The organism is Rhodococcus sp. NPDC076796, from assembly GCF_040702765.1.
Taxonomy (GTDB): Bacteria; Actinomycetota; Actinomycetes; order Mycobacteriales; family Mycobacteriaceae; genus Rhodococcoides.
This window is the reverse complement of the sequence record NZ_JBFBMS010000002.1, coordinates 1-56,211: the sequence shown is the minus strand read 5'-3', so window position 1 is coordinate 56,211 and position 56,211 is coordinate 1. Positions and strand designations below refer to the sequence as shown.

The following is a 56,211-nucleotide window of genomic DNA, read 5'->3' as shown; positions in this document are numbered from 1 at the left end:
GTACCCGGCATAGATCTACTGCCGGTCCGGCAGTAGAGAACATGGGAGTCCGCCAATGAGCACCACCGTATGGATCATCGTTGCAGTAGTAGTCGTTCTGTTGGTCCTCGCCATCGCCGTGGTCGTTGCACGCAAGGGCAAGGAACGCAAGAGGCTGGAAGCGAACGAGATTCGCGAAAAGGCGGCCGACGAGGCCGCAATCGTCGAAGAGCGCGAACTGCTGGCCAGGGAGAGCGAGGCCAAGGCGCGCCGGGCCCAGGCCGAAGCAGATGTCAAAGCGGCCGAGGCCGACAAGCTTGCGCAGCAGGCTCACTCTCATCAGGGTGTTGCGGCGCAGTCGCGCGATGAGCTGGACGCCGAGTTCGCTCGCGCGAACGAACTCGATCCGGACGTCGATCATCGGTCGGGTACCAACGCCGCACACACGGACAACAACGGCCGGCTCGACGATCACGAGCAGGCGCACCACAGCGGGGCAGACATCGACGAGACCTACCCGGCCCAGCACAACTCCGGGACACGAAACGCCGCTGCTCATGATGCCGCCGCGCACACGAGCACCGACCCGCGTAGCACCGGGGAAAAGGTTCGCGACACTGTCGACCCACGCAGGGACAACGGACACCACCGCACGAACTGACAACGCGAAGCTGCTGCCGGCGGCCCGGCTCCAGCAGAACTAGTCGGTCGAATTGTGCGGTAGCTCCAGTTCGACGACCTCGTGCTCGCCGAGGTCCGGTCGCTCGTTGGTGATCTTCGCTTTGGCGTAGGCCAACAGGTTCGACACCTTCGACCCGGGGGTGGACCAGTACTCGGCTCCCTCGGCGGCCACGTGGATCAAGGCGACCTCGCGCGAATCGGGGTTCTTCTCGAACCACGCGGCCGCCCGGGTGTTCCACAGTTCCTCGGCCTTGGTGGTGTTCTCGACCACGGCGGCCGTACCGGACAGCGACACCCAGCCCTCACCGGACTGGAACGAGACATTGACCGTCGGGTTCGCGGCGATGTCGCGCACCTTGCGGGAGTCCTGGGCGGCGAAAAACCACAGGTCGCCGTCGAACTCGGCTTCCTGCAGCGCCATCGGGCGCGAGATGAGGTGGCCGTCTCGGCCGACGGTGGTGAACATGCAGAGCCCGGCTTCGGACATCAGTTCGGCCACCTTGGTGACGCCGTCCCCGGCACTGTCGGTGTTCGTTCTATCGGTGTTCGTCATCGAAACCAACTACCCGGTGTGTAGCTCGCTCAACCGTTAAGGTGACAAAACGGACACGGGTACCGGGAGGCTGCGCATGGGAAAGAACCTCGACAAGAACAATCAGCCCGACCTGCGCGTGAGCAACGACGAACGTGAGGCCGTCGTGACCACACTCGGCCTGGCGATGAGCGAGGGCCGCTTGACGTTGGTCGAGTACGAACAAAGGCTCGACGCGGTGTGGGCGTCGACGACTCGCGGTGACTTGGCCGAGGTCGTGCGCGACTTGCCGGCCCCCGATAAATCGACGGCGACGGATGTCGATCGTACGACGAGCGAGTGGCGTGAGTATCTGGACGAGTGGCGCTGGTGGTTCGGTGGTGCCATCGTCATGAACGGAATTTGGGCCGTTCAATGGATCTCCGACGGCGAGCCGACCTCCTACTGGCCTCTGTGGCCCCTCGGCATCTGGGGCATCATCCTGGTCGCGATGGTGTTCATGCCCGAGGACAAGAAAACCGACGACGACTGAGGCCGGCGTCGACCGCATTATTACGCCCTGTAGTTGGTGATTTCGCCGAACCTGGGACACTGGAAGACGTGACTGTTTCCCCCGGCAACGACGCCCCCGTATCGGCCCAACTCTTCGCCCGCGCGAGCGCGGTCATTCCCGGCGGCGTCAATTCGCCGGTACGTGCATTCGCGTCGGTCGGCGGAACGCCCCGCTTCATCACGCAGGCCAGCGGATACACGATGACCGACGCCGACGGAAAGTCGTACGTCGACCTCATCTCGTCCTGGGGCCCGATGATCCACGGACACGCCCACCCGGCCATCGTCGAGGCCGTCCAGAAGGCAGCCTCGACCGGGCTGTCGTTCGGTGCACCCACGCTCCGCGAAATCGAACTCGCCGAGGAAATCGTGCGTCGCGTCGGCCCCGTCGACCAGGTTCGTCTTGTGAATTCGGGCACAGAGGCCACCATGAGCGCGGTGCGCCTGGCCCGCGGCTTCACCGGCCGCACCAAGATCGTCAAGTTCTCCGGTTGCTACCACGGCCACGTCGACGCCCTACTGGCCGACGCGGGCTCCGGGCTCGCCACTCTCGGACTGCCGACCTCCCCCGGCGTCACCGGCGCACAGGCGTCGGACACCATCGTCGTTCCCTACAACGACCTCGCCGCCGTCACCGCGGCCTTCGAGGCCAACCCGGGCCGGATCGCGTGCATCATCACCGAGGCAGCCGCAGGCAACATGGGAGCGATTCCGCCGGTCACCGGCTTCAACGAGGGACTGCGCCGCCTCGCGACCGAGCACGGCGCACTGCTGATCATGGACGAGGTGATGACCGGATTCCGGGTCAGTGCCTCCGGTTGGTACGGCATCGACGGAATCGCAGGGGACCTCTACACCTTCGGCAAGGTCATGTCCGGCGGATTGCCGGCCGCCGCATTCGGCGGTCGAGCGGACGTGATGGCCTACCTCGCGCCCGCCGGACCGGTGTACCAGGCGGGGACGCTCAGCGGTAACCCCGTCGCCGTCGCTGCCGGACTGACGAGCCTGCAACTGGCCGACGCAGCCGTCTACGAGAAGCTGCAGACCAACTCGCAGCGACTCGGAACACTGCTCGGCGACGCCCTCACCGCCGAAGGCGTCACCCATCACGTGCAGTTCGCGGGCACTATGGTGAGTGTGTTCTTCGCCGATGGACCCGTCACCGACTACGCGCAGGCCAAGGCCGCGCAGACGTGGCGATACCCGGCGTTCTTCCACTCCTTCCTCTCTCGCGGCGTGTACCCGCCGCCGAGCGCATTCGAGGCCTGGTTCGTCTCCGCGGCCCTCGACGACCGAGCCTTCGAGATCATCGCCGACGCGGCTCCGGCTGCCGCCAAGGCCGCCGCCGCAGCAGCAGCCCCGAACTGATTTCCTCCCCACTAGCGAGAAACAGGACCCCGACGTGACCGAGGCCCCCGCAACACATCCGCACTCGACGACGCGCACCATCGTGCACGTCCTCCGGCACGGCGAGGTGCACAACCCCAAGGGCATCCTCTACGGGCGGTTGCCGGGCTTCAAGCTGTCGGTGACCGGCCAGTCGCAGGCCAGGTCCGTCGCGGACGCGCTCGCCGGCCACGACATCACCCACGTCGTGGCATCGCCGTTGTTGCGTGCGCAGGAGACCGCCGCGCCGATCGCAGCGGCCCACGGCCTGACGATCGCCGAGGACGAGAACCTCATCGAAGCAGGCAACGAGTTCGAGGGCCTGCGCGTGGCCGTCGGCGACGGTGCCCTGCGCCGACCCCGGCACTGGTGGAAGCTGCGCGACCCGTTCACCCCCTCCTGGGGCGAGCCGTACCTGCAGATCGCACACCGCATGCTCGCCGCCGTCAACGCGGCCCGCGTCGAAGCCGTCGGGCACGAGGCCGTCTGCGTCAGCCACCAGCTCCCGGTGTGGACACTGCGCCGATTCCTGCAGGGCGACCGGCTCTGGCACGACCCGCGCAATCGTCAATGCGGACTCGCGTCGCTGACCTCGCTCGTCTACGAGGGGGATCAGCTCGTGGACCTCGTCTACTCCGAGCCCGCAGGAGCATCCGATCCGAGGATCTCCGGTGCGTAGATTCTTCTTCGCCGTCTGTGCAGCGTCTGCGATCGCTCTTGTCGCAGGCTGCTCGACCGGCACCGACGCAGTGGCGCAGGGTGGCACCTTTCAGTTCGTCTCACCCGGCGGCAAAACCGACATCTTCTACGAGCCCAGCGAGCGCGGCACCATCGGCGAACTGTCCGGGCCGGATCTGATGACCGAAGGCAAGACGACCTCGTTGTCCGACTACGACGGTGACGTCGTCGTTCTCAACGTCTGGGGTCAGTGGTGCGGTCCGTGCCGCGGTGAGGCCGACGACCTGGAAGACGTCTACGAGGCCACCAAGTCCCTCGGCGTCGAGTTCCTCGGCATCAACGTGCGCGACGAGTCGCAGACCGCCGCACAGGACTTCGTCGTCAGCAACAACGTGAGCTACGCCTCGATCTACGACCCACCGATGCGCACCCTGAACGCGCTCGGCGGCGTCCCCACCTCCGTCATTCCGACGACCGTCGTGCTCGACAGGCAGCATCGCGTCGCGGCAGTGTTCTTGCGTGAGCTGCTCGCCGAGGACCTGCAGCCCGTCGTCGAACGCGTGGCAGCCGAGGAGCCAGTGCAGCAGTGACAGCGACAGTGGGAGACACGACCTACTTGGCCGGGATCGGCGCGAGTTTCCAGGAGGCCGCGGCCTCCGGGCCATTGATCCTGGCCCTTGGAGCCTGCGTGCTGGCCGGGCTCGTCTCCTTCGCGTCGCCGTGCGTGGTGCCCCTGGTGCCCGGATACCTCTCGTACCTCGCCGGAGTCGTCGGGGCCGACGCCCCGGCCGTCAGCGCCGACGAAGCGGCTGTGAAGACGAAGGTGCGCAGCGGCCGGTTGCGCGTGGCCGGAGCGGCGGGTCTGTTCGTCCTCGGATTCACCGTCGTATTCGTTCTCGCCACCGCATCGGTGTTCGGAGCGATCTCCGTGCTGGCGATCAACCGCGAACTGCTCATGCGGATCGGCGGCGTCGTCACCATCGCCATGGGCCTGGTGTTCGTCGGACTGATTCCGGCCCTGCAGCGCGATGTGCGCTTCGAGCCGAGGCAGATCGGTTCACTGGCCGGAGCTCCGCTGCTCGGCGGTGTCTTCGCACTCGGATGGACTCCGTGCCTGGGGCCGACGCTCGCAGGCGTCATCTCTTTGGCCGCAGGTACCGACGGTACGACGGCAGCGCGCGGCGTCGTCCTCATCGTGGCGTACTGCCTCGGTCTCGGCTTACCGTTCGTGATCCTCGCGTTCGGTTCGGTCAGCGCGCTGCGAGGCGTCGGCTGGCTACGTACACATGCACGACAGATACAGGTGTTCGGCGGAATCATGTTGATAGCAGTAGGAATCGCACTGGTCACCGGTGCCTGGGATCAGTTCGTCGGTTGGGTGCGCGACGCCTTCGTCTCCGATGTGGTGTTGCCGATATGACCGCCGACCTCGAAGAGCGCACCGGGGCTCCTCGCAAGCAGTCTCCGCTCGGCCGGGCAGCGGCCCTGGTCCGCAACACCTGGCGCGGCCTGACCAGCATGCGAACCGCGCTCGTGCTGCTGTTCCTGCTGGCCTTCGCCGCTGTGCCCGGTGCCCTGGTGCCGCAGCGCAGCCTCAACGCGGGCAAAGTCGACGAGTACATCGCCAACCGCCCGACCCTCGGCCCGATCATGGACAGGCTCGAACTGTTCGACGTGTTCGGCAGCTTCTGGTTCACCGCGATCTACGCGCTGCTGTTCGTCTCGCTGATCGGCTGCATCCTGCCGCGCTGCATCGAGCACGCGAAGCAGTTGCGCACCAAGCCCGTTCGCGCGCCCCGCAACCTCTCCCGCCTGCCGCACCACAGCCGCTACGAGGTCGACGGAACGCCGGAGGAGATGGCGGCGCAGGTGCGCACCCAGTTGCGCGGCTGGCGCGTCGCCCAGCGAAGCGAGGACGGCGGAGCAGTGACGCTGTCGGCGGAGAAGGGCTACGTCCGTGAACTCGGCAACCTCGTCTTCCACCTCTCGCTCGTCGGGCTGCTCGCCGCCATCGCCATGGGCAAGCTGCTCGGCTACGAAGGCAACCGCATCGTGATCGCCGACGACGGCCCAGGGTTCTGCACCTCGACCCCGGCCAACTACGACTCGTTCCGCGCAGGCAACCTCGTCGACGGCACCGACCTCGAACCACTGTGCGTGCGCGTCAAGGACTTCACAGCCGACTACCTCGACACCGGCCAGGCCGAGATGTTCACCTCCAACATCGAGTATCAGGCAGGCCAGGATCTCGCGAACAACGTCTGGCGCGACGACCAACTGCAGGTCAACCACCCGTTGCGCGTCGCAGGAGACCGCGTCTACCTGCAGGGCCACGGCTACGCACCCACCTTCACCGTGACGTTCCCGAACGGGGAAACCCGCACCGACACCATCCAATGGCAGCCGACGGACGCCACGACCTTCCTCTCCAGCGGAGTGCTGCGCGTCGACCCGCCCGGCGGCCTGTATCCCGACCCCCTGGATCGGCGGCAGAACCAGATCGCCATCGAGGGACTGTTCGCGCCGACGGCGTCGTTCCACGGCAGCCTGCTGTCGTCGAGCTTCCCGGCCATGAACGACCCCGCCGTCGCCATCGACATCTACAAGGGCGACACCGGACTCGACACCGGACTGCCGCAGTCGATCTTCTCGCTCGATCAGGAAATGATCGCCCAGGGCAGGTTGGTCAAACAGGACCGCGTCAACCTGATGCCGGGAGAGTCCGCGACGCTCAGCGACGGAACGGTCGTCACGTTCGACGGAGCGGAAGAATTCGTCAACCTTCAGGTCTCGCACGACCCGGCTCAGACCTGGGTGCTCGTCTTCGCACTGACGATGATGGGCGGACTGCTCGTCTCACTGGTGATCAAGCGTCGCAGAATCTGGGTCCGGCTCACCGCCGACGCGCAGTCACGACGTACTGTAGTAGACCTCGGCGGACTTGCACGCACCGATCAGGCGGGGTGGGGCGAAGAGTTCGACCGCCTGTGCACCCGCCTGCTCGGCGATACCTCGAAACAGGAGAACTGACCGATGCCGATCAACGAGACCCTCTCGCAGTACAGCGACTGGTCCTTCGAATCAGCGTTCACCATCTACGTGCTCGCATTCGTCCTGCTCATCGCCCAGTACGCCTCCGCCAAGGCGACGGCCGTCCAGGCCAAGGAACTCGTCGGTGCCGGTGCCCCCGTTGCCGACAGCCGACCGGGTCGCGTCGCCGAAACGCCGAAGCGACCGCTCTCCGATCGACTCGCAGGCATGGGCTTCGCGTTGCTCGCCCCTGCCCTCGCACTGCACGTCGCCTCGGTGGTGCTCCGCGGCTTCGCCACCCACCGATTCCCGCTCGGCAACATGTACGAGTTCGTCACCATGGCGACCGCAGCCGCTGCCCTCACCTCGGTGATCGTGCTGCGCAAGAAGACGATGCGCCCGATGCTCGTGTTCGTCCTCGCGCCGATCATCGTGCTGATGTTCTTCGCCGCCACCAAGCTCTACGCCGACGCCGCACCGGTCGTCCCCGCGCTGCGCTCGTACTGGCTGCCCATCCACGTCACCATCGTCAGCGTCGGCAGTGGCATCCTGCTGGTCTCCGGTGTCGCGTCCCTGCTGTTCCTGCTGCGCATCAAGCAGCCCCTGGGAGAGGAAAGCGTCGGTTTCTGGGGCAAATTCGCCTCCAAGCTGCCGGACGCCCAGGCCCTCGACCGACTCGCCTACAAGACGACCATCGTCGCCTTCCCGCTCTTCGGAGCCGGCGTCATCCTCGGCGCAATCTGGGCCGAAGCCGCCTGGGGACGTTTCTGGGGCTGGGACCCCAAAGAGACGATGTCGTTCATCACCTGGATCATCTACGCCGCCTACCTGCACGCCCGCGCCACCTCCGGATGGCGCAACACCCGCGCCGCCTGGATCAACATCGCCGGATTCACCGCCATGCTCTTCAACCTCTTCATCATCAACATGGTGGTCTCGGGACTGCACAGCTACGCGGGACTGAACTGACCTTCGGTCGTTCCACAAGCTCCACGCTGGATCTTCGGGTCGTTCCGCAGGCTCCACTCCTGCCGTCCAGCTGGTAGCGTCCGATCCGGCTCGATGGGGGACACATCCGAGCTCGGATCTTCGATGTGGGACGCAAACTGGGGGGAATCGGTCATGGCCGATCGGCACGAGAACAACTGGCAACCCGTCCGGCCACTGGACGACGACGTGCCAGAAGAACATGTAGCGCCGCCCACTGAATCCGAGCCGGTCGTTGTCGCAGCGGCGACCGAGGCCACACCCGCACCGCCGCGGGAGCCCTTTCGATCGACCCCCATCACCATGCCGCCCGAGAGCATCGACAACCCGCCCGCGCCGCAGCCCGAGGCGGTGCCCACACCGCCACCGGTTTCTGCGCCGCGCCCTACCCAACCGAAGGACGGGTCTGGACCGGTAGAAGGCGAAGATGCCGTGGTCGCCGCGAACTCGACCGCGCTGGACAAGACCGCAACGGCGAAACCCGTCGAACCGCCGAAGCCTCCTGTGGCGTCGACCGTGAAGCCAACTCCTTCACACACGCCGCCCGTCGCATCGGGACCGACCCCGCCTCGGAACCAAGTGCCTCAGAATCCGGTGCCTCAGAATCCGGTGCCTCAGAACTGGGCTCCTCAGAACCACTGGGCTCCGCAGAATTTCGGTGGGCCGCAGAATCAGGCTGGGCAGCAGAACTATTGGGCTCCGCAGAATCAAGGCGGCCCGCATGGGCAGTTGGCGCCGGAGGGCCAATGGAATCCCCAGAATCAGTGGAACCCCCAGAATCAATGGGGACCTCAGCCCGGCCAATGGCCCCAGCCGCAGCATCAGACTCAGCCGCATCAGAATCTGCCGCATCCGAGTCAGCCTCAGCAGCTCAGGCAAGGCCCGGGCGACGCGGTGGTGGTCGCGCCGGGAGCGGTACCGGCCATTGACCCGAGTCGGTCGGGGGAGCAGCCGGTGTCGTCGCTCGATCTCGGCAGTTCGTTGCTCGTCCGATCAGGGACTGTGCCGCCGGTGGCAGGGTGGCGTCGGGCGCTGTATCTGATGTCGGGCGGTCGTGTGGATGTCGGTAACAGTGCCGCCCAGCAGCGACGCCTGGTGTTGACCGCGCAGGTGGACCGTCCTCTGGTCGGGTGCCATCGCGTCGCGGTGCTGTCGCTGAAGGGGGGCGTCGGCAAGACCACGACGACGGCCACCCTCGGCTCGACGTTCGCCGAGATTCGAGGTGATCGGGTGATCGCGATCGATGCCAACCCCGATCGCGGAACGCTGGGGCAGAAGGTGCCGCCCGAGACGACTGCCACCGTTCGTAATTTGTTGCGCGACATAGAGTCTCTGGACCGCTACAGCGACGTCAGGGCCTACACGTCGCAGAACGTGCATCGACTGGAGGTGTTGGCATCCGATTCGGATCCGGCGGCGTCGGAGGCATTCAGCGGTGAGGATTACGATCGCGCGGTATCGCTGTTGGAGAAGTTCTACAGCATCGTCATCACGGACTGCGGCACCGGTCTGATGCACTCGGCCATGGAGAGCATTCTCGAGGGAGCCGACACGCTGGTGGTAGTCAGTTCGGGGTCGGTGGACGGCGTGCGGAGCGCGTCGGCAACCTTGGATTGGCTCGATGCGCACGGCTACCGCGAGCTGGTCGCCACGTCGGTTGCGGTGGTCAACGGGGTTCGGCCCCGAGCCGGAAAGGTCGACCTGCAGAAAGTTGTCGAACACTTCGAGCAACGGTGCGCCCGTGTGCGGACCATCCCGTTCGACCCGCATCTCGAGGAGGGGGCGGAAATCGAACTCGATCGTCTTCGTGGGCGCACGCGAAAGGCACTGTTGGAAGTCGCGGCGGCGGTAGCGGCAGGATTCCCTGACGCACCCACCGCTGCCCACCGCAACTGAGAACTACCGGACCCTATTCGCTGGGTTCGGTGCCGGCCTCGGTCCCGTCTTTCCCTCCGCGGCGAGCTTCACGGTTGATTCGCCACAGAAAATCGGGATCGTCATCGGGTCCGACAGTGCGGGAGGGTGGAGCCTGCGTGCTGGGTCCGAATGCCTTCCAGAACAGCACGATGACTGCCACCAAGCCGATCAACGCCAATAGATAGATCACGACGCACCTCCTACTACGAGGGTAGCCGTGATGCAACCGCCTCCGCACCCGTCGAGCGACGAAGATTCCTGAGAATGTTCGATGAGTTCGTACGGGTGCGGATACTGCGGATGGATCGCTCTCGGGGACTCGCGAATCAGCGGTGTGCGCCGGCTTCCGTCGTCAGAGAGGTCAGAAGTTGCATGACCTCGGTCTCGCGGAATCGACGGTGCCCGCCCGGAGTGCGGAGCGATCCGAGGCGGCCGGCGTGTGCCCAGCGTGTCACTGTCTTGGGGTCGACGTGAAAAAGCGCGGCTACCTGACCCGGTGTGAGAAGTGAGTCCTGAGCCTTGTGGAATGTGGGTGCGCTCATCTGTCGTGTCCTCCTACGATGCGGTTGGGCGCATGTGCGTCGAACCGGAGATATCGGTCTACTGCGTTCGATCCCCATGGTTGCACTCGAACCCCTAGGTACTCGACTGATACAAGGTTGGTAAAGGGGAGGTAATGGACAAATCGGTCATGCTGGGGGTGGGTCGGAGTGCCCGCCGAGCCCGGTAGATTGGGACCCGTGAGCGACGCGACGAATGCAGAGAGCAACGATCCCACCAGCGAAAACGCCGCGCCAGGTAAGTCGGCGAAGAAATCCCTCGCCGTCAACCTCGGTGTCTACACCTTCGCGCGACTGGCGCTCGTCGTCGTGATCGCGGCCGTCATCGTCGGCGTCGGTTTACTCTTCGGCGTCGAGGTCCCGGTACTCGTGGCCGCGATTTTCTCGGTGCTGATCTCGCTACCGCTGTCGCTGCTCCTGTTCAAGAACATGCGTATTCGCGTCAACGAGTCCATCGCAGCTGTCGACGAGGACAGGCGCGCCGCGCGCGCGGACCTGCAGTCGAAGCTGCGCGGTGAAGACGGCAAGAAATGACCAGGTCGGTCGATCACTCGGGATCCCGGGCATGGGTCGACAATGCGGTCCGGTTGATCGAGGCCGATTCCCAACGCAGCGCCGACACGCACTTGTTGCGATACCCGCTCCCCGCTGCCTGGGGAATCTCGCTGTACCTCAAAGACGAGTCGACACACATCACCGGCAGCCTGAAGCACCGGCTGGCTCGGTCGCTCTTCTTGTACGCAATCTGCAACGGCTGGGTCACCGAACGCACCACGGTGATCGAGGCCTCGTCGGGCTCCACTGCCGTCAGTGAAGCGTATTTCGCCGGATTGCTCGGATTGAAATTCGTCGCCGTGATGCCACGGAGCACCAGCCCCGCCAAGGTCGCACTCATCGAGTCCCACGGCGGGAGATGTCACTTCGTCGATCAGCCCGGCGAGATGTACACCGAAGCCCATCGACTCGCGGCCGAGCCCGACAGCCACTACATGGACCAGTTCACGCACGCCGAACGAGCCACCGACTGGCGCGGAAACAACAACATCGCCGAGTCCATCTTCGACCAGCTGCGGCTCGAGGAATGCCCCATTCCCGACTGGGTGGTCGTCGGTGCAGGGACCGGTGGAACCAGCGCCACCATCGGCCGCTACATCCGATATCGCAGGCACGCAACGCAATTGGCAGTGGTGGACCCCGAGAATTCGGCGTTCATCGGCGGTTACGAGTCCGGAGACGCGGGCTACGAGACAGGGCTGTCCTCTCGCATCGAGGGCATCGGCCGACCGCGCGTCGAACCCTCGTTCGTCGGCCAGGTGATCGATCGAATGATTGCAGTGCCCGACGCCGCCTCCGTGGCCGCCGCACGATTCACCTCGGACGCACTCGGCAAACGAGTGGGCGGATCGACGGGCACCAACATCTGGGGTGCCTTCGGATTGATCGCGGAAATGATTGCCGCAGGCCGCAGCGGGAGCGTAGTGACACTGCTGTGCGACGGCGGAGATCGGTATTCGCAGACCTATTTCGACGACGCCTGGGTTTCGAACCAGGGAATGGATCTCGATGAACCGACCGCAGTGCTCGAACAGTTCATTCGTACCGGAGTGCTCTGAGGCGACCTACTTGCCCACCGCCATCGATGCCGCTGCAGTTGCAGCGGACACCGCGGCGACCGCCGGCCAGGCACCGATCTTCTTGGCCAGCGGGTGCGAGGCACCGAACGCGACGAGACAGGTCCCGAGCAAGGCACCGGCACGGACCGAGCCCGAGGATTTCTGCCAGCGGGTCGTGCATGCCACGCCGACGGCTGCGAGCACCGCTCCGCCGAGCTGACGATTGTGTGATTGCCGGGCAACGGCGAAGCCGCCGAGCAGTCCGCCGGCAGCGAGCGCGGACGTGGCGAGCGAGCGACGAGTGGCATTGGTGGGCACGATCATCAGCCTAGCCGCGCCTGCACCCGCAGGCTCCTCGCCAGGTGGTCTCGTTGCTCGATCACCAAGCGCCGCAGGGCAGCCGGTGCCCACTCGTGCTCGGCGAGCCAGCTGTCCGCGGCCTCCGTCGACGACTGCTGCGGGAACAGGCGGACGACGATTCGCCTCGCGATCTCGATGCTGCGCGAGGTCCACAACGACGAGATGGCCTCGAAGTACCGGTCGTGGTACGCCTGCGTCAGGTCCGGTCGGTGCCCGGCCCCGAAGCCGGTGATGAAGGCGTCGAGAACATCGTTGGACGCATCGTCGCGCTCGGTGATGGCAGTCCACGCCCTCGCCTTGACCTCGGCATCGGGTATCGCCGTCGACGCCGCGGTGTGTGAGGTGCGCCCCGACGAGGTGTCGTCGGAGGCCAGCTCGGCGTCGAGCTCGGCCGAGGTCGCGTTCCCGGTTGCGGCCAGGGCCAGCCAGAACGACCAGCGCTGATCGGGATCGAGACGCAGTCCTGGCACCGTCGCCGCGCCGTCGAGAAGTGCGCGCAGGTCGGGCGCGCGGGAACCGTCGAGTTGGGCTGCGGCCGCGGTGGCTCGCGCCCACACCAACTGGCTATCGCTCCCCGGCTCGCTCGCATGCAGTTGCGTCCACGACGCCTCGAGCCACTGCCGGGTGGGTTCGCCCCGCCGGTCCTCCGGGAGGTAGTGCGCGAGGGCGTACGCCACGTTGGCCGTGACCGCCGACAACAGGCCGATCTTGGGCTCGTTGGGCGCGAATCTGGTTGCGATGTCGATGTATTCGAGCGCAGACATCTCAGCATCGCGGGTGGAGTTCCACAGCGCTGACCACACCAGGCCTCGGGCGAGGGGATCGACGATGCGATCGAGGTGGTTCCGCACGGTGGTAGTCGAGCGCTCGTCGAATCGGATCTTGGCATACGTCAGGTCGTCGTCGTTGAGCAGCACCAGTGCGGCATCGGGAAAGTCGACCGCCGTTCGTGCATCGGTGATGTCGAGTTCTCGGCGGTGGGTTCTCGTCAGATTCCCCGCGTCGTCGAGATCGTAGAGCCCGACGGCGATTCGGTGAGGCCGCGGATCTGTCTGCTCGACGGCATCGCCGGTGTAGCTGAGCGTGGAGACGCCGGTGGTCTGCAGCCATGCTGCAGCCCAGGTGTCGAGGTCGCGTCCGCTCGCTGCGGACATCTCGCTCAGCAGATCCGTCAGTGTGGTGTTACCGAAAGCATGGGTGCGAAAGTAGTTGCGGGACGCGGCGAAGAAGGCATCTGCACCCACGAACGCCCCGAGTTGTTTGAGGACGCTCGCCCCCTTGGCGTAGGTGATGCCGTCGAAGTTGAGCTTCGCGGCCTCGAGGTCGGTGATGTCGGCGACGATCGGGTGAGTGGTCGGGAGCTGGTCCTGCAGGTATGCCCACGCCTTTCGTCGGTTGGCGAAGCTGACCCAGGCATCGGTGAATCGGGTCGCCTCGGCCGACGCGTACGCACCCATGAAGTCCGCGAAGGATTCCTTGAGCCACAGGTCGTCCCACCACTGCATCGTGACGAGGTCACCGAACCACATGTGCGCCATCTCGTGCAGAATCGTGTTTGCTCGGGCCTCGTACTGGGCTTCGGTTGCCGCAGAACGGAATACATACGATTCGGTGAACGTGACGAGGCCTGGGTTCTCCATCGCGCCGAGGTTGTATTCGGGGACGAAGATCTGGTCGTACTTTCCGAACGGGTACGGGTAGTCGAACTTGTCGTGAAAGAAGTCCAGGCCCTGCTTCGTGATGTCGAAGATGTCCTCGGCATCGAAGTATTCGGCGAGCGACGCCCGGCAATACGCGCCGAGAGGGACGGTGAGTTCACCTCTTGTCCAGGACGATTGGACGCGGTGATACGGACCGGCCGCAATCGCGGTGATGTAGGTCGATATCGGCAGGGTGGGAGCGAAGGTGGTGACAGTGTCGGCAGTGACTCCCTCACGGTTCGACAGCACGGTCCACGTCGGTGGAGCCGTCACCGTCAGAGTGAAGGGCGCTTTGAGGTCCGGTTGCTCGAAGTTCGCGAACACCCGGCGTGCATCGGCAGGTTCGTACTGCGTGTAGAGATAGACGTTGTCGTCGACAGGATCGACGAACCGATGCAGTCCTTCACCCGACCGGCTGTACCGTCCGCGCGCGCGAATCCGGACGATGTTGTGCTCGGCGAGCCCCACCAGTTGAATCCGTGAACCGTCGTAATCGACCGCCGCGTCGATGCCGTTGACAGTGACCTCGTCGACCGAGGCACCGATGAAATCGACCCATGTCGCCGCTGTGGTCGCGTCGAATTCGATTGTCGTCACTGTCTCGAAGGTGTCGAGGTCTGCGTCCTCTGCGCGCAGAAGATCCAGGTGAACGCGATAGTTCACCCCGCCGATGTGGCGCGATCGCCTGCGAGTTTCGGTCCGAGTCAGATTCGCGGTGCTCACCGAACCAACCCTAGGTGATCGAATCTTCACAGGGTCGGCGCAGTGAAGTAGTGGCGTCCGAGTGGGTCGACGATGTGCAGCACCCCTTCCGGTAGTAGTTCCGTGTGCCAGAGTTTGCGCGTTTTCAGGTTGTGGTGGAGTCGACAGCGCGGGCCGATGTTCGTCGAGATCGTCCACCCCCCTCGCTCCGGATTCTGCCGATCGAACTCGACGACGTGGTCGAGGTCGCACCGGTCCGAAGGCACGTCGCATCCAGGATGCAGGCAGTACGGATGGTCGGCGCGAACTCGCGCCGCGAGTGCCCTGCTCGGCTTGTAGGACAGTGCCCCCGGTGGCGGAACCGTCATGCCTCCGTGACCGTCGGGGTACAACGCGTGCACGCCGAGGGGATTGCTCTCGACGACGGCCCGCCAACGCTCGATCAGCGTCCCTCCTCCTGGTCGCGATCGCTGTGCCTTGTCGGGTGGTGCTGTGTCCCCGGGTGGCGCTGTGGCCGGTGGCGGTTGCCTGATCGGCCGCACCGGCCCCTGTGGCGCGGATTCCGAACTCGCAGTGGATGTCTCGTCGGATCCGGCTGTGTCGCTGGTCGAAGTGTCGGTCGCGCCAGCTGGCTGCGGCTCGTCGGCCTCGGGAATCGCGACGTCACCGCGGGAGGTCAGGCACGATGCGCACTGGCACATAAGTGCCTCGCCACGCATCAACGCATTGTGTGCTTCGCCTCGTCGTTGATCGGGGGATCGAGGATCCTCCGGGTGCAGGCGCGCGATCTCGCCGTCGATCCGTGAAATCTGTTCGTCGGCTTCGCCATCGGTCATCACCGTGGTGAGGCTGGACATTCCTCGTGCTCGTCTCCGCAACCGGATTCGCTTCTCCGTGCGCGCAGCACGCTTGCGCACTTCGCGGTCCCAATCCGGATCGGCTTCGGTGAGCAGTCGATCGATCTCGCGCCCCAGAGCGCCCGGTGCCATCTCTCTGGCGGCCTTGAGGACCTCGGCTTCGATGTCGACCACCGTGTTCGGTCGAGCGTGGAGCAAGTGATCGTGAATCGTCCTGACCCGCTCCATGTCGAGTGAACCGTCGACGAATCGACGTTTCACCGATGGCTGCAATCGGCGCCACATCTGCACCTTGTTGTTGACCGACGCGAAGGTGGACGACAGTGCCGCCGCCAGCTCGCAGATCGCCGAGCTGTAGAGATCCTTTTCGGTCACTCCTGTGTCCCACGGCGAGGCGCATGCGGTTCGGCCGCGAACGTAGTCGTCCATGAGCGCCAGTTCCGATGCGGCAGCAGCGTTGATCCTTCGGCGCGCACCGAGAACGTCGGCGAGTGCAGAGTGATCGTCAGCCATCCATGTCGACTCGCGTAGCCCCATGTCACCCCCCAGCGACGAAGGGCCGAACACGTATTCGACCCGTTGCCGAGAAGTGTAGAACCGACCACCGACAAGTTCTGCCGCCCTGGTCGAGGCGCTCAGCGCGAGCGAACGGCCAAGGCGACATCGAGAGCCAGCAGGTAGTGATTGATGTCGATCGCTGCCCGAGAGCCTGCTGCCGCCGAATTGATCAATTGCGCAGGCGAATCCGAGACGTTGCCCGCGGCCCACAGTCCGTCCACGCTGGTGCGGCCGGTCGGGTCGGTTGCTACCCACCCGTTCTCCAGTCGCGCGCAACCGATCCGGGTCAGCAGACCGTCGTTGGGGACGAATGTCGGGCCGACGAAGACGACCGCTCTGGGAACGACGCTGCCGTCGGTGAGTTCGACGCCGGCGACGATGCCGTCTTCCGTGACGAGCCGAGAGACGGGGACGTCCACGATTCCGACCGATCGGGCGTCGAGTCCGATCCGTTCGTCTTCGGTCAGCTCGATCCCGTTGGTGAAGAAGATGACGTCCGAGGACCATTGGCGAATCAGCGAGGCCTGATGGACGGTGAACGGTCGATTCGATCCGCCGATCACGGCAATGGGTTGATCTCGCACCTCGTAGCCGTGGCAGTACGGGCAATGCAAGACCCCTGAGCCCCAGTGCTCGCGTACGCCCGGAATGTCGGGCAGTTCGTCGCGGAGGCCGGTGGCCACCAGTATCGATCGAGAATCCAGGACCGAGCCACTCTCGAGGTGAACCGTGAATCCGTCGTCTATGCGAGTGACATTGTCCTGCACTAGCTCCCCGCCGTAGCTGAGCACTTCCCGGATTCCCTCCTCGCGTAGTTCGTGCGGCGATGCGCCATCACGCGACAGGAACCCGTGAACATGATCGGCAGGCGCATTGCGTGGATGCCCGGCGTCGACCAGGACCACTCGCCGGCGAGCGCGGGCCAACAGTGTTGCGGCACTGAGCCCGGCGGGTCCGCCGCCGACCACCACGGTGTCGTACGTCAAGAGGGCTCCTCGAAGTCGATGGGCTAGAGTCTGAACGTAGCAGGACTGTCAACTGGTTAACAATATTGGTGGTGACGATGACCGACGCATCGCTTCGTGAACTGACCTGCACACGGTGGGCCGAATCCAACCCCGGCCTCGACGCCTCGCCGATGCAGGTGGTTGCCCAGATCAAGCGCATCGTCGCGCTCCTCGAGTTGGCCGTCGAACCAATCTATGCCGAGGCCGGCGTCACGGTCGCCGAGGTCGAACTGATGGTGCCGCTGCGCTACGGCACGGAACCCGTGACGGCAGTTCGGTTGGCCGAACTGCTCGGTATGACTCGCGCCGGAGTCAGCAAGGCGTTGGGGAAACTCGAGCGCCGCGGATTCCTCGAACGCGTGCAGAACGCCGAGGATCGGAGGTCTGCGTCGATCACGTTGACCGACGCGGGCAAAGATGTTGTGGACGATGTCTTTCCGCGCGAGCTTGCAGCTCACGGCCGATTGTTCGACGCAATGGGTGCGCGACGGGAGCGAGTCCTCGAAGCCCTGAACATATTGGCCGAGTCGATGGAAGACGGTGTGTCCTCGCAGTGACGACTCCGTCGAGCGGCAACGCCGCTACGCTCGGCATCACGTGCAGGGCAACCCCGGAGGCGGCACAGTGAACACCTTCCAGAAATCGGCAGCAGCGTTCAACAAGGTTTTCGTGGTCGTCATGAAGGCGCCGGTGCTCGACAGAGTGCTCGGACGGTCGATGGGGATCCTGACCTATACCGGCCGGAAATCCGGCAAGGAGTTCTCACTGCCAGTGGCCTACAAGCGAACGGGCAATCACGTGAAAGTTGCGGTGGCCGTGCCGGACAAGAAGAGCTGGTGGCGAAACTTCGAGAGCGACGGCGGTCGGGTCGATGTCGACCTCGCCGGCGTCCATCACTCCGGCCTTGCCGTGGCGACTCGTGACGACCGTGGGCGGGTGACTGTCGACATCGACTTGGATCGCTGAGTCCGCGAGACGGCCGATCAGGCCTCGTCGGCATGGACTGCAATGAGTGCCGCCTGAACTCGGTTCCGAGCCCCGGTCCTCCGCAGGATCGACGTGATGTGGACTTTGACCGTGCCCTCGGCCAGATGTAATTCGGCGGCGATGTCGGAGTTGGACATGCCCCGGCCGATCAGCTGTATGACGTCCTGTTCGCGGGTGGTGAGTGCCCGAAAGGCATTCTGCGCCTGTACCTTGCGATCGAGTCGTGCAACCACGGAGTCGGTGAGAAGTCTTCGGGCCACAGCGGGTGAGAAGAACGCCCCTCCGTCCGACACGGCTCGGACGGCAAGGATCAGCTCGCGAGGGTCACCGGACTTGAGTACGAACCCATCGGCACCGCAGTTCATGGCCTCCGACACGTAGTCGTCCTCACCGAATGTCGTCACGATGAGGCACGGCAAGGTCGAGTTGCCGCGCCGCAGTTCGCGGAGAACCTCGAGACCGGACAGCTCGGGCATTCGGATATCGAGCAGTGCGACGTCGAGCAAGCGTGAGCGTGTCATGTCCAGTGCTTCGCGTCCGGTGGCGGCCTCGCAAACGACGTTCAGATCCGGTTCGGTACCGAGGATCCCGATGATGCCGGCGCGGACGAGTGGTTCGTCGTCGGCGATCAGGATTCTGATCTGTCCCGATCGAGTGCCGTTCACTCCGAGATCAGGCTTACTTCGGACACGGTGTCACCGTTGTAACAGATGCGATAGCGGTTACCGGACGAGTCCGCGAATCGATCCGCGGTGACGGCATACAAGTGGCACTCACCTGTTCCCCCGGCCTCGCCGGGTAGTTCGTGTTCGGGTAGCACGCCGGCGGCGTCGCCTCGACTGTCACCCACGCTGATATTCTGGAAGTCGTCCTCCGACAGTACAGTTCGCCGAGCCTCGAACCAGTTGAAGCTCTCCACGGCCGCCAGCATCGACACGGCCACAAGTGCAGCGCCGACGAGTAGCAGCCGTCCGCGACGCTGGGCTCGCGTGAGACCGGCGATGTCGTCCTCCGGTGGCATGTCCATCGGGTCCATCGGCAACGGTCTGTGCGGAATCCGAGCACGGAGATCGAATTCGCCCTCGCTCAGGTCGACCCGTAGGTCGCCTCCGCTGCGGCGCAAAAGATCTGCCGTGGATTGGAGTCCGGTGCCGCGACCGAACTCAGCGGTGTTCTCGACGGGGTTGCTTACGCGCACAGACGAATATGCCCCGTCGCCGGCGATCTCGACGGTGATCGGGAGTCCCGGTGCGTGCTTGCTTGCGTTGGTCAAGGCTTCCTGCAACACTCGAGACAGTGGGTTGTGAGCCGCTTCCGGCAGGTTCGGCACGTCGACCGTGCTCGTCACCTCGACGTCGACGCCGGATTCACGAGCACGCTGGATCAACGCGTCCACAGTGTCGCGGCGAGGCAGGCCCGGTGCTGCTCCGACCCTCAGCGATTCCACCGAGTCGCCCAGTCGTTCCACCGCACGGGCGAGCTGCTTTCGTGCGGTACCCACCGATTCCTGTGCCGAGGGCGTCAGTGTGGAGTCGAGCTCGAGGCGGCCGAGGTCGAGGGCTACCAGACTCAGCGAATGCCCGAGGTCGTCGTGCAGGGACTCCGCGAGCTCGAGCCGCTCCTTGGCTCGATCCCGTTCCGCGGCAGCGGTTCTACGCTGTCGCGCTGCAGTCAATTCCTCGACGGCCTGGTTGCGCACCTGCGTGCGGAGTTGCCAGGCGAAGCCGGCCAGCCACGGAACTCCCATGCGTAGCGAGGCGTAGAGAACGTCCCGGGGCAGCTCTGTCCACACACTGCCCCAGGCGACCAGGACTGCAATCAGAACGGACGCGCCCAGAATCCAGGCGACGGCGATGCGTCGGAAGGGGTTCGGGCCAAGCCCGATAATCGCTGCACACACGGCGACGGCCGCAGCGGTCCACGGGCCGGGACTCGGCACGGACGTGAGCGCGACGAGAGCGACGATCATCAGTGCGGTCGCCGCGCGGCAACGTGTGGACGCATCGACCGTGTTCATGTCTCACATCCTCGACGATGGGCGCGTCGTCCGACTAGTACCAGGGTCATAGTCAGGTATCGACTTCGGCCAGATCTACCGGGCTTAGACCCTTCGTAGCGTCCTGAGCATGAATTCGACACGAAGGCCGACCATCAACTCCTACTGCGGTTTTGCCCTCGCAGCGGCTGTACTTCTCTGTCTGTCCGCGCTGACCTTTCCGGTCCGCGAGCCACTGTTTCGTTCGGTGGTCCGAATGTCGGACACGGCGTTGCCGCACGCGCTGATTGCGGCAGTGGCCGAGATCGGATTGCTCGTCTCGGTGGCGTCTGCGATTGTCCTCGCAGCTCGGACCTGGTTGCGGGATCGGGAATCGTTCGGGGTGCTGGTCGCGGGCGGCTGCGGGGTGGTGACCGCCTACCTCGCCAGCGAGGTAGTGAAGGTTCTTGTGGCCCAGGCCCGGCCATGCCGGACAATCGATGTGTCCATCGTCATCGCCTGCCCCGACATCGATGATTGGTCCTGGCCGTCCAATCACGCCGTGCTCGCAGCAGCTGTAGCGACGGCCTGCGTCCTGACCGTGCCTCGGAGCGCGTGGGTGGTATGTCCGGCGGCTGTGCTGATCGCGGCCGCAAGGGTGTCGGCCGGTGTCCACTATCCGCACGACGTACTGGCGGGGCTCGGTTTCGGCATCGTCGTCGTGCTGTCGACGGTGCCACTCCTGCTGCGGCTGCACACCACTCTGTCAATCAAGATTGACAAAAATCGGTCTGTCAACCTAGATTGACATGATGACCGAAGCCACCACGCTCGCCGCTGCAGCGAGCAGTCCCGACCCTGCCGAAGGGCTACGCGCGGTGCTCGCACTGCGTCGCCTGCTCGAACGCCTGGAAGCCGTCCAGGTTCGCAACGCCCGCAACCAGGGATGGCCCTGGCAAGCGATAGCCGACTCTCTCGAGATCAGTAGACAGGCCGTGCACAAGAAGTACGGTGGAAAAGGAAGGTAGACCATGTTCGAAAAGTTCACTGCTGCAGCTCGACTCACCGTGATCGATGCGCAGGAGGTTGCGCGCGAGATGGGAGCGCCTCGCATCTGCGTCGAGCACCTGTTGCTCGCCGCACTGGACGGTGCTGACGAATCACTGAAGACTCGAATGTCGACATTGGGGGTTGCATCCGATGCCGTTCGCTCGGCATTGCGAGCCGATTCGGCCCTGGGTTCTGAAGACGCACGTGCGCTCGAGTCGATCGGAATTGATCTGAACGCCGTCGTTTCGCAGGTCGACGCCGCATTCGGCGCGGGTGCTCTCGATCGCAACAGCGAACAGGCCAGGAAGCATTTGCCATTCGACAAAGCTGCGAAAAGCGCTCTCCGACAGTCGCTGAAAGAAGCAGTTGCACTTCGCGATCGCGAGATCGGAGTCGCTCACGTCCTGCTCGGTGTTCTTGGGCAAGACGAGCTGGCCGCCAGCTCGCTGTTGCCGGTGGGAGTCACTCTGGATGCGGTACGTGCCACGATCTCTACCTCGACGCCATAGCTCTCGGCCGTTTGCGACTCTACGATGGCGCCATGAACTTCTTGATTCGGCTCGTGATCAACGCCGTTGCCATCTGGGTTGCCAAAGAATTCGTGGACGGCATCACTGTCACCAGCTCGGGGCGCGGCGACGGGTGGGACATCGTGGTGCTGCTGGGTATCGCGGCCGTGTTGACGATCGTCAATGCGTTCATCAAGCCGCTGGTGCAGCTCATGTCGCTGCCGTTGCTGATTCTGACTCTCGGGCTGTTCACTCTCGTGATCAACGCGTTGATGCTGTTGTTGACGGGCTGGCTGTCGTCGCAGACCGGCTACGGTCTCGAGATCGTCGGTTTCGCCGCCGCGTTCTGGGGCGCGATCATCATCTCGATCGTGAACTTCCTGTTGGGCGCGTTCGTGCCCGACAAGCGTTAGGCGAAGGCCAACGCAACGCCCGTGCTCGCGCCCCAGACGAGCATCGCCAGGCCCGAATCGCGCAGCGCCGGAATCAGCTCGAATCCATGAGCTCCCTTGCGTACCGGGGAATTCGCGCGAGCGGCGAAGGGAAGCGCGAGCAGGCCCACCAGTGCCCATGGGGTGCGAGCAATCAGAACGACGGTCATCGCGAACGGCACCACCAGCAACGCGAGATGCAGGTAGCGAGTGCGGGTGTCGCCCAATCGCACTGCGAGAGTGAGTTTCCCGGATTCGGTGTCGGTGGGGATGTCGCGCAAGTTGTTGGCGACCAGGACTGCACTCGAGAACGATCCGACAGCCACCGCTGCCAACACTCCCGCCCAGTCGATCTGCTCGGCTTGCACGAACTGGGTGCCGAGAACCGCAACGAGACCGAAGAACACGAACACGGCGATCTCGCCGAAACCGCTGTAGCCGTACGGCTTCGAGCCGCCGGTGTAGTACCAGGCACCGGCGATGCAGACGAGCCCGACGATGACCAGCCACCACGCGCTGGTCGCAGCCAGGACCAGTCCGGCCACTGCGCCGACTGCGAAGCAACCGATGGCGGCCTTCTTGACTGCCCCGGCGGACGCGGCCTTCGAGCCGACCAGTCTCAGGGGCCCGACTCGATCGTCGTCGGTGCCACGGATTCCGTCGGAGTAATCGTTGGCGAAGTTGACGCCGACTATCAGAGCCAGCGAGACGACCAACGCCAGCAGCGCCTTCCACCACACTCCTCCGTCCAGCGATACGGCCGCACCGGTGCCGACGAGGACGGGGGCGATCGCATTCGGGAGTGTGCGCGGTCGCGCACCTTCGATCCATTGCGCAGTGGTGGCCATGAGCGACGATCTTTCCGTATCTGTCCGACGGGTGAGAACGCGGCCGGTCAGAACGGCAGGCGCGGCAATACCGGCAGCGGGATGACGGGCATCTGGACACCGGGAATCTGTGGGAGGGGCACCGTGGGGGGAGGCGGAGGTGGTGGCGGGTAGTAGTGCGGCTGCTGGTATTGCACGTAGGGCGCTGCATCGGCGGCAGCAGGTGCAGGTGCGGTGGTGGTCGGTGGGGGAGGTGGGATGTCGGGGGGCGGCGACGATGTGGCCGTCGTGGTGCTGGTGGCGGCAGGCGTCGTGGTTTGCGGAACCGACTCACCGACGCTGGCGGGGGTGCTCAGCGGTTGACTCTCGTCGCTGGATCCGAGTGCGGTGAACAGTCCGATCGCGGCGATGACGCCCGCGATCGGTAGTGCGATCATGCCCAGCCGTGCCAACGCGGGGCGGTGCGAGACGAGGGGCGGCACGTGGGTCGCGTCGACGTGGGTGGCGTGTACCGCGGCACCGCCGGCGACGACCAGCTCTGGTCTGTCCGGGACGACGACCGGCAGTTGCAGGAAGCGTTCGAGGGTGGCACGGACCAACGGAACGTTGGACGTGCCGCCGATGGCGATGACGGCGTCGGGATAGAACTCGGCCTCGAGACCGAGTTGACGCACCGTTTCGGCGGCTTGTTCGGTGGAGCGTGCAATGGACAACTCGAAGATGTGCCGCTCGAGGAGGATGTGCTCGCCGTCGGGAGTGCTGGTGGTCAGGTGCGAGGACAGCGCTTCCTTGATCCCGCGGCAGAACGCCGTCAGCGCACTGTCTTCGTCCGGAGATTGGGGCGGACGCACTATGCCGAGTCCGAGTATGTGTTCACGGACCACAGCGTCGAAGGAGGCACCGCTCATGGCGGTGGTCCGCGCCGAACCGTAGGAGCGGCCGGATTCGACGTCCACGATGTCGACGTCGACTCCGGTCTCGCCCGCGTCGAACAGCGCGACCGTTCGGTGATGGGAGGGGAGCCCCGGGCGCAGGTATTCCATTGCCGCGCCTGTCCTGTCGATGAGGTGGACGTCGGAGACGTACTCCTCGGCCAGCGCGTTGGCGATCCCCGTGCGTTCCTCGGGTGTCCGATAGGCGACGCCGAGTGATTGGGGCGCGTCCGGACTGTCGACGATGCCGCGGACGACGCGCGCGACGTCGGACGCGGTGGGGGAGAGCTGCCAATCGTCGAACTGGGTGCCGTCGGTCCACGCGCCGTCTTCGGTGGTCCGTGCCGTGCGAATGCCGCACGTGCCCAGGGACACACCCACTGACGAACGCATCGCTTCTCCGGCCTCTCCATTTCGGTGACGGTGTTCAGGTCTGAAGAACTCGCCCTCATGACAGGCGACGTGAACACTGTACCGTCTCGCGGTTTGGTTAGAGGCTCGAAACAATCCGAAGGTCAAGTCGATGGGGTCACATCATCGGCCTACGATCTGGTGGCCGTCGCGCTTGCGTCCGCTGTCCGGCCAGTTCAGAGCGGGAGCGAGGTCTCCGTGAGGCCGACGCCCCCGGTGCCGCGTAGCTTTCTGAACCATTCGGTGCCGAACGTGGTGGCGAGGTCCTCCAGAGACATCTGCAGAAACGGTCCGAAGTCGCCGACCTGCGTTTCGTGGGCTTCCATCGCTGCCCGTTTGGCGGCCATCACGCTGGACACGTCGACCACCGTTGTGATCTCGGTTTCCGGCAGGCCGAAGGTCTCGATGTCCGGCGGTGACGCTTCTTCGCCCCAGTGCGGATTGGCTTCCATCAGCTTGCGCATGTGATCGCGGTTGGTGGTGGTCTCGTACACGAAACGAGTCCCGGCGATCTCGGTGGCGCGCTTGCCGACGACGTGCACCTGGATGTGGTCCGGATGACCGTAGCCACCGTTAGGGTCGTAGATGGTGACGACGTCGGCCTGCTCCTCGAGCAGTACGTCGGCCAATCGCTGTGCCGCAGTGTCGACGTCGACGTTGCAGAACGCGTCCGGGTTCGCGTTCTCTGCAGTACCGGCCATTCCGGAATCGGCATAGTGCAGCCGCACGATGCGGGCGACTCCGAGAGCGGCGGCCGAACGATCCAGCTCGATGCGCCTGCGCTCGGCCAACGTCTCGCCCTCGGCGAGGATGCCGTCGGGGTACTCGCCGAGGGCACCGTCGGTCGCGGTGACCAGGACGACGCGGTGGCCGGCATCGGCGGCGAGGCGCATCACGCCACCGGTACCGAACACCTCGTCGTCGGGATGTGCGTGGAAGCAAACCAGGACACTCATGTACTGAATGCTTGCACGTCGAAGTGGGTGCAGCCCAGTCGGCGGAGAAATACGATCTGGTAGTGACTACACGGCAGTCGGCCCGGATCGGTTCGTGGTGGCGGGGCTCGCGAGGGGATCGGTACTGCCGCGCGCTGCATCCCGTGGGCCTGCTGTTCGCCGTGGTGTTCTTCGCGCTGTCGATGACTCCGTCGCTGTTGCCCCGCGTCTGGTATCTACAGGCTGTTGCCACCGGTATCAGCGTCGCGATCGGATACGGCGTCGGATGCCTCATCGCGTGGGTGGTGCGACGCTGTGGGGTGTCACCGGACTGGTCCGAGCGGTGGCCTCGACGCGGTTGGTGGGCGTTGGCCGTTGCTGCGGCGGTGGTGATTCCGCTGTTCCTGATCCTGGGATCGTGGTGGCAGCAGATAGTCCGCAAGCTCGTCGGCGTGGAGGATCCCGGCAGGCCGTTGTACCTCGCGGTGCTGGTGGTCTCTCTGGTGGTGGCCGTGGCTGTGCTGGCGTTGGGTCGTCTGCTGCGGCGAGCATCTCAGGCGTTGACGCGGTGGGGTAAGCAGTACGTGCCGAAGCCGGTCGCGAGGATCGCCAGCGTGATCGTCGTGGCCCTGTTGGTGGTGTTCGCCGTCAACGGCGCGCTCGTTCGCGGCATCGTGGCGGTCGCCGAACGGTCGGCTTCGACGGCCGATCGTGGTACCGACGAGGGCGTGGAACAGCCGAGCGCCGTGGAGCTTTCCGGTTCGGCCGCGTCGAATGAGCCGTGGGATTCGCTCGGCCAACAGGGGCGACGGTTCGTCGCGTCCGGTGCCACCGTGGACGAGATCAGCACATTCACCGGTAGGCCCGCGGTGCAACCGATTCGCGCGTACGCAGGTGTCGAGTCGGCAGAGACCATCGAGGGTGTCGCCGACCGAGTGGTCGCCGAGCTCGAACGCACCGACGCGTTCTCGCGCCCGGTACTCGCCGTTGCCACTACCACTGGAACGGGCTGGGTCAACGAATCCGTCGCCCGCCCTCTGGAATACCTGTACGACGGCAATTCGGCGATCGCGTCGATGCAGTACTCGTTTCTGCCGAGCCCGATGGCATTTCTGGCCGACCGGCAGACTCCGCAGGATGCCGGACGAGCTCTCTTCGAGGCGGTGTACGAAGTGTGGAGCGAACTCCCCGAGGATTCGCGACCGAAGCTGGTGCTGTTCGGTGAGAGCCTGGGTGCCTACGGCGGACAGGATGCGTTCAGCGGCGCGCAGGACATGATCGCGCGCATCGACGGTGCCCTGTGGGTAGGCAACCCGAACTTCACGCCTCAGTGGGCGCGCATCACTGCCGGACGCGACGCCGGTTCCCGAGAGATCCTGCCCGTCGTCGACGGCGCAGAGCACGTTCGCTTCGCGAGTTCGTCCGGGGATCTCGACATCGGTGGGCAGTGGGAAGAGCCTCGAATCGTGTACTGGCAGCACGCATCCGATCCCATCGTGTGGTGGTCGCCGGATCTGATCCTGAACCGGCCCGACTGGCTACGAGAACCGCGCGGTGCCGACGTCGACCCCGGAGTGCAGTGGTTCCCGTTCGTGACCTTCTGGCAGTTGACCTTCGATCAAGTCTTCTCCACGAACGTCGACGACGGACATGGCCACAGCTACGGAGCCGACGCGGTGAACATGTGGGCCGACATCCTCGAGCCGCCGGGCTGGACGGAGACGGACGTGAAGCGGTTGTACGACAAGATGGCGGGCTGAGGCGTCGGCTGGTCGGTGGCTCGCCCACCCACCGCTCGCCCCTACCCACCGCCCACCCACCTCCGCCGCCCACCCACCTCCGCCGCCCACCCACCGCTCGCCCCCCAGCCCACCCACCTCCGCCGCCCACCCACCGCTCGCCCCCCAGCCCACTCACCTCCGCCGCAAACGTGCGCGCGTTTGCCGAACGCGCGCACGTTCGCCACCTGTCCGCTGTCTATTCCGCGCGCACCTGACAAACGCCCGCGCATTCGTGCGTGAGACAGTGCATCCCATGCCGCCTGCCTCCGCCGGTCGACCCAGCGCTGACAACGACCTGTCGACAGTTCTCGCGCTCGAACGAGAGCTGCAGACTGCCGAATGTCGACGCGATCGCGAGCGACTGACCTGTCTGCTCGCCGACGATTTCACCGAGGTCGGAGCCCTGGGGCACGATGTGGGACAAGTCGTCGACACTCGATATGCTCGGCACCGAGATCCCCGTGGAAATCGAGGTGATCGAACCGACCGGACGAGTGATCGGTCCAGATTATGTTCTGCTGCAGTGGATTTCGAGAACGTCGGAGATGCGCGCTCGTAGAACCTCGCTGTGGCGGCGCACGGACACCGGATGGGAACTGGTGCACCATCAAGGCACGCCGCTCGAATGACCGCTCCGGCGCAAACGCGCGCGCCTTTGCTGAACGCGCGCAGTTTCGCCACCTGTTCGCCGACTATTCCGCGCGCACCTGACGAACGCGCGCGCGTTTGCGGCCACCCGAAGGCCGCGGCGGTCAACCGGGGGCGCAGCGCCAAACCCGGGACGCAGCGCCGAACGGGACTCAACTCAGCGCTTCTCCAGCACAGTTCGGAGTTCCGCCCGATTCAGTTTTCCCGGACCTCGTGTGGGTAGGGAGTCGAGCAGAAACAATTCTCGTGGCGCGGCGGTGATGTCCAGCGAGGCGGCAACGTGGGAGCGCAGGTCCGCCAATGTCACCGGAGCAGAGGCGACGACTGCGACCACGATTTTCTGGCCCAGTCGCTCGTCGGGCAATCCCACGACTGCACATTCGAGTACCGCGGGATGCGTGATCAGTGCGGCTTCGACCACCTGCGGCACGACGGTCAGTCCACCGGTAGAGATTGCCTCGTCGAGTCGTCCTGAGATGCTGAGAACCCCGTCGACGATGGTTCCGGCGTCGTCGGTGCGGAACCATCCCGGTTCGGCGAAGGCCGGATGGTCGGGCAGTCCGCGGTATCCCGAGGCCAGGGTCTTTCCGCCGAGCACGACCCTGCCGTCGTCGATGCGTACGACGGTGCTGTGCAGCGGAACTCCGTCGTACACACAGCCACCGGCCGTTTCGCTCATTCCGTAGGTTCGCACCAACCGGATTCCTGCGTCGTGTGCCTTCTCTCGCAGTGGAACCGGCGTCGCGGCCCCGCCGAGCAGCACTGCGTCCAGTGAGGCGAGGGCCGCGACCGCCTCGGGGATCTGGAATGCCTTCACCAGCTGCCCGGGGACCAGCGAGGTGTAGCGCAGGGGTCCCGGCATCGATCCCACCGCGTCGATCAGAGCGGAGGGATCGAAACCTCTCGACACGTCCATGACGACGGGCGAGGTCCCGGCGAGAACGCTGCGGAGCAGCACCTGCATTCCGGCGATGTGATGCGCGGGCAACGCCAACAGCCACGACCCTGGTCCGCCGAGTCGCTCCTCGGTGGCCGTCGCCGACGCCACCAGTGCGGACGCGGACAGCATGGCTCCCTTGGGGACACCCGTCGTCCCGGAGGTCGCGACGACCAGGGCGACGCCGTCGTCGATGGGGGTTCCCGGTGCAAGTGCGTCGTGCAGGCGCTCGGTCTCACGCGGATCGTCGGTGGGCACGGGAAGCAGGGCCGGGCCGTCGCCGGCGAGCATGCGGCTCAGGCGCGGCATGATCTCCGCCGCTGCAGGCCCCGACGGAATGGATACGCTCTCGAGCACGGACTCGAGGCTAGTCGCTCGGCTCGATCGCGGACGGGCGCACCCGCGGTTGTCACCCGACATCGAGTCGCTGTGGAACAGTGGAACATCGTGAAGGGATCGGGCATGGACGACGCGGTGTGGGCAGCTCTGTCGTACTTCGATTCCGTCGATCCCGCGCTCGCCGCCGACGCGCGCCTGGGGTGGGACGGTCTGGTCGAGGTGTCTCCGCCCGCCGGCCCGACGCAACATTCCGTGCAGACCTATCTGTGGGTGTACCTGCGCCACGCGGCCGAGGGGCCCGATCGCGCGGTAGATATCGCCCGTGCCCTCGGCGACCTGCTCGACCGGCTCGGACGCGTCGGATACGCGGAAATCGCCCGAAGCGCCGTCACCGAGGAGCTCGTGCGAACACCCGACGACGCCGAGTGGTTGCAGCACTATCGCGCCGCCACCGAACAATCGGGCATCGGCGCCGTCGATACCGAGCTCGTCACCTGGCAGGACGCCCCGACCGGCGTCGAGCGGGCCATCGTCGAAAAGATCGGCGAGACACTGGAAGTGGCGACCATAGCCGGCGAGTTCGAGCCGTCGAAGCCCGGTGGGCGACCGCTCGGTGCCAACGCGCAGGCCATGCGTCGACGCGGCGTCACCGATGCTGTGCTGACGTCCGATCGGGGTAAGGACGACTCCGAGGCAGTCCTGCTCGAACAGCTTCTCGACCACCGCATCGAGTTGTGGAGCAACTACAGCGCACCGCGGGCCGAGCTGTATCTGGGGCTGCGCGAGACGCTGCACGAGGCCGTCGAGCCCGTATACGGCTGTGTGCGCAGGCTCGAGAGTTTCATCGGATGCATCGGGGACGGGGTCGCGTTGACCGACGCCGGGTACCTGCCGGACGAGTTGGTGGCGAGCATCGCGAACAGCGTGTTTCCTCCGGCCGAACGACCCTCGCATGTCGGCCGCGAACTCGACACGGAGAAAGTGCTGATCGTCCGACGCCTCCTGATGCGGGTGCGTCTGCTGCGTCGTTCCGCCGGGCGGTTGGTACCGACGGCCCGAACTCGACAGCTCAGCTCCGACGGGCTCTGGCGTGTGCTCACCGCAGGCATCGTCGGCACCGAATATCACCCGGACACGATTGCCGCAGAGGTCGTTCTGGCCCGCATGATCGTCGGTCACGATGTCGCCGACGTGGAATCGACAGCAGACGACCTGGCGCGTCTGCTGCGCGCCGAGGGGTGGACTCATTCCGGCGAGGAGCCCGCTGCCGAGCACGCCGAGCCGCTTGCTCGGACCCTGGTTGCCGAACTGAGCGCTCTCGGGGCGTTCGAGTTGCCGGAACCGGGCCAGGCGTCGAGGCCGCAGCCGTCCGGCTCTGTCGCGACCGAGGAAGGCAGGCGACTCGCCGCGGCGGTGCTGCGGCATCGGCTGCTGCACACTCGCTATCCGTCGTTGTGACCGCTCTCGGATGGGCTATCGGTCGAAACTGCAGATGTGGCACGGTTAAGCTCACCTGGATCCGGTTCCAGAACGGGCCCGGCTGTTCGTTGCGAGGTGATGCCGGTGGACCGTGAGGTCGCGGACACCGCGCGCTCCCAGTCTCGCCGGCAGAGCGACTCCGCTCGTCGGTACCTCGATGTCGAGGCGACGACGCCCGCTCTGCGATCGACGGTCGAATTCGCCGCACGCAGCGTCGGATTCGCCATTGCCCAGCTCAACGTGCTCGACGAAGACACTCAATACACGCTGGTCAACGTCGGCGGACCGCCGGTGTCCACGGTGGTACGGGCCGACACCCTCTGCGACGACGTGGTGCGCTCCGGCGAACCCGCAGTGGTGGCGCACGGACGCGTCCACGCCACCACCCGGCAGCGCGCCATCCTCGACGACAACGGCATCGCGTCCTACGCGTCGGTTCCGCTCCGGGGGCGCGAGGGCCTGGTGATCGGCACACTCTGCCTGCTCGATCGCACGCCGCGCTCGCTCTCGGGTGAGCAGATGCAGGAACTCGAACAGTTCGCGTCGGTACTAGAGGAGCAACTCGACCTGCATCGCCGCGTCGGATCGGGCGTCATCCGGCTCGGAAGCGACAACGACATCGCCGACTCCATCGCCGACGGCCACATCGTCCCCTGGTTCCAATCGATCGTGGATCTGCGGACGGAGGAGATCGTCGGCTTCGAGGCGTTGGCGCGTTGGCACCACCCCACCCGGGGGATGGTGGTGCCTGCGGATTTCGTACCGTTCGCCGAGGCCAGCGAACTGATCATCGACGTCGATCTCAGTGTGCTCGCCCAGGCCGCGGCCGAAATGAAGAAGTGGCACGTCCATCGTCCGGACCTGCGGCTGACCGTCAACATTTCCGGACGCCACCTCGCGCATCCCGACGGCGTGAGTCAGCTGCAGCGCGCCATCGCGTCCTCCGGGGTGTCGCCGTCGTCGATCTCGCTCGAACTCACCGAGACCACTGCCGTGACGCCGGGGCCGCTGCTGCGCAGGCACATCGACGACGTGCATCGGCTGGGCTTTCGGGTGCTGCTGGACGATTTCGGTTCGGGCTGGTCCTCACTCGAACGGTTGGTGACGCTGCAGCCCGACGGCATCAAGATCGACGGGCACCTGACGCGGTTCGTCGACACCGTGGCCGGACGGGCGATGATCAGGTCGTTGGCCGGAGTGGCGAAAGACCTCGACCTGACGATGATCGTCGAAGGTATCGAGAGCCGCGAACAGGCCGACGCTGCGCTCGAGCTCGGCTGCACCCTGGCCCAGGGGTATCTGTGGTCGCGGCCGCAGTCGGCAACGGCGGTACTGCGCGCGATCGCCGACGACGCGTCGACGGGCTAGCGGTTGTCCCGCCGCAGCGGATGATCCTGGGGGATCTGCACCAGCACGATGGGAATCGCGTCCGGATCCTCGATCCACATCTCGATCAGACCCCACGGCTCGGTTCGGGCCTCACGCACGATCTCGATGCCGGCGGCCGTCAATTCCGCTGTAGCAGAGTCGATATCGCGTACCTGTAACCACAGCGCACCGGAGAACGACCCCGATTCGTCGCCGCGATGGTGCGCAGCGACCTCGATCAGGCCCTGACCCGCGAAGAACACCGTCCCTCCAGGGTATTCGCGACACACCGCCAATGAGAGACCGTCACGGTAGAACTCAAGAGTCCTCTGGTAATCGACGGGCCGGAGAATTGTCCGAGAAGCGAGGATGTCCACCCCGCATGGATACCACGTGGTGGGTCATAGCATGGTCGTCGCGATTCGGTTGCCGCCCGCGGCCTTCGCCTCGTACATCATCGAGTCCGCCACCCGCGTTGCTCGCGTCACGATGTCGACGTTCTGATCCCACACAGGTGAATCCGCGTGCAGAATCGCGGCCCCCACGCTGACCGTCACCGCGACGGGATCCTCGGGATCATGCAGTGCTCGGCGTACCCCATGAACCAGTGCATCGATGTGGAGTCGCCTCGTCGACACGACGGCGAGGTATTCCTCTCCGCCGGTGCGCGCGATCACGCCGTATTCGCCCAGGTGTGCGCAGACGCTCGGCGATGCGCACGATGACCGCGTCACCTTCCTCGTGCCCGTACATGTCGTTGACGGATTTGAAGCGGTCGATGTCGATCATCAACGCCGCCGAGCACTGATCGGCTTCTCGGCCGCGTGGCCACACGTCGTCGATGACCGCGTCGAGACCGCGACGATTGAGCAGACCGGTGAGCGGATCGAGCAACGAACGGCGGGCATCGTCGGTCAACGTGGTGATCAGCAGATGCGAGACGAGTGGAACTGCGGCGATCGTGAGCAGCACGACGTTCGTCCGGAAGATCAGTGATGCGATGCCCACCTCCTCGCTGGAGTACGTCGCTGCCGCGGTAACGAGGGTGCATGCCACCGCGAACACCAGGTGCGCCACCAGCCAGCGAGGACTGAGGCAGAACGTGCAGAACGTCCCGATCACGGCGAACAGCGTGCACGTCAGCAGGGCGTCCGCGAGCGGGTTGATACACAGCGTCGACGCCGTCCCCAGATCGGCGAAGACCGCAAAAGCCACCACCCCGAGTCGGCCGGGAAACGGTCTGGTGATCCATGCGGCGCTGACGGCCACGACCATCACCACCAGACCTGCTTTCCAGGCGACGGCGACCGGGCTGCGTGAGGTGTCCTCGGAGAACAGCGACACCACCGCCAGCACACCGAAATTGAGCGTCAGGCATGCCAACACCCACCGGATGAGTTTCCCGGCGGGCCGGGAGTTCTGGAAGTCCGCCATCCAGCGATAGTCGTAGGGCTGGGTGAACCAGGCTCGGACAGCACCCGCAGAACTGCCGTGACTGCGGCCGTGCGGGGTGGAATTCACCAGTGCGTCAGAAATACCGAGGGAACGGCGACCAATCGGGCTCGCGCTTTTCCAGGAAGGAGTCGCGACCCTCCACCGCCTCGTCGGTCATGTACGCCATGCGGGTCGCTTCACCGGCGAACAGTTGCTGACCCACCAGGCCGTCGTCCTGCAGGTTGAAGGCGTACTTCAGCATTCGTTGTGCCTGAGGTGATTTCGCGTTGATTTTCGCAGCCCACTCGATTGCTGTGTTTTCGAGCTCGTCGTGATCGACCACCTTGTTCACCGCGCCCATTCGGTGCATCTCCTCGGCCGAGTACGTCTCGCCGAGAAAGAAGATCTCGCGGGCGAACTTCTGCCCGACCATCTTCGCCAGATACGCACTGCCGTAACCACCGTCGAAGCTGCCGACGTCCGCGTCGGTCTGCTTGAATCGCGCATGCTCGCGGCTTGCCAGCGTCAGATCGCACACCACGTGCAGGCTGTGTCCGCCGCCTGCTGCCCAGCCGTTGACCAAGCAGATGACCACCTTGGGCATGAATCGAATGAGACGCTGCACCTCGAGGATGTGCAGGCGCCCAGCTCGGGCCTTGTCGACGGTGTCGGCCGTCTCTCCGTCTGCGTACTGATAGCCGCTGCGACCGCGAATGCGCTGATCGCCACCGGAGCAGAACGCCCAGCCGCCGTCCTTGCTGCTCGGTCCGTTTCCGGTGAGCAACACCGTTCCCACGTCGGAGCTCACCCGTGCATGTTCGAGGGTGCGGTAGAGCTCGTCGACGGTGTGTGGACGGAATGCATTACGGATTTCGGGACGGTCGAACGCAATCCGGACGGTCGCGTCGGACACGTGGCGGTGATACGTGATGTCGGTCAGATCTTCGAAGCCGGGAACGGGACGCCACAGTGCGGGAGTGAAGGTCACGGGCGCCAGCTTAACGGTGGCCGGGGTTGGCTCCGTGCCGAACGGTCGGTGCAGCTAGCGTGCAGTCATGACCGACCCGATCGAGCTCGACCGCGATTACGACCACCATGGAGGCTTCCCGCGTTTCGTGCCGGCGAAGGTGGGGCCGGAGTACGGGCAGCTGCTCGAGGCCCTGCGCACGGTGCAGGATCTCGCGGTGTCCACCTCGTTGCCGGCCGAAGTGACCGAGGCAGCTGCGGACAAGGCTCGGGAACTGATCGAGCTGTTGACCCCGCACGTGGTGGCCGAGGGCCGCCAGACCGCCGGGCGAGTTCCACGTCTGCCGGGTCGCGGTTCGCTGCTGCTGATGCCGTGGATCATCGAGAAGATCGACGCAGACGGTGTTCGAAGTCGGGGGATGTTCCGTCGTTTCCATCTCGGTGGAAACTCCGCCGCGCACGGTGGCACGCTGCCACTGCTGTTCGACGACCTCTTCGGTCTCGTCCAGCACGCCTACGGCAGGCCCATCAGCCGGACGGCGTACCTGCACATCAACTACCGCAAGGTGACGCCGCTGAACACCGAGCTGATCGTCGAGGGCGCGGTGGACCGGGTCGAGGGACGAAAGACGTTCATCAACGCTCGGCTCACGGATCTGGACGGCAACCTGTTGGCCGACTGCGAGGCGTTGATGGTGCAGTTGCTCCCGGGGCAGCAATGATCCCCGCGATCGACGACGTTCTGGACGGCGCGCATGTGCTCTCGATGCCGATGCGGACCAAGTTCCGCGGCATCACCACCCGCGAGGTGATGCTCGTTCACGGACCGGCCGGGTGGGGTGAATTCTCACCGTTTCGCGAGTACGACGACGTCGAGTCGGCTCCGTGGTTGGCGTCGGCGATCGAGGCCGCGTGGGACGGACCGCCGAACCCCCTGCGCCGACGCATCCCGGTGAACGCGACCGTTCCTGCCGTGGCGGCCTCGGACGTGGCATCGGTGTTGAGCCGGTCTCCCGGTGCCGAGACGGCCAAGGTGAAGGTGGCCGAGAAGGGGCAGACCCTGGCCGACGACGTCGCTCGAGTGCGTGCCGTGCGCGAGCTGGTTCCGCGGGTACGGGTCGACGCCAATGGGGGTTGGACCGTCGACGAGGCCGTGGCGGCTCTGACGGCCCTGACCGCCGACGGTCCGCTCGAGTACGCCGAGCAGCCGTGTGCGTCCGTGCCGGAGCTGGTCGAAGTTCGGCGTCGGGTGCCCGGGGTGCGGATCGCTGCCGACGAGAGCATTCGCCGGGCCGAGGATCCGATGAAGGTCGTCCGAGCAGGCGGAGCCGACATCGCGGTGCTCAAGGTGGCCCCGCTCGGCGGGATGCGGGCTCTGCTCGAGCTGGCCGGAGAGCTGGGGGAGTACGGCGTGCCGGTGGTGGTGTCGAGTGCTCTGGATTCAGCGGTGGGTATTTCCTCCGGGTTGGCCGCTGCTGCTGCGCTGCCGCACCTCGAATTCGCCTGTGGTCTGGGAACGGGCGCACTGTTCGTTCGAGACGTCGCACCTGTGCCGGAGGTGATCGACGGAACGTATCCGGTCGGCAGCCTCGAACCCGACGCCGAGGCACTGATCGAGCTCGATGCCGACGCCGATCGCACGCAGTGGTGGATCGATCGAGTTCGGCGCTGCCACGCCCTTCTGCGGTAGTCTTGCGCCCGGTCCGCGTGGGGCCGCTGACACATCTGGGAGGAAGTTCGAAGTGGTTGCTGCACTCAAGGATTCGCTGCTCGACGAGTCGAAGGCCGACGCTCTGCGCGTCGATGTCCTGGCACTGATCGACGCCGAGGTCGCGGACAAGAAGGGCGCTAGTGGACTCGCGGTCAAGGGGGGATACGGCGCTGTGAAGAAGGTCGGGCCGTCGTACATCGACAACGCGGTCTCGGCTCTGTGGCCCGATTTCGTCGACAAGCTGGACCCGTTCTGGCAGTCGTACAACGCTGCCCCGCAGGGCACGTTCGGTCAGTACCTCGCCGCCAACGGCGACGCCGCATCCGACGCGCTGCTCTCGGTCACCGATGCTCGCATCGAGGAGACCGACAAGTCCGTCGTCAAGAAGTTCTACGGCAGCCTGCGTGGCTCGGCGAAGAAGAACGTCACCGAGGCACTGCCTCGCGTGGGTGACCTGGTCGCCAAGCACGCCTGAGCGGCTTCGCCGCATGTGAGCGGAAACTCGTAGTGGACTACGAAGTTCCGCTCACATGCGCGTAGCGCTCAATCGCTCCCAGTCGGCTTCCGTCTGATCCGCGTACAGCTGCGCGAATCGGCCCAAAGCGACGTCGAGCTGATCGGAATCGCCGGTGTATCCCGAGATCATCGACGCGCCGCTGGTGCGCGCATGTCCTTTGGCCAGCAGTCGGCCCACCACCCGTGCGTAGTCGACCAGCGCGGGTGCATCGATCGACGACAGGTCGATCGTTCCCTTCATGTTGCGGAACTGCCGCACGTAGTACTGCCGTCCGGCGATGGTCGTCCAGCCCAGGAGCGGATCGCTGACGGTTTGCAGATCCTGCTGATATTCGACGACGCGTTGCCCCTGATGATCGTGCCAGGCCGATTCGCCGTGCACGTACGGCGCAAGCACGGAGCGTCTGGCCTGCTTGAGCTGCAGAAACACGACGTCGTCCTCGCTGGTGCCCTCGAGCAGAGCCACGTACGCCCGCAGGCCGACGCTGCCGACGCCGACCACGCGGTGCGCCACGTCGATCAACGTGTATCCACCGAGCACTCGTCGCCAGTGTGGGGTGAGGGTGAGCAGATACTCGTCCAGTCCGACGGCGAGAAGTTCCTCGTCCTTCGCCGAGATGCGCGTGGTGATCGGCGGCTCCTCGACGATTCTGCGCTTGCCCTCGTGCTTCTCGGTGAAACGCGGCAGAACGCGGTCACTGGTGCGTCGACGCGCCTTCTTGGTGGCGCGTTTGATCTCCTTGCGCAACGACCCCTCGGTGGCGTCGCGCTGCAGCTTCTCGGCCGTCAGACGCTGGAACGAACGCGACATCAGCGGCTCGTCGGCAAGTCTGGCCACCTCGATTCGGTACGCGGACACACAGGCGGTGACGGCGTCGCGACACTGATCCTCGGTGCGGCCGTTCTGCCGCCCGGCCACCCAGATGCTCGCGGCGAGGCGTCGTAGATCCCATTCCCAGGCACCCGGGTGGGCCTCGTCGAAGTCGTTGAGGTCGATGACGAGGTCGCGTTCGGGTGAGGCGTAGAAGCCGAAATTGCCGAGGTGGGCGTCGCCACTGATGACCGGGTTGATGCCGGTCGACGGCAGCATCGCCACGTCCCGAGCCATGACGATGGCCGTGCCCCGCAGAAATCCGTACGGGGACTCGACCATCCGCTCGAGGCGCGTCGGTATCAGCCATTCGATGCGGCCCTGGTGCGAGTATTCGATCTGCTTGACCGGGTCGGGTCGATCCGCCGGTGGGGTCCAGTCACCCAGGGAGGCGATCGGTACCTTCTCGCGTAGGCGTCGACCCAGTTCGTAGCGTTCGGCGCGGGGGAGAGGACGGGCGCGCAGCGAGGCGAACGACGCGCTGTCTACATCTACCGAGTCGGTGACGACCGTGTGACCTTTTCCCAAGCCGGACATGTGAGATGACACTAATCCAGTGCTATCCGGCGGCTTTACCGAACTTCCAGTATCCGGTGAAGCAGATGCTGGATTTCGGCACTGCGCGGTCGTTCACCAGGTATCTGCGCAAGCCCGTCGCCAAGCCCTGCTCGCCCGCCACGTAGACGAACGGGGTGCCGCCGGGAAGTTCGGCTTTCTGCACGGCGGCCAGCGCCGCATCACCGGGCTTGGCGTGCGAGTTGGGGCGCACGATCCAATTCAGCTCGACGCCCGGCGGCACGTGGTGATCCTGGACGTCGGCCTCGGTGGGGACTTCGATGAACACCACGGCCCGCAGGTCCTCGGGCGAGGATCGCAGTATTCCGAGAATCGCCGGAGCTGCACTCTCGTCGCCGACGAGCAGTTGCCATGGGGTCTCGATGTCCGGGTTGTAGATGCGTCCCTCGTCGAGAATCGCGACGCGGTCCCCGGGAACGGCGTGCGCAGCCCACGACGACGCTGGACCTGCTTCACCGCCGTGTTCGCCGCCGTGTACGACGAAGTCCACGTCCATCTCCGCACCCTCGCTGAACGTGCCCTGGCCTGCGGGCCGGTAGTTGCGGACGGTGTAGTTGCGGACCACCGGCTTGGTGTCCTTGGAGAAGGTCAGATACTGGGCGTACCAGAGTTTGGAGGTCGAGCTGGGGATGCGGGGTTCGCGCTGGCCGGGTTGCGGCAGGAACAGGCGGAACCACTGGTCGTATCCCATGTACCGGTAGTTCGAGAGCGACTCGCCCCCGAGGGTGATTCTGACGAACCCGGAACTGATCCGATCGGCTGCGAGAACGTGCAGACGGTAGAACGCCGGGTGCTCGGGTTTGAGGTACTTGGCCATGCCGGTGAGATTAGTGGACCCTAACTACGAATGGGGTCGCGTCGATTCACTCGGGTCGATCTCGTCGATAGTGTTGGACTACCTTCGCTCCCATCGGCACCGCGAACAGCATCATGAACACTCGGATGATCTGCGCGGCCACGACGAACGTGACGTTCGCTCCGGTCGATGCCGCTATGGCCAACACCGCGTACACCCCGCCCGGGGTGGTCGCCAGGTAGCCCTCGTATCCGCTGGTGCCCGTTGCCGAGGCCAACCACAATCCGAGCAGCGCGCAGCCGACCGTGACGGCGATGATCAACATCAGCGCTGCGGGCAGCACCCGCGAGATCGACTTCAGACTCGCGACGGTGAATCGCAGACCCGCCTGCCACCCGATCACGATGTACGCCGCCCACAGCAGCAACGTGGGAACCGATGCGTCGAACGACACCCCGGCAACGTCGGCGCACGTGGCGGCGATCAGCGGCCCCAGCAACGCAGGCGCGGGAAAGCGAAGCGCCAGTGCGAGCAGGACTCCCACCCCGCCGCAGACCAGCACGAAGGCCAGGTCCACGTACAGCGGAGCTCCGGAATCTGCGAGCATCGTCGACTGACCGGGCTGCGCACTGAACACCAGCGTCGCCACCAGCGGCAAGGTGGTGGTGACGAGAACGACCCGCAGGTACTGCACCACCGCCACCACGCGTTCGTCGCCGCCGAGTTCCTGGGCGATGGCCACCAGGCCCGACGCGCCGCCCGCCACCAGTGCCAGCGCACCGGTCAGTGAATCGATGTCCTTCCGCAGTCCCAGCAATGCACCCGCGGCGATGGACAACAGAAGTGTTCCGACGCATGCCAGCAGCACCGGCAACCAGGCGTCGCCGAGCGAGCTGAGTGTGTCCTGCTGCACCAGCGTCCCGATCTCGACGCCCAACACCGCCTGCGCCACCATGCCGAGCCGTCGTGGCAGCGGAGCGCGCTCGGTGCCCGTGGTCGGTGCCCAGCCTGCGAGAGCGAAGACCACCGCCACCAGCAGCGCGACGAACAGTGCTGCCGACGGAATCCCCAGAGCATCCGCGCCGACGGTCAGGCCGACGGTGACGAGAACCAGCAGCGACCAGCGAATCAAGAAGGCCGCTCGATCTCACGAACCTCGGGCGGCAACCCCCACTCGGAACGGCCGAGGCGGCTCAGCGGGGCGATGGCGTCGAACTCGGGGAGGCCGTCCTCGGCGAGGAATTCGGGACGCACCGACAGGGCGACGACGTTGCCCATGACGACGAAGCAGTTGCCCACCTCCACGACGCGATGCAGCTTCGCCTCGATGGCGATCGGAGCGGCCGCGACGCGCGGTGGCGTCACGACGGTGCTGGGCTCGCTCTCGATCCCGACGGCCTCGAATTCGCTGACGCCGTGATCGAAGCTCGCCGAGCTGCTGTTGACCTGATCCACCAACGGTGCCGTCGCCAGATTCACGACGAACTCGCCGGTGGCCTCGATATTGCGAAGACTGTCCTTGCGGGTCACCGACGTGAACTGCACGACGGGCGGCACAGTCGACGAGACAGTGAAGAAGCTGTATGGCGCGAGGTTCGCCACACCGTCGGCCGAGACGGTCGAGACCCAGGCGATGGGCCGTGGTACCACCGAAGCGGTCAGGAGCTGGTAGAAGCGACCGGGAGCGACCTCGTCGGGCCGAAAGACTGTACGCACACCTTCATACTGTCAAAGCCCGGTTGCGGCGTCCGACCGACGCGTCTGACACTCTGGAAACTGTGAATCCGTCCACCGCACAGGCCACCGCAGTCGTCGACGAACTGGCGCGCAGCGGGATCCGAGACGTCGTGTTGTGCCCCGGCTCGCGGAACGCCCCGTTGGCTTTCGCGTTGCAGGAGGCAGACGTCGCCGGCCGCCTGCGCTTGCACATGCGGATCGACGAGCGAACCGCAGGCTTTCTGGCCATCGGCCTGAGCCTGGGCAGCGGTCAGCCCGTTCCCGTGGTGATGACGTCGGGAACCGCGGTCGCCAATCTGGGGCCTGCGGTTCTCGAAGCGAACTACGCCCGCATTCCGCTGATCGTCATCAGCGCCAACCGCCCGTACGAGATGCTCGGCACCGGTGCGAACCAGACCATCGAGCAGCTCGGCCTGTTCGGATCTCAGGTTCGCGCGACGATCAGCCTCGGGCTCGCCGAGGAAGGGCCCAAGCAGAACAGTCAGTGGCGCAGTGCGGTCTCGCGTGTCATCGCCGCAGCGCGCGGCGCACGCTCCGGCAACGCCGGGCCGGTGCACTTCGACATCCCGTTGCGTGAGCCTCTGGTGCCTGCGATCGGAGACCCCGGCGCGCGTCCGGAGGGTAGGCCCGACGGCTTGCCGTGGACCTCGACCACCCAGGCGACACTCGACGTGCCCGTCGAACTGGATCTCTCGGTCGACACCGTGGTCGTCTCCGGTCACGGCGGTGCCGTGCGTCCTGAACTGGCCGGGCTGCCGACCGTCGCCGAGCCGACCGCACCCCTGCACGGAATCCCGTTGCATCCCTTGGCTCTTGCGCAGCTGAAGCCGCGCCAGGCCGTGATCACCGGGCGACCGACGCTGCATCGCCAGGTCTCGGCTCTGCTGGCCGACCCCGCAGTCGACGTCATCGCACTCACCACCGGACCGCGCTGGCCCGACGTCTCCGGCAATGTCCTGGCCACCGGCACGCGCGCAGTGACCACCGGAGCTCCCGACCCGGCCTGGATCGCGCGCTGCGCCGCTCTGTCCGAGAAGGCCGAACTGGCTGTGCACGAACAGCTTCGAGAGCATCCCAAGCCGACGGGGCTGCACGTGGCCGACGTGGTGATGTCCGCGTTGCAGCCCGGAGATCAGCTGGTGCTCGGAGCGTCCAACCCCGTGCGCGACGCGGCCCTGGTGGCAACTCCGAACCCGGACGTGAAGGTTCTCTCCAACCGCGGCGTGGCCGGTATCGACGGCACCGTCTCGACGGCCATCGGTGCCGCGATGGCCGGAAAGCGGCGCACCGTGGCACTTCTCGGGGATCTGACCTTTCTGCACGACGCGGCGGGCCTGCTCATCGGCACCGGTGAACCGCGTCCCGACGACCTGACGATCGTGGTCGCCAACGACGACGGCGGCGGCATCTTCGAGCTCCTCGAACAGGGCGACCCGCAGTACGCGGGGGTGTTCGAGAGAGTGTTCGGCACACCCCACGGCATGGACCTCGGTGCGTTGTGCGGTGCCTACCGCGTGGAGCATCGACTGGTCGACTTGGCCGATCTGGCAACCGAACTCACCGGCCATGCCACGGGAATCAGGGTGCTGGAAGTGACCACCGAGCGATCGGGATTGCGGGATCTGCACGCGGCGATCCGCGCCCATCTCTAGAAGGCGTGTGTACGTGTCCGACCGAATCTTCGCTGGGAAGGGAAGCCTGTGACGGGTGCATTCAAGGTACTGGTGGACGATGATCGTACTCAGCTCGAGGCGTTCATCGAGGACTACCGGATCGCGATCGAGGCAACCCTCGATGGTCTCAACGAGGAGCAGGCACGAGAACGGCTGGTCCCTTCGGCCACAACGCTTCTCGGATTGCTCAAGCATGTGACATGGATGCAGCGGGTGTGGTTCGAGGACTGTATCGGGGGCGGGACCAGGGTTGCGCTGGGTCTGGTTCGCAGTCCTGAAGAGTCCTTCGTCATCGACGACGATGACACCATCGACGGTGTCATCGCGGCGCACAGACAGGCGTGCGAAACTGCTCGAGCGGTGGTAGCCGACGTGCCACTCGATGCCGTCGTGACAGGTCATCGAAGCGGGCCTCGTACGGTGCACTGGGTATATCTCCAGGTGCTGAGGGAATTGGCCCATCACTGCGGCCATGCCGACATCCTTCGTGAACAGATTCTCGCGGCCTGATCACAGAACTCGGTCGACCGAACGAAGGAGCTGACGAGTGAATAGAACCCTTACGAGTTACGAATCGGCTGCTGATTTGTACGTTCAGCGAACGAGACGCGATTCGACGCGGGCGTGGCAGCCATTCATTGATGAGTTCGCTGCTCAGGTCGATGAGGGTCTGGTGCTCGAACTCGGAAGTGGACCCGGTTGGCACGCAGCCGAGCTCGAGCGCAGTGGTCTTCGGGTCGAGCGGAGCGACGGGGCGGCGGCTTTCGTCGACATGATGGAGAGGGACGGTTACTCGGCTCGTAAGCTCGACATCGTCACGGACGTTTTCGGTGGGATGTACGACGGCATCTTCGCCAACGCTGTCCTCCTGCATTTGAATTCGCTTCAGTTCGATGCCGTTATCGCCAAGGCAGCCGCGGCATTGCGTCCCGGCGGGATGCTTGCTTTCACCCTCAAAGAAGGCGACGGCGAGGAATGGAGTAACGAAAAGCTCGATCTTCCGCGCTACTTCAAGTACTGGCGGGAACCGGACGTTCGCGCACGCCTCGATCCGACTGTGTGGGAGTCGGTATCGATCACATCCGAGATGTCCGGCGGCGGGCAACAGTGGCTGATGGTTCTCGCTGAGCGTTGTCCTTCCGACGCCGAGTAACTGGCCGGCGTCACTTAGGGAGATGCGGCCGAACTGCTTGTTCTGCAGCGTTGTTGTTGGGTTCAGGAAGCGTTTGCGAACGAGACTCTCGACATCCCGCCGCTTCGCGAGACCCTCGACGAAGTGAAGCTGTGGATCGACGAATGGAACGTCTCGATCGTGCGTGACGGCCATCGGTTGGTCGGCGCTGTTCGAGGCCGATTGGTTGGCCACACCTGGGAGATCGGCCGAGTCATGGTGGCACCGGACCTCGCGGGGCGCGGCCTCGGTCGGCGACTCCTCGACGAGTGCGAGCGACTAGCGCCCGCGGAAGCATCGACCTTCGAGTTGTTCACTGGCGCGCGAAGCAGCCGGAACATCGATTTGTACCAGCGAGCCGGCTACCGGATCGTCGATGTCGATGAGACTCCGCCCGGACATATCCGGGGCGCGATCGTGTTTCGAAAGTCTGTGTCGTGACGGTGTATCGCGCTCCGTGCTGAGATCTCCCAGGATCGCGCTTCACCCGATGGCAGCGCATCACCTGCCCCTGTTGCATGGCCTGGACTCGGACCCCGTGGTGATGGAGTTTCTTCTCGGTAGAGCCCGGACGTCTGCCGAGATCGATGAATTCTGGGGACCCCGTTGCGTCGACGCTGGAGGCAGGGTCTGGCGACCGAGGGCGCGTTGCTGCTTCTAGACCACGGATTCAATACAATTGGGCTGCAGAATATTTGGGCGGAGACGATGGCGGTCAACCTCGCGTCACGAGGGGTGATGCGCAGGATCGGGATGCGTCACGTCCGTACGGAAGCCCGCGAATGGACTGACCCGCTGCCCGGCGCGGACCGTGGCGAGGTGTTCTACGAGATCACGGCTACGGAGTGGAAACGAGTCGCAGAGCAGCCTGAGCCACCTCCGCCCTGAGGGTTTCGGTGGACCTGGATCGATAGATGACGTCGGGATCGGTTTTGGCCGCGACAGCCGAGGTCATCAAAGTATATGGCGGTCCGAATGCGCCGACGTCCTGTCGCAGCGGATGCTCCACTCCAGAATGCGGCCCGGGGGTTCCTCGGTTTCGGGTCCTGAAGTGGAGCGTAAATTGCAGGCCGAGGCCGACGGACTTGCTAACCCTGTTGCGCCGCAACCCATTCGAGGGTCTGGCCGGTTTCCTGATCGATCATGTCCTTGATCATCTTGTTGATCAGGTCCTCGATCTTGCCGCCCACGATGGGGATTTTCACGGTCGAGTCACCCTTGACGATCAGTTTCGCGCCGGTGCCGTTGGGTCGCAACGACAGGGTGCCTTTCACTTTCGCGGGCAATCCGGTGGTGCCGCCGGTCAGTGTCCCCTCGGCCCGGTCGCCTTCGAGTGGTCCCCAGTGATCGGTGCGCGAGACGATCAGCTTTCCCTTGATCACCTTCGTGACGAAGCCGGGGAGTTCCGAGGTGCCGACCTCTTCGGAGATGTCGACGGTCAGGCCGCCGTCGTCGTGCTTGGTCAGCTCGTACCCGTCCGTCTTCTTCGCCTTGGCGAAGCGCGCTTGCCACTGGTCCTCGCTGGTGAGTGCTGCATGCACGTCAGCGGGGGGATTGGACGATTCGACGGTGAACTCGAAGCTGCGCGACATGAGTGCAGACGCTACCCGAGCGGACTCGCATCGGCTGCGAAGTAACCTGATCGCTGTGACCGATACCGACAGAGCCAGCCGAACGCTGTACAGGACCCGGCTGGTCGTGTTCGTGGTCGCCATTGCGATTTCGGTCCTTGCCGTGCTTCTGGTGGTCGGAGCATGGCGCAACGACGTCACCATCGATTCCGACAAGGGCACCGCCACGGCCGAGGTGCTGTCCGCGGGCAAGTTGCGCTCGGCCGTCAGCTTCATCACCCCCGACGGCGTGACACACAACCCGGCGCTCGGCGTGCTGTATCCCACCAACCTCATCGCCGGTCAACGCATCGAGGTCGAGTACTACAAGGCCGACCCGGACGTCGAGCTGGTTCGCGTCGCGGGCCGCGACGCCACCGTCGCTATCGTTCCGGCTGGATCCGTCATCGTCGTCACCTGGCTGATCGCCGGCCCGGTGCTGTTCTGGTTACGTCGCAAGGAGGCCCAGAATGCGTAATGCCAAGCAGTGGGGCATCGCTGCTCTCGCCGCGGTGGCCGGGTTCGCGTTGGTGAGCTTCGGCAACATCGCGTCCTCGATCGTGGTGATGGTGCTCGCCGTCGTGTTCGTTCTGGTCCTGACGACGCCGGTGCTCTACCCGCGTTCTTTGTCCGACGACGCCTCGCGCATTCAGGCGACAAAGAGATCGGTGCCGCTGATCTATTGGCGTCCCGGATGCATCTTCTGCCTGCGGTTGCGGGTAGCGCTGCTGCTGCGCGGAAAGAAAGCCGTGTGGATGAATATCCGCAAGGATCCGGCAGGAGTGGAGCCTGCGGAACGACCATTCAACGCTGCGGCCGCGCGGGTTCGGTCGGTCAACGACGGCAACGAGACCGTTCCGACGGTGTTCGTGGGCTCCGAACACCGCACCAACCCGAATCCGTCGTGGGTGCTCGCGCAATTCGTGTGACGTTGGCCCACACGTAACGTTGTCCATACCTGGCCGACTGCGGGGCCGCCCACACTGAGGATCGTGCGAGTAGCCATCGTTGCGGAATCGTTCTTGCCCAACATGAACGGCGTCACCCACTCGGTGATCCGTGTCCTCGAACACCTCGACAAGACGGGCCACGACGCCATCGTCATCGCCCCGGACAATCCGTCCGGCCCCAGAGCCGCGACGTGGCACGACGACGTTCCGGTGCACCGGGTGCCGTCGCTCATGGTCCCCAAGGTCAGTTCGCTGCCCGTCGGTGTTCCGGGCCTCGGCATGGTCTCGGCGATGCGTGCCTTCGCCCCCGACGTTGTGCATCTGGCGTCACCGTTCCTGCTCGGAGCGGGCGGTCTCGCCGCCGCCAACCGACTGGACGTGCCCGCGGTCGCCGTCTACCAGACCGACGTCGCAGGATTCGCCGCCAGCTACGGCCTGGGCCTCACCTCGAAAGCCGCATGGCGCTGGACCAGGAGACTGCACCGCGGCGCGGCCCGCACCCTGGCACCGTCCACCTCGGCCGTCGATGCGTTGGAGTTGCACGGCATCCCGCGCGTGCACCGGTGGGCGCGAGGAGTCGACGCCGTCCGATTCGCGCCTTCGGCCGCGTCGGCCACCCTTCGCGACCAGTGGGGAGCCGGCGACAAACTGATCGTCGGCTTCGTCGGCAGGCTCGCCCCGGAAAAGCACGTCGAGCGGCTCGCCGTACTGGCCACCGACCCGTCGATCCAGCTGGTGATCGTCGGCGGCGGACCCGACACTGCGGCGTTGCAGACCCTGATGCCCGGCGCGATCTTCACCGGACAACTCGGCGGCGACGAACTCGCTCGGGCCTACGCCAGCTTCGACATCTTCGTCCACCCCGGCGAACACGAAACCTTCTGCCAGGCAGTACAAGAAGCCCTCGCCAGTGGCGTTCCCGTCATCGGACCCGACGCCGGGGGCCCGCGCGATCTGGTCTCGCACTGCCGCAACGGATACCTGCTGCCGGTCGACAAGTTCACGGAGCTGCTGCCCAGTGCCGTCGGAGCCCTCGCCGAACCCACCACCCGGGCGCGATTCGGTGACGCAGCCCGCAAATCGGTGCTGCACCGAACCTGGCCTGCCATCTGCGACGAGCTGATCTCGCACTACTACGACGTGCAAGGCATCACAGCTCCGCGGGTGCAAAAGATTGCTTGAGTAGTCTGGACTGCGTGGCCCAGACATCACGCGCAACCCTGGCAAAAGAGCCCCATGAGGTGGCGTCGATGTTCGACGGCGTCGCCCGTCGATACGACATCACCAACACGGTTCTGTCGTTCGGGCAGGACCGCAGTTGGCGCAAACTGACTCGGCGCGCCCTCGATCTCAAACCCGGTGAGCGGGTACTCGATCTCGCTGCAGGCACCGGCGTCTCCACCGTCGAACTCGGTCGCAGCGGAGCCTGGTGCGTGGCCACCGATTTCTCCAAGGGCATGTTGCAGGCCGGCTTGCAGCGAGGTGTGCCGATGGTCGCAGGCGACGCGATGGCACTGCCCTACGCCGACGCCAGCTTCGATGCCGCCACCATCTCTTTCGGTCTCCGTAACGTCTCCGACTTCGACGCCGGACTGCGCGAGATCGCTCGCGTCACCAAGCCCGGCGGCAGGCTCGTCGTCTCGGAATTCTCCACGCCGGTGTTCGGTCCGTTCCGCACCGTGTACATGGAGTACCTGATGAAGGCGCTACCGAAAGTCGCTCGCGCGGTGAGCAGTAACCCCGACGCGTACGTCTACCTCGCCGAGTCCATCCGTGCCTGGCCCACGCAGGAACAACTGGCACAGCGAATCGCCGACGCCGGCTGGACCGACGTGCAGTGGCGCAACCTCACCGGCGGAATCGTCGCGCTGCACAAGGCAACTCGACCCTGACCTGACTCACGAAAACGGCGGCCGGGAATCGATTTTCAGTGACCCGCTTCCCGACGCCCGCCAGGTGCGCGCGACGAGGTCGCTGTCGGCGTCGGTGATGAGGTTGCCCATGCAGCGGACGGCGACTTTCATCAGCGCCCGCGAGCGCATACCCACCGGTCCGGCAGCGGGTAGGAACCTCGGCACGGTGAGTAGCCCGGCGAGGCGTCGAGCGACGGAGAACGCCTGTCCGTAGTGTTCGCGCAGCAGACTCGGCCAGGCGTCGGTGAGGTCGGGGTGATCGAGTAGGTCGACGACCATGCGGCCGCCTTCGAGTCCGTAGTCGATGCCCTCGCCGTTGAGCGGGTTCACACAGGCTGCGGCGTCACCGATGATGGCCCAGTTGGTGCCTGCGATTCCCGAGACCGCTCCGCCCATCGGCAGCAGCGCCGACGCCACCGAGCGCAGCTCCCCGCTGAGGTCCCATTCGCCGCGTCGCTGGTGGGTGTAGAGGTCGAGAAGCGGGCGCAGCGCTCCGGGTGCGGGCCGCTTGGCGGTGGCCAAGGTGCCGACGCCGATGTTGATGGTCCCGTCGTTCAGCGGGAAGACCCAGCCGTAGCCGGGCTGCAGAGTGCCTGCGGCATCACGCAATTCGAGGTGCGAGCTGATCCACTCGTCGTCGCTGCGGCCCGAGTCGATGTAGGCGCGAGCCGCGACGCCGAATGCGGTGTCGCGATGCCACTGTCGCCCGAGTTGCTTGCCCAGAGTGGACCGGACACCGTCGGCGACGATTAGTGTGCGGCAGGAGATCTCCTGAGATCCGGCGGCGGTCTGGAGTGTGACAGAACGGACCGAATTCCCGTTACGGGTGACGGCGACAGCCTTGGCTCCCTCGGCCATGACGGCCCCGGAGTCGACCGCGGCGACGCGAATCCTGTCGTCCAATTCGGTTCTGGGAACTGCACTTCCGATGGTCGGCAGCGATCTGCTCGGCCACTCGAGTTGTAGTTCCTGGCCGAATCCGCTCAGTCGCAGTCCCCGGTTGCGCGCTTTGCTACGCACCCACTCGCCCAGACCCAACTGATCGAGCTCGGCGACGGCACGTGGCGTCAACCCGTCACCGCACGTCTTGTCGCGGGGGAAGACGGCCGCGTCGGCCAGGACGACGTCGCGGCCGGATCGCGCGGCCCATGCCGCAGCGGACGATCCTGCGGGGCCCGCGCCCACGACCAGAACGTCGGTCGCGGTGGGTGGGACGGGGTGGGGAGTGCTCACGTGTTCCAGTATCCCGACCGGAGCGACTCGGTGCCGTGAAGGGGCTCCGGTTAACGCCGTGTGAACGCTTGTTTCATAGATTCAGAATCTATGGACGGATCGTTCATGGCGGGTCTAGCGTCTCTCACGTGCACCAACCGATCCTCCTCCTCGACTTCGACGGCACCGTCTGCCTCGGTGACGACCCGGTCTGGGCCTACGCCGACGCGGTGGCCGAATCTCTCGACCGCATCTCCGCCGCAACTCTCCGTGCCGGGTTGACGGCATTTTTCGAGCGCGGAGTGGGGGAGTACCTCGACGGTTACTCCGCCGTCCAGCAGCTGTCGGTGGGAGTGGACGCTGCCGTTCTCGCCGCCGCCTACGCGCAGTCCCGCGAGCACCTGGCCGCAGGTGGGCTCGAGGTGTGGGCACCGGCCGGGCTGGCGGATTTTCTCGATCGCGCCTGCGCCGACGTGGTTCTGGCCACCAACGCTCCGCGACGCGGCGTGGTGGAAGCACTCGACCGGCTCGGTCTGACCGCGCGTATCGGTCGAGTCGTCACCGATGCAGGAAAGCCCGAGAAAATGCCTGCGCTCGTGGACTCCCTACTGGGCACGCGAGCACCGCACCTACTGGCCAGCGTCGGCGACATCTGGCGCAACGACCTCGACGCACCGCATCGTCGCGGTGCCGTCACCGCCTACATCGACCGCCATGGTCACCCTCGCCCGGAGGCGACGTTCTCCGCCACGACATTTCCGGCGATGTACGACGAACTCCTCGAATGGTCAACCGATCCAGCAGCATTCGCACTCACCCACGAAGGACAGTCATGAGAATCCGCACTCCCTTGCTCGCGGTGGTCGCCACCGGACTGCTCACCGCCTCGCTCGCCGGGTGCGGAGCCCGCGACGAGTCCACCACCGAATCCTCGGCGGCGTCGCCCTGCACCGGGTCCAGCTCTGCAGATGCTGCCGACCCGTCGGAGCTGACGCTGGCACTCGTCCCCTCGGGCGACGCCAACAAGCTCGTCGAAACCGTCAAGCCGCTGCAGGACGCACTCACCGAGCGCCTCGGCATCCCGGTCCGCGGCGTCATCACCCAGGACTACCAGGCGGCGGTGGAGGCCATCGGTGCCGACCAGGCGCAGATCGGCATGCTGCCGCCACTGCAGATGGTGCAGGCCTGCAACAAGTACGGAGCCGAGCCGGCGCTGCAGACCGTGCGCAAGGGCAAGACCACCTACGCCGCGCAGTTCTACACCAACAATCCCGACAAGTACTGCGACGACGCTCCCGTCACGGGAGCCAACGGTCTGCTGTACTGCAACGGAACCGAAAGCGGCACGGGCCCGGCCGGATTGGACTCGCTGAGCAAGATGAACGGTGCCAAGACCGTCATGTTGCAGTCCGCGTCGTCCGCCGGATTCGTCTTCCCCTCCGCTGCATTGAAAGAGGCCGGTATCGACTCCACCACCGATCTGGACCTGACGCAGGTCACCTCGCACCCGGCGGCAGTGCTGTCGGTGAACAACGGCGACGACGAAGTGGGCGTGTCGTTCTGGGACGCCCGTGAAACCGTCGTCGCCGACACTCCCGATGTGGCGGAGAATCTGGTGGTCTTCGCACTGACCAACGAGATCCCCAACGACGGTGTCTCGATCAGTAGCTCGCTGAGCCCCGATCTGCAGCAGCGCATCTCGGACGCGATGGAAGATTACGCGTCCACCCCCGAGGGCGTCGAGGCCCTGACGGCGATCTACCAGATCACCGGGCTCGACAAGGCCGACCCCGCTGCGCTGCAGCAGGCGCAGACCGAGGCGGACTCCATCGGCCTGGGGAACTGATCGAATGAGCGGCGACGGCATCGCATTCGACAACGTCTCGGTCACCTACGCGGGCGGCCACACCGCGCTCGACGGCGTGACTCTGGATATTCCGGCGGGTCAGATGGTTGCCGTCGTCGGCTTGTCCGGCGCAGGAAAGTCCACGCTGATTCGTACCATCAACGGTCTTGTTCCGGTCACCACCGGCACCGTGACCGTCGGTGATCGCGCCGTGAACACCCTGAGCAGCAGGGGATTGCGCGATCTACGCGGCGATATCGGAATGATCTTCCAGGGCTTCAACCTCGCCAAGCGCACCAGCGTCCTCAACAACGTGATGATGGGCCGGCTGCACAGCTCACCGATGTGGCGCACGCTGCTCGGTGCCTGGTCCGCCGAGGACTCCGAATTGGGAATGCAGGCGCTCGAGCGCGTCGAGATCGTGGGCAAGGCCTACGAGAAGGCGTCGTCGCTCTCCGGCGGTCAGCAGCAACGTGTCGCGATCGCCCGGGCATTGGCGCAACAACCGCGGGTGATCCTCGCGGACGAACCGGTGGCCTCGCTCGATCCGCCGACCTCGCACGTCGTCATGCGAGACCTGCAGCGCATCAACGCAGAACTCGGCATCACCGTGGTGGTCAACCTGCACTTCCTCGACCTCGCCCGGCGCTACGGTGACAGGTTGATCGGGTTGCGCGACGGCAAGATCGTGTTCGACGGCCATGGCCGCGACGCCGACGAAGCAGTGTTCGAGAGCATCTACGGCCGCTCGCTGACCGCCGAGGACGTGCTGGAAGCCAAGGCAGAGCTGTGAGCGCTTCCCTTTCTACCCGGCCGGTGAAGCCGCGTTCGGCATGGAAAACCGTTGTGGTGCTTGCTGTCATCGCGCTCATCACGATCTGGGCGGGCGTCGGTGTCGGTGCCGACCTGGGTGACATCATCGACAACTGGGGCAACGCCACCGACAAGCTGATCCAATTGATGCAGCCGGACTACTGGTTCTTCCCCGAAACCGTCGACGCCATCCTCGAGACCCTGCAGATGGCCGTCATCGCGACCGCAATCGGTGCCGCGATCTCGTTCCCGTTGAGTTTCGCGGCCTCTCGGGTGACCAACCCGAACCGGCCGCCCCTGACCGTTGTGCGCGGAATCATGAATGTCGTTCGCGCCGTGCCGGATCTGTTGTATGCCGCGGTGCTGGTCGCAGTGGTCGGCACCGGCGCGCTGTCGGGAATTCTGGCGCTGGTCGTGTTCAACGTCGGGATCATCGTCAAGCTCGTCTCCGAAGCACTCGACTCGGTCGATCGTGGACCGCAGGAAGCGGCCCTCGCTGCGGGTGGCAGCTGGATCGCGGCCGACCGCAGTGCCGTTGCGCCGCAGATCTTTCCGGCCTTCGTCTCGCAGGGTCTCTACACGTTGGAGTTGAACGTGCGCGCCTCGGCGGTGATCGGACTGGTCGGTGCAGGCGGTCTCGGCATGCTCATCGACAACGTTCGAACCTTCTACAAGTACCACCAGCTCAGTCTCATCATCCTCGAGATTCTCGTCATCGTCCTGGCGTTGGAACTGCTCTCGTCCTGGGCTCGTAGGAAGTTGATCGGATGACCGTCATCGACCGCACCACCCGGGCCAGTCCGGCTCGGCCGCGCAAACCACGCAACCCACTGCGCACCACTGTGTGGGTGGGGATCGTCGCCGTGTTCGCACTGTCGTTGTACGGCATCGAGATTCGCTGGGACAGGTTGCTTGACCTGCCGCAGAACCTGGTGCGCTACGCCGGACTGATGTTCGTGCCGCCGGACGTCTCGGCGCTCGGCAAGGCCGTCTCGGCCACCATCGAATCGGTGCAGATGGCGTGGTTCGGAACGGTGCTCGGCATCGTCGTGTCGTTTCCGCTGAGCTTCCTCGCCGCCGCGAACATCGGGCCGCTCTGGCTGCGATGGCCGCTGCGCATCGTGTTCGCCGTCATTCGCGCAGTGCCCGAGGTCGTCATCGCCATTCTCATCCTGTCGGTCACCGGCCTCACCGCCTTCACCGGCGCGCTCGCCATCGCCATCGGCTCGGTCGGCACCCTCGGCAAATGGGGATACGAGGCCATCGAGGGCGCGGAGAAGGGTCCGATCGAGGCGGCCAGGGCGGCAGGTGGGTCCACGGCCCAGATCGTGCGGTGGGGACTGTGGACCGACGTCGCACCCGAGGTGTTCGCCTTCTGGCTCTATCGCTTCGAGATCAACGTCCGCGCGTCGGCCATCCTCGGTCTGATCGGTGCAGGCGGCATCGGCAGCATGTTGGTCGACAACGTGCAGTACCGGCAATGGGGCGCGGTCGGCATGCTGCTCATCGTCGTCGTGGTCATCACCGTGATCATCGACCAGATCTCCGGGCAGGTGCGTCGCCGCATAATCGACGGGCAGTGGGGCTGGCGCGGATCGCGCAAGATATGAGCATGGATCTCGCGCCCGGTGGAGTCGTGCCGCACATCCGATCGATCATTCCGTCGTTGCTGCCGGCCGAACGGGCCGTCGCCGAGGTCTTTCTCGAACGGCCCGCCGACATCGTCGAGATGTCCTCTCAGCAGGTCGCCGATGCGGCCGGGGCGTCGCGGGCGTCGGTGGTGCGTACGTGCCAGAGTCTCGGCTTCGGCGGCTATCAGCAGCTGCGGGTGTTGCTCGCGCGTGATGCGGCTCGGGCGCTACCAGCGCAGGAGCGGTCGGCCGACGGTCCGTTCGCGATCGTGACGGAGACCTTCGCCCACGTCGGTGATTCCATCGCAGCGATGACGGCGCTGCTGACCACCGAGGACGTCACTCGTGCGGTGGCGGCACTCGCCGGTGCCGAGTCCATCGTGGTCATCGGCAACGGACTCTCGGCGGCGCTGGCCGCCGATACCGACGCCAGGATGCGCTCGCTGGGTCTGCGCTCGCACGCACCCACCGACTCGATCGCCCAGCAGGTCGCCGTCCGGCTGCTCACCGATCGTGACGTCGCCCTGATCATCAGCGGATCGGGTGCCACGAGCGCATCGACCAAGGCCGCGCAGGCCGCTCGTGAACGCGGGGCCACCGTGGTGTCGGTGACGTCGTTCGCTCGCTCGACCCTGGCGGCCGCGTCGGACATTGCGCTGGTGGTGGGCATGCGCGACCTCAGCTTCCAGCGCGAACTCGCCGTCACCAGCAGAATTCCGCACGTGATCTTGCTGGAAGGTCTGATGGCTGCACTGACCGACACATTGGGCGACCGGGCGTCGGCAGCGATGGCTGCGACGCTGGAAGTCATCTCCGGCAACCTCGGTGAGTGAAGCGTCACCTGTGGTCGGTGACACCGTCCCACCGGTGTGCACGCTAGGTTCACTACGGTAGAAGGCGAGCAGCGGCGCTCCGCCGCTGCCGCCGGCATGTCGACGACAGGACAGGGACCAACATCGTGAGTACAGACGACGCTGCCGTAGCAACGGTCGTTGCCGGAGTCGACCTGGGTGACCCGGAGCTCGCGCGATCCGTCGCCGACGGCCTCGCACGCGTCGAAGAACTGATGATCAGTGAACTCTCCGACGGTGAGGAGTTCCTCACAGAGGCCGCGCTGCACCTGGCCAAGGCCGGCGGGAAGCGATTCCGGCCCCTGTTCACCGTGCTCACCGGCCAGCTGGGACCGTCGCCGACCGATCCGGCGATCGTCACCGCGGCCACGGTCGTCGAACTGGTTCATCTGGCGACGCTCTATCACGACGACGTCATGGACGAGGCGTCGATGCGTCGAGGTGCCGAGAGCGCGAACTCACGCTGGGGCAACAGTGTGGCGATCCTCGCGGGCGACTACCTGTTCGCGCATGCGTCTCGTCTGGTGTCCACGCTCGGACCCGACGCCGTCCGAATCATCGCCGAGACCTTCGCCGAACTGGTCACCGGTCAGATGCGCGAAACCATCGGAGCCAAGAGCACCGACGATCCCGTCGCGCACTACTTGAAGGTCGTGTGGGAGAAGACCGGTTCGCTCATCGCCTCGTGCGGACGCTTCGGCGGAACCTTCAGCGGCGGCGACGCGGAACATGTGGGACGCCTCGAGCGCCTCGGCGACGCCGTCGGTACCGCCTTCCAGATCTCCGACGACATCATCGACATCTCCTCGGCCACCGAGCAGTCCGGCAAGACTCCCGGCACCGACCTGCGGGAGGGCGTACACACTCTGCCGGTGCTCTTCGCGCTACGCGAGGAAGGTGCCGACGGTGATCGCCTCCGCGAGATCCTCGCCGGTCCGGTCACCGAGGACGCCCTGGTCACCGAGGCTCTGGAGCTGCTGCAGCGTTCACCCGGAATGGTCTCGGCGAAGAAGACTCTCGGTGAATACGCCGCTCGGGCACACGCAGAACTCGCACTGCTGCCGCAAGGACCGGCCAACGATGCACTCGGCCGGTTGGTGAATTACACCGTCGAACGCGTGGGCTGACAACCCGGGAACCGCAGCTCGGGGTGTGTTCGTTGATCGGGTAGTGATACCCGGTACGAGGAGGCACTCCAGAGATGAACGGTTACGCGAACGGCGCGAAGACTTTCGGCCTGCTGGTCGGGATGTCGGCGCTCATCGTCTTCATCGGATCGCTGTTCGGTAACGCGACCATTCTCGTCGGCTCCATCGTGTTGGCAGTCGCCGTCAACGGCTACGCGTACTTCAACAGCGCGAAGATGGCGCTGCGGTCGATGCACGCGGTGCCGGTGAGCGAACTCGAGCAGCCGGCGATGTATCGGATCGTGCGGGAGTTGGCGACGACGGCTCATCAGCCCATGCCTGCGCTGTACGTCAGTCCCACCGACAACCCCAACGCCTTCGCCACCGGACGCAATCCGCGCAACGCTGCGGTGTGTTGCACCGAGGGCATCCTGCGCATCCTCGACGAGCGCGAACTACGAGCGGTGCTCGGTCACGAACTCTCGCACGTCTACAACCGCGACATTCTGATCTCGTCGGTGGCCGGGGCGATGGCCGCTGTCATTTCGGGCCTGGCCAACCTGGCCTTCTTCGCCAACGTTTTCGGTGGACGCGGCAGCGGGGGAGCGAATCCGCTCGCGTTGCTGCTGGTGTCGATGCTGGGGCCCATCGCGGCCACTCTGGTTCGGCTGGCGGTCTCTCGTTCGCGGGAGTACCAGGCAGATCAGTCGGGAGCCGAGTTGACCGGCGATCCGCTGGCGCTGGCGTCGGCGCTCCGCAAACTCGAGCGGGGAGTGCAATTGGCACCGTTGCCGCCCGAGCCGCGCTTGGCCGCCGAGTCGCATCTGATGATCGCCAATCCGTTCCGCATCGGCGACAAGGCGGGTCGACTGTTCGCCACCCACCCGCCGATGGCCGACCGCATCGAGCGACTCGAGCGGATGGCCGGCCACCGGCCGTATTGAGCCTGCGGCATGTGAGCAGAACTTCGTAGTGGGCTACGAATTTCCGCTCACATGCGGCGAAGCCGCTCTCATATGGAGGTCGGCCTGTCAACGACGGCATGGTGAAGCGGTGGCACGCACCGTCGTGTGTGCCACCGCTTCCTGTTGCCGGGATG

General features: G+C 65.5%; 63 protein-coding genes and 1 pseudogene (1 of these 64 only partly in view). 42 read left to right on the top strand and 22 right to left on the bottom strand.

Translation table 11 applies throughout. The features are described from left to right. Nucleotides 1-13, top strand: the 3' end of a protein-coding gene (gene bioD, locus AB0366_RS05330) for a dethiobiotin synthase (protein ID WP_366243016.1). 686 nt of this gene lie to the left of the window's left edge; only the last 13 of its 699 coding nucleotides appear in the window; its start codon lies off the left edge, out of view; its stop codon occupies nt 11-13. Nucleotides 14-55: 42 nt separating this feature from the next. Continuing rightward, on the top strand, nt 56-640 hold the full coding sequence (locus AB0366_RS05325; protein WP_366243015.1) for a hypothetical protein: 585 nt from the start codon (nt 56-58) through the stop codon (nt 638-640). Between the two features lie 39 nt (nt 641-679). Here the strand turns inward: AB0366_RS05325 and AB0366_RS05320 are convergent, their stop codons facing one another. Further along, on the bottom strand, nt 680-1,213 hold the full coding sequence (locus AB0366_RS05320) for a pyridoxamine 5'-phosphate oxidase family protein (RefSeq protein ID WP_128646635.1): 534 nt from the start codon (nt 1,211-1,213) through the stop codon (nt 680-682). 76 nt (nt 1,214-1,289) lie between these two features. Here AB0366_RS05320 and AB0366_RS05315 point away from each other — a divergent pair, with 76 nt between their 5' ends. The 8 genes from AB0366_RS05315 to AB0366_RS05280 all read left to right on the top strand — a co-directional run bounded on the left by AB0366_RS05315 (nt 1,290) and on the right by AB0366_RS05280 (nt 9,721). Further along, nucleotides 1,290-1,724, top strand: coding sequence for a DUF1707 domain-containing protein (locus AB0366_RS05315; RefSeq protein ID WP_366243014.1), 435 nt, complete (start codon nt 1,290-1,292; stop codon nt 1,722-1,724). A 68-nt stretch (nt 1,725-1,792) separates the two neighbouring features. Next, nucleotides 1,793-3,112: a glutamate-1-semialdehyde 2,1-aminomutase gene (hemL, locus tag AB0366_RS05310; RefSeq protein WP_366243013.1), complete on the top strand. Its 1,320-nt coding sequence runs from the start codon at nt 1,793-1,795 to the stop codon at nt 3,110-3,112. Between the two features lie 34 nt (nt 3,113-3,146). Further along, nucleotides 3,147-3,809, top strand: a complete 663-nt coding sequence (locus tag AB0366_RS05305) for a histidine phosphatase family protein (RefSeq protein WP_128646641.1) — start codon at nt 3,147-3,149, stop codon at nt 3,807-3,809. Then, a complete protein-coding gene (locus tag AB0366_RS05300) occupies nt 3,802-4,398 on the top strand; it encodes a TlpA disulfide reductase family protein (RefSeq protein ID WP_149406667.1) in 597 nt (198 codons plus the stop codon). Before AB0366_RS05305 ends, AB0366_RS05300 begins: the two co-directional genes overlap by 8 nt. Continuing rightward, nucleotides 4,395-5,228, top strand: a complete 834-nt coding sequence (locus tag AB0366_RS05295; RefSeq protein WP_366243012.1) for a cytochrome c biogenesis CcdA family protein — start codon at nt 4,395-4,397, stop codon at nt 5,226-5,228. Before AB0366_RS05300 ends, AB0366_RS05295 begins: the two co-directional genes overlap by 4 nt. Continuing rightward, a complete protein-coding gene (locus AB0366_RS05290) occupies nt 5,225-6,838 on the top strand; it encodes a cytochrome c biogenesis protein ResB (protein WP_366243011.1) in 1,614 nt (537 codons plus the stop codon). Before AB0366_RS05295 ends, AB0366_RS05290 begins: the two co-directional genes overlap by 4 nt. 3 nt (nt 6,839-6,841) lie before the next feature. Beyond that, nucleotides 6,842-7,807, top strand: a complete 966-nt coding sequence (gene ccsB / locus AB0366_RS05285) for a c-type cytochrome biogenesis protein CcsB (protein WP_149406669.1) — start codon at nt 6,842-6,844, stop codon at nt 7,805-7,807. 597 nt (nt 7,808-8,404) lie between these two features. Continuing rightward, nucleotides 8,405-9,721 (top strand): MinD/ParA family protein, encoded by a 1,317-nt coding sequence (locus AB0366_RS05280; protein ID WP_366243779.1) that lies wholly within the window; start codon nt 8,405-8,407, stop codon nt 9,719-9,721. Between the two features lie 13 nt (nt 9,722-9,734). Here AB0366_RS05280 and AB0366_RS05275 read toward each other — a convergent pair whose 3' ends face one another. Next, the gene (locus AB0366_RS05275; protein WP_366243010.1) at nt 9,735-9,932 is read right to left on the bottom strand and encodes a hypothetical protein; all 198 of its coding nucleotides are present in this window, start codon (nt 9,930-9,932) and stop codon (nt 9,735-9,737) included. Between the two features lie 136 nt (nt 9,933-10,068). Further along, nucleotides 10,069-10,284, bottom strand: a complete 216-nt coding sequence (locus tag AB0366_RS05270; protein WP_121873449.1) for a BldC family transcriptional regulator — start codon at nt 10,282-10,284, stop codon at nt 10,069-10,071. Nucleotides 10,285-10,482: 198 nt separating this feature from the next. Between AB0366_RS05270 and AB0366_RS05265 the strand changes: the two genes are divergently transcribed. Together AB0366_RS05265 and AB0366_RS05260 are read left to right on the top strand one after the other, a co-directional pair. After that, the gene (locus AB0366_RS05265) at nt 10,483-10,836 is read left to right on the top strand and encodes a DUF4229 domain-containing protein (RefSeq protein ID WP_366243009.1); all 354 of its coding nucleotides are present in this window, start codon (nt 10,483-10,485) and stop codon (nt 10,834-10,836) included. After that, nucleotides 10,833-11,915 (top strand): PLP-dependent cysteine synthase family protein, encoded by a 1,083-nt coding sequence (locus AB0366_RS05260; RefSeq protein WP_366243008.1) that lies wholly within the window; start codon nt 10,833-10,835, stop codon nt 11,913-11,915. Before AB0366_RS05265 ends, AB0366_RS05260 begins: the two co-directional genes overlap by 4 nt. A 6-nt stretch (nt 11,916-11,921) precedes the next feature. Here AB0366_RS05260 and AB0366_RS05255 read toward each other — a convergent pair whose 3' ends face one another. The 4 genes from AB0366_RS05255 to AB0366_RS05240 all read right to left on the bottom strand — a co-directional run bounded on the left by AB0366_RS05255 (nt 11,922) and on the right by AB0366_RS05240 (nt 17,078). Next, on the bottom strand, nt 11,922-12,239 hold the full coding sequence (locus AB0366_RS05255) for a hypothetical protein (RefSeq protein ID WP_366243007.1): 318 nt from the start codon (nt 12,237-12,239) through the stop codon (nt 11,922-11,924). Continuing rightward, nucleotides 12,239-14,698 carry an aminopeptidase N gene (pepN, locus tag AB0366_RS05250; protein ID WP_366243006.1) on the bottom strand — a complete coding sequence of 820 codons (2,460 nt, stop codon included), beginning with the start codon at nt 14,696-14,698 and terminating at the stop codon, nt 12,239-12,241. Before pepN ends, AB0366_RS05255 begins: the two co-directional genes overlap by 1 nt. 26 nt (nt 14,699-14,724) lie before the next feature. Further along, nucleotides 14,725-16,047, bottom strand: coding sequence for a DUF222 domain-containing protein (locus AB0366_RS05245; RefSeq protein ID WP_366243005.1), 1,323 nt, complete (start codon nt 16,045-16,047; stop codon nt 14,725-14,727). 122 nt (nt 16,048-16,169) lie between these two features. Next, on the bottom strand, nt 16,170-17,078 hold the full coding sequence (locus AB0366_RS05240; protein WP_366243004.1) for an NAD(P)/FAD-dependent oxidoreductase: 909 nt from the start codon (nt 17,076-17,078) through the stop codon (nt 16,170-16,172). A gap of 77 nt (nt 17,079-17,155) precedes the next feature. Here AB0366_RS05240 and AB0366_RS05235 point away from each other — a divergent pair, with 77 nt between their 5' ends. Then, nucleotides 17,156-17,656 (top strand): MarR family winged helix-turn-helix transcriptional regulator, encoded by a 501-nt coding sequence (locus tag AB0366_RS05235; RefSeq protein ID WP_366243777.1) that lies wholly within the window; start codon nt 17,156-17,158, stop codon nt 17,654-17,656. Continuing rightward, on the top strand, nt 17,640-18,065 hold the full coding sequence (locus tag AB0366_RS05230; protein ID WP_262498464.1) for a nitroreductase/quinone reductase family protein: 426 nt from the start codon (nt 17,640-17,642) through the stop codon (nt 18,063-18,065). The genes AB0366_RS05235 and AB0366_RS05230 overlap by 17 nt, the downstream gene beginning before the upstream one ends. 17 nt (nt 18,066-18,082) lie before the next feature. Here AB0366_RS05230 and AB0366_RS05225 read toward each other — a convergent pair whose 3' ends face one another. Together AB0366_RS05225 and AB0366_RS05220 are read right to left on the bottom strand one after the other, a co-directional pair. Next, entirely contained in the window at nt 18,083-18,751 is a 669-nt protein-coding gene (locus tag AB0366_RS05225) for a response regulator transcription factor (RefSeq protein ID WP_366243003.1), read from the bottom strand. After that, entirely contained in the window at nt 18,748-20,103 is a 1,356-nt protein-coding gene (locus AB0366_RS05220) for a histidine kinase (protein ID WP_366243002.1), read from the bottom strand. The genes AB0366_RS05225 and AB0366_RS05220 overlap by 4 nt, the downstream gene beginning before the upstream one ends. A gap of 109 nt (nt 20,104-20,212) precedes the next feature. On the opposite strand from AB0366_RS05220, the gene AB0366_RS05215 reads away from it, so the two are divergent. From AB0366_RS05215 to AB0366_RS05200, 4 genes are read left to right on the top strand one after another with little or no spacing between them, the layout of a single operon-like run. Continuing rightward, nucleotides 20,213-20,869, top strand: a complete 657-nt coding sequence (locus AB0366_RS05215) for a phosphatase PAP2 family protein (RefSeq protein WP_366243001.1) — start codon at nt 20,213-20,215, stop codon at nt 20,867-20,869. 4 nt (nt 20,870-20,873) lie between these two features. After that, nucleotides 20,874-21,089, top strand: coding sequence for a helix-turn-helix domain-containing protein (locus tag AB0366_RS05210; RefSeq protein WP_366243000.1), 216 nt, complete (start codon nt 20,874-20,876; stop codon nt 21,087-21,089). 3 nt (nt 21,090-21,092) lie between these two features. Further along, nucleotides 21,093-21,620 (top strand): Clp protease N-terminal domain-containing protein, encoded by a 528-nt coding sequence (locus tag AB0366_RS05205; RefSeq protein WP_366242999.1) that lies wholly within the window; start codon nt 21,093-21,095, stop codon nt 21,618-21,620. A gap of 32 nt (nt 21,621-21,652) precedes the next feature. Continuing rightward, nucleotides 21,653-22,033, top strand: coding sequence for a phage holin family protein (locus AB0366_RS05200; protein WP_121873441.1), 381 nt, complete (start codon nt 21,653-21,655; stop codon nt 22,031-22,033). Here the strand turns inward: AB0366_RS05200 and AB0366_RS05195 are convergent. The 3 genes from AB0366_RS05195 to AB0366_RS05185 form a co-directional block, all read right to left on the bottom strand. Beyond that, nucleotides 22,030-22,899, bottom strand: a complete 870-nt coding sequence (locus tag AB0366_RS05195; RefSeq protein ID WP_121873440.1) for a 1,4-dihydroxy-2-naphthoate polyprenyltransferase — start codon at nt 22,897-22,899, stop codon at nt 22,030-22,032. The genes AB0366_RS05200 and AB0366_RS05195 overlap by 4 nt on opposite strands. A 47-nt stretch (nt 22,900-22,946) precedes the next feature. Next, on the bottom strand, nt 22,947-24,203 hold the full coding sequence (locus AB0366_RS05190; protein ID WP_366242998.1) for an Hsp70 family protein: 1,257 nt from the start codon (nt 24,201-24,203) through the stop codon (nt 22,947-22,949). 194 nt (nt 24,204-24,397) lie between these two features. Then, complete coding sequence (locus AB0366_RS05185) at nt 24,398-25,177, bottom strand: PIG-L family deacetylase (protein ID WP_121873436.1); 780 nt, start codon at nt 25,175-25,177, stop codon at nt 24,398-24,400. Between the two features lie 62 nt (nt 25,178-25,239). Here AB0366_RS05185 and AB0366_RS05180 point away from each other — a divergent pair, with 62 nt between their 5' ends. Continuing rightward, nucleotides 25,240-26,916 carry an alpha/beta-hydrolase family protein gene (locus AB0366_RS05180; protein WP_366242997.1) on the top strand — a complete coding sequence of 559 codons (1,677 nt, stop codon included), beginning with the start codon at nt 25,240-25,242 and terminating at the stop codon, nt 26,914-26,916. A 434-nt stretch (nt 26,917-27,350) separates the two neighbouring features. Then, nucleotides 27,351-27,566 carry a hypothetical protein gene (locus AB0366_RS05175; protein WP_366242996.1) on the top strand — a complete coding sequence of 72 codons (216 nt, stop codon included), beginning with the start codon at nt 27,351-27,353 and terminating at the stop codon, nt 27,564-27,566. A gap of 176 nt (nt 27,567-27,742) precedes the next feature. On the opposite strand, the gene menE is transcribed toward AB0366_RS05175, so the two are convergent. Continuing rightward, complete coding sequence (gene menE, locus AB0366_RS05170) at nt 27,743-28,831, bottom strand: o-succinylbenzoate--CoA ligase (protein ID WP_366243775.1); 1,089 nt, start codon at nt 28,829-28,831, stop codon at nt 27,743-27,745. 138 nt (nt 28,832-28,969) lie between these two features. Here menE and AB0366_RS05165 point away from each other — a divergent pair, with 138 nt between their 5' ends. Continuing rightward, complete coding sequence (locus tag AB0366_RS05165; protein ID WP_366242995.1) at nt 28,970-30,319, top strand: hypothetical protein; 1,350 nt, start codon at nt 28,970-28,972, stop codon at nt 30,317-30,319. A 105-nt stretch (nt 30,320-30,424) separates the two neighbouring features. Further along, nucleotides 30,425-31,708: an EAL domain-containing protein gene (locus AB0366_RS05160; RefSeq protein WP_366242994.1), complete on the top strand. Its 1,284-nt coding sequence runs from the start codon at nt 30,425-30,427 to the stop codon at nt 31,706-31,708. On the opposite strand, the gene AB0366_RS05155 is transcribed toward AB0366_RS05160, so the two are convergent. The 3 genes and pseudogenes from AB0366_RS05155 to AB0366_RS05145 all read right to left on the bottom strand — a co-directional run bounded on the left by AB0366_RS05155 (nt 31,705) and on the right by AB0366_RS05145 (nt 34,130). Beyond that, nucleotides 31,705-32,085: a VOC family protein gene (locus AB0366_RS05155; protein ID WP_121873433.1), complete on the bottom strand. Its 381-nt coding sequence runs from the start codon at nt 32,083-32,085 to the stop codon at nt 31,705-31,707. The genes AB0366_RS05160 and AB0366_RS05155 overlap by 4 nt on opposite strands. A 24-nt stretch (nt 32,086-32,109) precedes the next feature. Further along, a pseudogene (locus tag AB0366_RS05150) lies at nt 32,110-32,983 on the bottom strand (GGDEF domain-containing protein). A 253-nt stretch (nt 32,984-33,236) separates the two neighbouring features. Further along, nucleotides 33,237-34,130 (bottom strand): 1,4-dihydroxy-2-naphthoyl-CoA synthase, encoded by an 894-nt coding sequence (locus tag AB0366_RS05145; protein ID WP_366242993.1) that lies wholly within the window; start codon nt 34,128-34,130, stop codon nt 33,237-33,239. A 67-nt stretch (nt 34,131-34,197) separates the two neighbouring features. On the opposite strand from AB0366_RS05145, the gene AB0366_RS05140 reads away from it, so the two are divergent. The 3 genes from AB0366_RS05140 to AB0366_RS05130 are packed head-to-tail and all read left to right on the top strand — an operon-like array spanning nt 34,198 to nt 36,294. Further along, nucleotides 34,198-34,830: a PaaI family thioesterase gene (locus AB0366_RS05140; RefSeq protein ID WP_121873430.1), complete on the top strand. Its 633-nt coding sequence runs from the start codon at nt 34,198-34,200 to the stop codon at nt 34,828-34,830. Beyond that, nucleotides 34,827-35,798, top strand: coding sequence for an o-succinylbenzoate synthase (locus AB0366_RS05135; RefSeq protein ID WP_366242992.1), 972 nt, complete (start codon nt 34,827-34,829; stop codon nt 35,796-35,798). Before AB0366_RS05140 ends, AB0366_RS05135 begins: the two co-directional genes overlap by 4 nt. 52 nt (nt 35,799-35,850) lie before the next feature. Continuing rightward, complete coding sequence (locus AB0366_RS05130; RefSeq protein WP_037187084.1) at nt 35,851-36,294, top strand: hypothetical protein; 444 nt, start codon at nt 35,851-35,853, stop codon at nt 36,292-36,294. A gap of 51 nt (nt 36,295-36,345) precedes the next feature. Here AB0366_RS05130 and AB0366_RS05125 read toward each other — a convergent pair whose 3' ends face one another. Genes AB0366_RS05125 through AB0366_RS05110 form a run of 4 tightly spaced genes read right to left on the bottom strand, consistent with a single transcriptional unit; the run spans nt 36,346 to nt 40,294 of the window. Further along, nucleotides 36,346-37,743 (bottom strand): DUF2252 domain-containing protein, encoded by a 1,398-nt coding sequence (locus tag AB0366_RS05125; RefSeq protein WP_149406685.1) that lies wholly within the window; start codon nt 37,741-37,743, stop codon nt 36,346-36,348. A gap of 22 nt (nt 37,744-37,765) precedes the next feature. Continuing rightward, complete coding sequence (locus AB0366_RS05120; RefSeq protein WP_149406686.1) at nt 37,766-38,599, bottom strand: siderophore-interacting protein; 834 nt, start codon at nt 38,597-38,599, stop codon at nt 37,766-37,768. 46 nt (nt 38,600-38,645) lie between these two features. Beyond that, a complete protein-coding gene (locus AB0366_RS05115) occupies nt 38,646-39,710 on the bottom strand; it encodes an AbrB family transcriptional regulator (RefSeq protein ID WP_366242991.1) in 1,065 nt (354 codons plus the stop codon). Further along, nucleotides 39,707-40,294, bottom strand: a complete 588-nt coding sequence (locus tag AB0366_RS05110; protein WP_121873425.1) for a flavin reductase family protein — start codon at nt 40,292-40,294, stop codon at nt 39,707-39,709. Before AB0366_RS05110 ends, AB0366_RS05115 begins: the two co-directional genes overlap by 4 nt. Nucleotides 40,295-40,356: 62 nt before the next feature. On the opposite strand from AB0366_RS05110, the gene menD reads away from it, so the two are divergent. The 5 genes from menD (at nt 40,357) to AB0366_RS05085 (ending at nt 44,047) form a co-directional block, all read left to right on the top strand. Next, nucleotides 40,357-41,967, top strand: coding sequence for a 2-succinyl-5-enolpyruvyl-6-hydroxy-3-cyclohexene-1-carboxylic-acid synthase (gene menD / locus AB0366_RS05105; RefSeq protein ID WP_366242990.1), 1,611 nt, complete (start codon nt 40,357-40,359; stop codon nt 41,965-41,967). A gap of 48 nt (nt 41,968-42,015) precedes the next feature. Beyond that, nucleotides 42,016-42,498, top strand: a complete 483-nt coding sequence (locus AB0366_RS05100) for a DinB family protein (RefSeq protein ID WP_366242989.1) — start codon at nt 42,016-42,018, stop codon at nt 42,496-42,498. Between the two features lie 37 nt (nt 42,499-42,535). Continuing rightward, a complete protein-coding gene (locus AB0366_RS05095; protein ID WP_366242988.1) occupies nt 42,536-43,141 on the top strand; it encodes a methyltransferase domain-containing protein in 606 nt (201 codons plus the stop codon). Nucleotides 43,142-43,264: 123 nt separating this feature from the next. Continuing rightward, complete coding sequence (locus AB0366_RS05090) at nt 43,265-43,600, top strand: GNAT family N-acetyltransferase (RefSeq protein WP_366242987.1); 336 nt, start codon at nt 43,265-43,267, stop codon at nt 43,598-43,600. 165 nt (nt 43,601-43,765) lie between these two features. After that, nucleotides 43,766-44,047: a GNAT family protein gene (locus tag AB0366_RS05085; protein WP_366242986.1), complete on the top strand. Its 282-nt coding sequence runs from the start codon at nt 43,766-43,768 to the stop codon at nt 44,045-44,047. A gap of 200 nt (nt 44,048-44,247) precedes the next feature. Here the strand turns inward: AB0366_RS05085 and AB0366_RS05080 are convergent, their stop codons facing one another. After that, nucleotides 44,248-44,751, bottom strand: coding sequence for a DUF2505 domain-containing protein (locus tag AB0366_RS05080; protein ID WP_347871123.1), 504 nt, complete (start codon nt 44,749-44,751; stop codon nt 44,248-44,250). 55 nt (nt 44,752-44,806) lie between these two features. Here AB0366_RS05080 and AB0366_RS05075 point away from each other — a divergent pair, with 55 nt between their 5' ends. From AB0366_RS05075 to AB0366_RS05060, 4 genes are all read left to right on the top strand, one after another. After that, nucleotides 44,807-45,247 (top strand): DUF3592 domain-containing protein, encoded by a 441-nt coding sequence (locus AB0366_RS05075; protein ID WP_347871129.1) that lies wholly within the window; start codon nt 44,807-44,809, stop codon nt 45,245-45,247. Continuing rightward, nucleotides 45,240-45,698: a glutaredoxin domain-containing protein gene (locus AB0366_RS05070; RefSeq protein ID WP_347871122.1), complete on the top strand. Its 459-nt coding sequence runs from the start codon at nt 45,240-45,242 to the stop codon at nt 45,696-45,698. The genes AB0366_RS05075 and AB0366_RS05070 overlap by 8 nt, the downstream gene beginning before the upstream one ends. 63 nt (nt 45,699-45,761) lie before the next feature. Next, on the top strand, nt 45,762-46,901 hold the full coding sequence (locus AB0366_RS05065) for a glycosyltransferase family 1 protein (protein WP_347871121.1): 1,140 nt from the start codon (nt 45,762-45,764) through the stop codon (nt 46,899-46,901). A 14-nt stretch (nt 46,902-46,915) separates the two neighbouring features. Next, nucleotides 46,916-47,611 (top strand): demethylmenaquinone methyltransferase, encoded by a 696-nt coding sequence (locus AB0366_RS05060; RefSeq protein ID WP_082073920.1) that lies wholly within the window; start codon nt 46,916-46,918, stop codon nt 47,609-47,611. A gap of 6 nt (nt 47,612-47,617) precedes the next feature. Here the strand turns inward: AB0366_RS05060 and AB0366_RS05055 are convergent, their stop codons facing one another. Further along, entirely contained in the window at nt 47,618-48,865 is a 1,248-nt protein-coding gene (locus AB0366_RS05055) for a geranylgeranyl reductase family protein (RefSeq protein ID WP_347871120.1), read from the bottom strand. 128 nt (nt 48,866-48,993) lie between these two features. Between AB0366_RS05055 and AB0366_RS05050 the strand changes: the two genes are divergently transcribed. From AB0366_RS05050 to htpX, 8 genes are all read left to right on the top strand, one after another. After that, nucleotides 48,994-49,680 (top strand): hypothetical protein, encoded by a 687-nt coding sequence (locus AB0366_RS05050; RefSeq protein ID WP_347871119.1) that lies wholly within the window; start codon nt 48,994-48,996, stop codon nt 49,678-49,680. Further along, entirely contained in the window at nt 49,677-50,690 is a 1,014-nt protein-coding gene (phnD, locus tag AB0366_RS05045; protein WP_347871118.1) for a phosphate/phosphite/phosphonate ABC transporter substrate-binding protein, read from the top strand. Before AB0366_RS05050 ends, phnD begins: the two co-directional genes overlap by 4 nt. Nucleotides 50,691-50,694: 4 nt before the next feature. Further along, on the top strand, nt 50,695-51,483 hold the full coding sequence (gene phnC / locus AB0366_RS05040) for a phosphonate ABC transporter ATP-binding protein (protein ID WP_347871117.1): 789 nt from the start codon (nt 50,695-50,697) through the stop codon (nt 51,481-51,483). Then, entirely contained in the window at nt 51,480-52,274 is a 795-nt protein-coding gene (gene phnE / locus AB0366_RS05035) for a phosphonate ABC transporter, permease protein PhnE (protein WP_347871116.1), read from the top strand. The genes phnC and phnE (AB0366_RS05035) overlap by 4 nt, the downstream gene beginning before the upstream one ends. Continuing rightward, on the top strand, nt 52,271-53,113 hold the full coding sequence (phnE, locus tag AB0366_RS05030; RefSeq protein ID WP_128646713.1) for a phosphonate ABC transporter, permease protein PhnE: 843 nt from the start codon (nt 52,271-52,273) through the stop codon (nt 53,111-53,113). Before phnE (AB0366_RS05035) ends, phnE (AB0366_RS05030) begins: the two co-directional genes overlap by 4 nt. A gap of 2 nt (nt 53,114-53,115) precedes the next feature. Then, nucleotides 53,116-53,967: a MurR/RpiR family transcriptional regulator gene (locus tag AB0366_RS05025; RefSeq protein ID WP_347871115.1), complete on the top strand. Its 852-nt coding sequence runs from the start codon at nt 53,116-53,118 to the stop codon at nt 53,965-53,967. Nucleotides 53,968-54,092: 125 nt separating this feature from the next. Continuing rightward, the gene (locus tag AB0366_RS05020) at nt 54,093-55,112 is read left to right on the top strand and encodes a polyprenyl synthetase family protein (protein WP_008713814.1); all 1,020 of its coding nucleotides are present in this window, start codon (nt 54,093-54,095) and stop codon (nt 55,110-55,112) included. 74 nt (nt 55,113-55,186) lie between these two features. Beyond that, complete coding sequence (htpX, locus tag AB0366_RS05015) at nt 55,187-56,056, top strand: zinc metalloprotease HtpX (RefSeq protein ID WP_366242985.1); 870 nt, start codon at nt 55,187-55,189, stop codon at nt 56,054-56,056. Nucleotides 56,057-56,211 lie beyond the last annotated feature (155 nt).

Coding starts and splice junctions, on each gene's coding strand:
- AB0366_RS05070 (WP_347871122.1), top strand. CDS start 45,240: ATGCGTAATGCCAAGCAGTGGGGCATCGCTGCTCTCGCCGCGGTGGCC.
- AB0366_RS05080 (WP_347871123.1), bottom strand. CDS start 44,751: ATGTCGCGCAGCTTCGAGTTCACCGTCGAATCGTCCAATCCCCCCGCT.
- AB0366_RS05190 (WP_366242998.1), bottom strand. CDS start 24,203: ATGCGTTCGTCAGTGGGTGTGTCCCTGGGCACGTGCGGCATTCGCACG.
- AB0366_RS05245 (WP_366243005.1), bottom strand. CDS start 16,047: ATGGCTGACGATCACTCTGCACTCGCCGACGTTCTCGGTGCGCGCCGA.
- AB0366_RS05270 (WP_121873449.1), bottom strand. CDS start 10,284: ATGAGCGCACCCACATTCCACAAGGCTCAGGACTCACTTCTCACACCG.
- AB0366_RS05135 (WP_366242992.1), top strand. CDS start 34,827: ATGATCCCCGCGATCGACGACGTTCTGGACGGCGCGCATGTGCTCTCG.
- AB0366_RS05255 (WP_366243007.1), bottom strand. CDS start 12,239: ATGATCGTGCCCACCAATGCCACTCGTCGCTCGCTCGCCACGTCCGCG.
- ccsB (WP_149406669.1), top strand. CDS start 6,842: ATGCCGATCAACGAGACCCTCTCGCAGTACAGCGACTGGTCCTTCGAA.
- AB0366_RS05220 (WP_366243002.1), bottom strand. CDS start 20,103: ATGAACACGGTCGATGCGTCCACACGTTGCCGCGCGGCGACCGCACTG.
- AB0366_RS05215 (WP_366243001.1), top strand. CDS start 20,213: ATGAATTCGACACGAAGGCCGACCATCAACTCCTACTGCGGTTTTGCC.
- AB0366_RS05260 (WP_366243008.1), top strand. CDS start 10,833: ATGACCAGGTCGGTCGATCACTCGGGATCCCGGGCATGGGTCGACAAT.
- AB0366_RS05210 (WP_366243000.1), top strand. CDS start 20,874: ATGACCGAAGCCACCACGCTCGCCGCTGCAGCGAGCAGTCCCGACCCT.
- AB0366_RS05120 (WP_149406686.1), bottom strand. CDS start 38,599: ATGGCCAAGTACCTCAAACCCGAGCACCCGGCGTTCTACCGTCTGCAC.
- AB0366_RS05185 (WP_121873436.1), bottom strand. CDS start 25,177: ATGAGTGTCCTGGTTTGCTTCCACGCACATCCCGACGACGAGGTGTTC.
- AB0366_RS05205 (WP_366242999.1), top strand. CDS start 21,093: ATGTTCGAAAAGTTCACTGCTGCAGCTCGACTCACCGTGATCGATGCG.
- AB0366_RS05325 (WP_366243015.1), top strand. CDS start 56: ATGAGCACCACCGTATGGATCATCGTTGCAGTAGTAGTCGTTCTGTTG.
- AB0366_RS05315 (WP_366243014.1), top strand. CDS start 1,290: ATGGGAAAGAACCTCGACAAGAACAATCAGCCCGACCTGCGCGTGAGC.
- AB0366_RS05320 (WP_128646635.1), bottom strand. CDS start 1,213: ATGACGAACACCGATAGAACGAACACCGACAGTGCCGGGGACGGCGTC.
- htpX (WP_366242985.1), top strand. CDS start 55,187: ATGAACGGTTACGCGAACGGCGCGAAGACTTTCGGCCTGCTGGTCGGG.
- AB0366_RS05140 (WP_121873430.1), top strand. CDS start 34,198: ATGACCGACCCGATCGAGCTCGACCGCGATTACGACCACCATGGAGGC.
- AB0366_RS05200 (WP_121873441.1), top strand. CDS start 21,653: ATGAACTTCTTGATTCGGCTCGTGATCAACGCCGTTGCCATCTGGGTT.
- phnD (WP_347871118.1), top strand. CDS start 49,677: ATGAGAATCCGCACTCCCTTGCTCGCGGTGGTCGCCACCGGACTGCTC.
- AB0366_RS05195 (WP_121873440.1), bottom strand. CDS start 22,899: ATGGCCACCACTGCGCAATGGATCGAAGGTGCGCGACCGCGCACACTC.
- menE (WP_366243775.1), bottom strand. CDS start 28,831: ATGCCGCGCCTGAGCCGCATGCTCGCCGGCGACGGCCCGGCCCTGCTT.
- AB0366_RS05025 (WP_347871115.1), top strand. CDS start 53,116: ATGGATCTCGCGCCCGGTGGAGTCGTGCCGCACATCCGATCGATCATT.
- AB0366_RS05290 (WP_366243011.1), top strand. CDS start 5,225: ATGACCGCCGACCTCGAAGAGCGCACCGGGGCTCCTCGCAAGCAGTCT.
- AB0366_RS05175 (WP_366242996.1), top strand. CDS start 27,351: ATGTGGGACAAGTCGTCGACACTCGATATGCTCGGCACCGAGATCCCC.
- AB0366_RS05125 (WP_149406685.1), bottom strand. CDS start 37,743: ATGTCCGGCTTGGGAAAAGGTCACACGGTCGTCACCGACTCGGTAGAT.
- phnE (WP_128646713.1), top strand. CDS start 52,271: ATGACCGTCATCGACCGCACCACCCGGGCCAGTCCGGCTCGGCCGCGC.
- AB0366_RS05235 (WP_366243777.1), top strand. CDS start 17,156: ATGACCGACGCATCGCTTCGTGAACTGACCTGCACACGGTGGGCCGAA.
- phnC (WP_347871117.1), top strand. CDS start 50,695: ATGAGCGGCGACGGCATCGCATTCGACAACGTCTCGGTCACCTACGCG.